Genomic DNA, 42758 nt, shown 5'->3' with positions numbered 1-42758 from the left:
GGTTCGCGGCGGCCGGGGTGGGCGGCGGCGGGGCGGCCGCAGTGCTCGGCACGCCGTTGACCTTGCCGTCGGGGCCGAGGAAGACCGGGCTGCCGCCGGGCACGAGACCCAGTTCGCGGGCCCGGCGCTCCAGGGCGTCCGGCGCCGAGTAGGCGTCGACGTCCTTCTGGAGCGCCTGCTGCTCGTCGGTGAGGGCGGTGGTCTCCTTCTTGAGCCGGCTGAGGTGGAACGAGCCCTCGTTGAGGGCCGAGTTCAGCAGCAGCAGGGTGATGAGGCCGCCGCCGAGGAGGACGACGACCAGCAGCACGAACGGCGTCCGGGCCGGGCCCGCGGCACCGGCCGGCTCGCCGGGCCGTGACCGCAGCGGTCCCCCGAACAGTCCGGCCCGCCCGCGCGCCGGCGCGGCCGCCTTGCTCACGCCGCCCCCTCGCGCTCCGGCCCCGGTGCACCGCTCACAGTTCCTCCTCGCGGATCCGCTGGACCCCGCGCAGCCGGGCCGGGGCGGCCCGCCGGTTCTCGGCGACCTCCTCCTCGGTCGGCAGCTCGGCGCCCCGCGTCAGCAGCTTCAGCTTGGGCTGGTACTTCTCCGGCACGACCGGCAGGCCGGGCGGCGCGGTGCTGGTGGCGCCCGCCGCGAAGACGGTCTTGACCAGCCGGTCCTCCAGCGAGTGGTAGGACAGGACGGCGATCCGGCCGCCCACGGCGAGGGCCTGCACGGCGGCCGGGACGGCCCGCTCCAGCACGGTCAGTTCGCCGTTGACTTCGATCCGCAGCGCCTGGAAGGTGCGCTTGGCCGGGTTGCCGCCGGTGCGCTTGGCGGCCTGCGGGAGGGCGTCGCGGATGAGCTCGACCAGCCGGGCGCTGTTGGTGAAGGGCTCCTTCTCCCGTTCCCGGACGACCGCGGAGACGATCCGCTTGGCCTGCTTCTCCTCGCCGTACGCCCGCAGGATCCGCACCAGCTCGCCGGCCGGGTAGGTGTTGAGCACCTCGGCGGCGCTGATCCCGGTCGTCTGGTCCATGCGCATGTCCAGCGGGGCGTCCTGGGCGTACGCGAAGCCGCGGTCGGCCTCGTCGAGCTGCATCGAGGAGACGCCCAGGTCGAAGAGGATGCCGTCGGCCTTGGGGATGCCGAGCCGGTCGAGGACCTCGGGCAGTTCGTCGTACACGGCGTGCACCAGGGTGGCCCGGTCGCCGAACGGCGCCAGCCGCTCGCCGGACAGCCGCAGGGCTTCCTTGTCGCGGTCGAGGGCGACCAGCCGCACCTCGGGGAAGCGGGTCAGCAGGGCCTCGCTGTGGCCGCCGAGGCCGAGGGTGCAGTCGACGACGACGGCCCCGGGCCTCTCCAGCGCCGGGGCCAACAGGTCCAGGCACCGCTGGAGCATCACCGGGACGTGTCGGGTCTCGCTCATGCGCCCTCTCAGACAGTGGCGCGACCTGCGATACGCGCCGCGCACGCGGGAATTTTCGGGCCGGGAGCGGGGCGGACCCCGGGCGCCGGCCGGTTCGCGCCACTTTAGTCCACGGGTCGCCCCGGTCAACGAACCGGCCCGCGTGCCGTGCCGTCCGCCCGCTGGGAACCGGCAAATGGGTCGTACCACCCGATCGGCCCCCTCCGGCCACGCTTGTGGGTTAGCTCACAACAACAGCGGGTGCCCGTCTTTGTCCGTCCTCTCCTCTGCTGTGCCCGGCCGTGAGCACTACCGTCGTAGACATGACGACTTCCGCTTCCCTGCCCGCCGTCCCCGCGTCCGAACTCCCGGGCGCGACGGTGACCGACCGGCTCGTCGAGGCCAACCGGCGCTACGCCGAGCAGTTCAGCGACCCCGGCATGGACGCCCGTCCGGTCCTGCACGTGGCCGTGGTGGCCTGCATGGACGCCCGAATAGACCTCCACAAGGCGCTCGGCCTCCAGCTCGGCGACTGCCACACCATCCGCAACGCGGGCGGTGTCGTCACCGACGACACGATCCGCTCCCTCACCATCAGCCAGCGGGCCCTGGGCACCCGGGCCGTGGTCCTGATCCACCACACCGGCTGCGGCCTGGAGGCCCTGACCGAGGACTTCCGGCACGAGCTGGAGGACGAGGTCGGCCAGCGTCCGGCCTGGGCCGTGGAGGCGTTCCGCGACGTCGACCAGGACGTCCGGCAGTCCATGCAGCGGGTCCGGACCTCCCCCTTCCTGCTCCACCGGGACGACGTGCGAGGCTTCGTCTTCGACGTGACCACCGGACTTCTGCGCGAGATCGATCCCCTCTCCTGAGTGACAGGGGGGCGTAACGCCGTCAAGAATGCGGTGGGGCGCCCGCCCGGACCTTCGATTCCGGCCGGTGCGCCGTGTTTCGGGGTGGGCCGGTCATGCGCAAAGGGCGTCGGCCCGGAAATTGGGCCGAGGAGGGCCGGTGACGACCTATGACGATCGAGCGAGCCTCGCTGATCTGACCACCACAGCGGACCGGGTACGCCGGTCGGTGGAGAGTGTGATCGAGGGCAAGCCCGAGGTCGTTCGGCTCGCGCTGACGGTGCTGCTCGCCGAGGGGCACCTGCTGATCGAAGACGTGCCCGGCGTCGGCAAGACGATGCTGGCCAAGACGCTCGCGCGGTCGATCGACTGCTCGGTGCAGCGCATCCAGTTCACGCCGGACCTGCTGCCCTCCGACATCACCGGAGTGAGCATCTACGACCAGCAGCGCCGCGAGTTCGAGTTCAAGCCCGGCGCGATCTTCGCGCAGATCGTGATCGGCGACGAGATCAACCGCGCCTCGCCGAAGACCCAGTCCGCCCTCCTGGAGTCCATGGAGGAGCGGCAGGTCACGGCGGACGGGCAGACGTACGAGCTGCCCAGCCCGTTCATGGTGGTGGCCACGCAGAACCCGGTGGAGATGGAGGGCACGTACCCGCTCCCCGAGGCGCAGCGCGACCGCTTCATGGCGCGGGTCTCCGTGGGCTACCCGAGCCCCGAGGCCGAGCTGCAGATGCTCGACGTGCACGGCGGGGTGTCCCCGCTCGACGACCTGCAGGCCGTCGCGCACGCCCACGACGTGGTCAAGCTGATCGAGGCGGTCCGCGAGGTGTACGTCGCGGAGCCGGTGAAGCGGTACGTGGTCGAGCTGGTCGCAGCCACCCGCAGCCACCCCGACCTGCGGCTGGGCGCCTCGCCGCGCGCCACCCTGCACCTGCTGCGCGCGGTGAAGGCGTCGGCGGCGCTGTCCGGACGGGACTACGTGCTGCCGGACGACGTGCAGGCGCTGGCCGCGCCGGTGCTCGCGCACCGGCTGCTGCCGACCTCGCAGGCCCAGCTGAACCGCCGTACCGCGGAGCAGGTCGTCGCGGAGATCCTCCAGCGCACCCCGGTCCCGCACGCGGCTCCCGGCGGGACCATCGGCGCACCGGCCGGGCACGGCGAGCGGTCGCCTGGCGTCCGGAGCTTCTGATGGCGGCCGGGGGGCGGCCCGCGGGCCGTGACGCCGGCGAGCGCGCGGGACTGCGGGCGGCCCTGTCGGGGCTGACCACGCGCGGCCGTTCGTTCGTGGCCGCGGGCGTCGCCGCCGCGGTGTGCGCGTACGTCCTGGGCCAGGGCGACCTGCTGCGGGTCGGGCTGCTGCTGGCGGTGCTGCCGCTGCTGTGCGCGATGGCGCTGCACCGCACCCGCTACCGGGTGGCGGCGACCCGCCGGCTGACCCCGATGCGGGTGCCGGCGGGTGCCGAGGCGCGGGTGCAGCTGCGGATGGACAACGTGTCGCGGCTGCCCACCGGACTGCTGCTGCTCCAGGACCGGGTGCCGTACGTACTGGGTCCGCGGCCGCGGTTCGTGCTGGACCGGGTCGAGGCGGGCGGCCGCCGCGAGGTGTCCTACCGGGTCCGCTCGGACCTGCGCGGCCGCTACCCGCTGGGGCCGCTCCAGCTGCGGCTCACCGACCCGTTCGGGATGGTGGAGCTGACCCGGGCGTTCAGCGCGTACGACACGCTGACCGTGATCCCCCGGACCGAGCCGCTGCCCGCGGTCCGGATGACCGGCGAGTCCTCCGGCTACGGCGACGGGCGGCAGCGCTCGCTGGCGCTGGCCGGCGACGACGACGTGATCCCGCGGACCTACCGGCACGGCGACGACCTGCGCCGGGTGCACTGGCGCTCGACGGCGCGGTACGGCGAGCTGATGGTGCGCCGCGAGGAGCAGCCGCAGCGGGCCCGGGCCACGGTGCTGCTGGACACCCGGAAGGTGGCCTACCGGGGTGCGGGGCCGGACTCCGCATTCGAGTGGGCCGTCTCCGGGGCCGCCTCGGCGGTGGTCCACCTGCTGGAACGGGGCTTCTCCGTACGGCTGCTGACGGACTCGGGCACCTCGGTGCCGGAGGCGGGCGCGGGCGGGTTCGCCGCCGGCGGCCAGGACTCGGCCGAGGCGGCCGGGATGATGATGGACACCCTCGCCGTGGTCGGGCACTCCGACGGCGCCGGGCTGTCGCGGGCCAACGACGTGCTGGCCGGCGGCGGCTCGGAGGGGCTGCTGATCGCCTTCTTGGGCGACCTCGACGACACGCAGACCGCGCTGGCCGCGAAGATGCGCCGGCACAGCGGTGCCGCCGTCGCCTTCGTGCTGGATCCGGCCGCCTGGTCGGGCGGGTCCGGTGACGGGGCCGCGGCCGGGAAGCGGCTGCGGCGGCTGCAGGAGACCGGGTGGACGGCGCTGGCCGTGCCCCCGGGGGCCGCGCTGGCGCCGCTGTGGCGGCAGGCGGGCGACCCGGCCGGGCGCGGCTTCGCCGCGGACCACGGCACGGGCGGTACGGGAACCACGGGGGGCCGGTCATGAGCAGCAGGGCGAGACTGACGTTGTTCGCGCTGCTGGCCACGCTGCTGACGGCGGGCTCGCTGATCCCTCTGGTGCATCCGGACACCTGGCTGCTGCGGGCCGCGGTGCTGCTCGCCGTGCAGAGCGGGGCCGGTGCGCTGGCCCGGCGGGTGCCGCTGGCCCGCACCCTGACCATCGGCGTGCAGCTGCTGGTCTCCCTGGTGCTGCTGACGCTGTCGTACGCGGGCGAGCGGGCGCTGGCCGGGGTGCTGCCCGGCCCGGGCGTGCTGCAGGAGCTGGGCGCGCTGTACCAGCAGGGCGTCGAGGACGTCGGCCACTACGCCTCGCCGGCGCCGCTGACCGACGGGATCGCGCTGCTGCTGGTCTCCGGGGTGCTGCTGATCGGCCTCATGGTGGACCTGCTCGCGGTGACGTTCCGTACCGCGGCGCCGGCCGGTCTGCCGCTGCTCGCGCTGTACTCGGTGGCGGCCGGGCTCACCTCCGGCGGGGCGGCCTGGGGCTACTTCGTGGCGGCCGCGGCCGGCTACCTGCTGTTGCTGCTGGCCGAGGGCCGGGACCGGGTCTCGCAGTGGGGCCGGGTGTTCGGCGGCAGCCCGAAGGGCCGCTCGAACGCGGGCCTGAGCGCAGGCGGGGCGCTGGCCCCGGTGCGCACCGGCCGGCGGCTGGGCGCGGCGGCCCTCGGCGTCGCCGTGCTGGTGCCGCTGCTGCTGCCGGCGCTGGAGGGCGGGGTGCTGGCCGGCACCGGGAAGGGCGAGGGCGACGGCCTCGGCGGCACGATCTCGGCGGTCAACCCGCTGGTGTCGCTGCAGAGCAACCTGAACCAGCCGGAGAACCGGGAGGTGCTGCGCTACCGCACGGACACCCCTGACGCCGCCGGCCAGTACCTGCGGATCGTGGCCCTCGACGAGTTCGACGGCACCTCGTGGCGCACCTCCGAGCGGCAGGTGGAGGACGTGCCGGAGCGGCTGCCGGCACCCCCGGGGCTGAGCCCGCAGGTGAAGACCCGGGAGGTGCGCACGAGCCTGTCGGCGGCGGGCTGGTACGGGCAGTCGTACCTGCCGCTCCCCTACCCGGCCACGCAGGTGGAGATCGACGGCCGCTGGCGGTTCGAGCCGGCCGGGCGGACCGTCGTGGGCGACCGGAAGCAGGACACCCGGGGCGCCCAGTACACGGTGCGCAGCCTGCTGGTGCAGCCGACGCCCCGGCAGCTGGCGGCGGCCCCGCCGGCGCCCCCGGAGCTGAAGAAGGAGTACACGGCGCTGCCCGAGGGCGTGCCGGCCGTGGTGCGGGACACCGCGCGGGCGGTGACGCGGAAGGCGACGTCCGACTACGGGCGGGCGGTGGCGCTGCAGGACTGGTTCGCCTCGTCGGGGAACTTCCGCTACGACACGAGCGGTTCCTCGGGGACCGGCTCGGAGGCCGTGGTCCGCTTCCTCAAGGACAAGCGGGGCTTCTGCGTCCACTTCGCCTTCTCGATGGCCGTGATGTCGCGTGAGCTGGGCATTCCGGCGCGGGTGGCGGTGGGCTTCACCCCGGGCGAGGCACAGTCCGACGGCACCCGGTCGGTGGGGCTGCGCGATGCGCACGCCTGGCCGGAGCTGTACTTCGAGGGGGTGGGCTGGACCCGGTTCGAGCCGACCCCGACCCGGGGCACCACCCCGGACTACACGCTGCGCGAGACCGCGCCGGGCCGGACCGCCGGTCCGACCGCGCCGGCGCCGCGCACCTCGGACAGCGCGGCGGCTCCGGCACCGTCCTCGTCCGCGGGCTGCACCGCGCAGATGCGGCGGCTGGGCGACTGCGGTCCGACCGCGGGCGCGCAGGCCGGTGCGGTGGACGACGGGACGGCCTGGTGGGAGACGGCCCTGCTGGTCCTGGCCGTGGCCGTGCCTGTGGTGCTGGTGCTGCTGCTGCCGTTCCTGTGGCGGCTGGCGGTGCGCCGGCGCCGGCTGGCCGCCGCCTCCGCCGGGCCCGGGGCCCTTGCGGCGGACGGCGTCGAGGTGGCGGCGGTGTCGCCGGTGCGGACGCTGGCGGTGTGGCAGGAGCTGACGGACGCGGCGTGGGACGCGGGCATCCTGCCCGACGACGCGCTGTCGCCGCGCGGCACCGCGGAGCGGATCGTACGGCTCGGCGGGCTGGACACGGAGGCCGCGGAGGCGGTGCACCGGGTGGCCGGGGCGGTGGAGCGGGTGCTGTACGCCCGGGTGGCCCCGCCGACGGCCGGGCTGCGGCCGGACGTGCTGCTGGTCCGGGCGGCGCTGCTGGCGGGACTGGGCCGGTGGGCCCGGCTGCGGGCCCGGTTCGTGCCGCGGTCCTCGGTGCGGGTGCTGTGGGCCCTGTCGGCCCGCCGGGCGGCGCTGGCCGCCGCGGTGTCCGGGCGGCTGCGGGCGCTGCGGATGCGGCTGCCGGTCCGCGGGCGGGGCTGAGGACGCTGCGGGGCCCGGCGTACGGGCCCCGCAGGACGACGGGAACGCCGGTGCGACGGGGCTCGATCCCCCCGAGCCCCGGCGCACCGGCGTCTGTGTGCCGGACGTGGTCCGGCGATGGCCCCCCTGCACCTCGGTGAGGTGGCGGCCGAGGGCCCGCCCTGCTCCGCCGCCCCGTGCCGGCGGTGCGGGCGAGCGCCCCTTCCGTCTCTCCACTCTCCCGTTTGTGCAGGTGGGAGCCCATCCGCATCCCTACTCAGATCTGCGTCTAGGTACGGATACTCATTTCTACGCGCTGCGAGCGGCCGCGGGGATCCGCCGACCGGGCGTCACCCGGGCGTACGCCGGGCCTCAGCTGCCGCTGACCCGGCCGCGCAGCAGCAGCGAGAGCGCCGAGTGCACGTCGTCGAGGGAGCGCTCGCGCTGGAACGACTGCCAGTCGAGGGCGGCCACGAGCACCATGCCCACGAGGGCGGCGGCGGTGAGCGGGATGTCGATCTCGGTGCTCAGTTCGCCGCGCTCGACGCCCTCGGCCAGCACCTTCTCGACGACGGCCACCGCCTCGCCGCGGACCACCATGAGGGTGGACTGCCAGGCCCGGTTGGTCCGCCAGAGTTCCGCCACGTAGAGCTGGGTGAAGGCGGGGTAGGCGTCGATGAAGACGAGGCCGGCGCGGATCATGGCGTCGAGGGCCTCGACCCGGGTGCCGCCGCGCCGTTCGGTCTCCTCGGCGGCCTCCGTCAGCGAGGCGGTCAGCAGGCCGACGCCGTGCCGCAGCAGCTCCTCGAACAGGACGGTCTTGCTGGCGAAGTTGTAGTAGACCGTGCCCTTGGCGACTCCGGCCCGCTCGGCGATCTCGTCCACCGTGGTGGCGGAGAAGCCCTGCTCGGCGATGAGCGTGACGGCCGCTTCGTAGAGCTTCTGCCGGGTCGCCTGCCGTCTGGTGCTGCTGCTTTCCATGGCGCTGATTCTCACAGGTCTACAGGGTCAGTTCGGGGTGCAGCCGGTCCATGGTCCACACCTGCTTGCCGCGGGCGGCCAGGGCGGTGAGGGCCAGTGCGCCGGCGGTGAAGGCGAGCAGGACCGCGCTGCCGGTGACCACCGGGGTGAGGTCGCCGCCGGTGATGAGCCGGCGCAGGCTCTCCACCACGTACGACATCGGCAGCCAGGGGTGGAGGGCGTTGAAGAACCCGGGGCTGGTCTGCACCGGGTAGGTGCCGCCGGCGGAGGTGAGCTGGAGCATCAGCACCACCAGGACCAGGATCCGGCCGGCCGCGCCGAACTTGGCGTTCAGCCACTGCACGATGGCCGCGAAGCAGCCGGTGACCAGCACCAGGAAGCCGAGGGTGAGGGCGGGTGCGGCCATCTCCAGGCCGAGGCCCCAGTGCAGGACGGACATCAGCGCGGCCACCTGGAGCGTGCCGATCGCGGCGACCGGCAGCCAGCCGGCCAGCGCGATCCGCCAGGCGGAGGCGCCGGCCGCCAGGGCCCGCCGGTTGAGCGGCTGGATCAGCATGTACGCCACCATCGCGCCGACCCACAGGGACAGCGGGATGAAGTACGGGGCGAAGCCGGTGCCGTAGTTGGGGGCCTGGTGGAGGGATTCGGCGGCGAGCCGGACCGGGTCGGCCATGACTTCGGTGCGCCGGTCGCGCTGCTGCTCGTCGTAGTCGGGGATCCGCTCGGCGCCCTCGCGGAGTCCGCCGGCCAGGTCGCCGGAGCCGTCGACCAGCTTGTAGATGCCGCCGTCGAGACGGTGGGCGCCGTCGCCCAGGCGGCCGACGCCGCTGTCGATGCGGGCGGAGCCGCCGGTGGCGGAGGTGAGGCCGGTGTGCAGCCGGGCCATGCCGTCGGCGACGGTACGGGCGCCCGCGTTGAGGGCGTTGACCCTGGTGACGGCCGCGTCGAGTTCGCCGGCCAGGCCGGGGGCCTTGCGGGCGAGCTCGCGGGCCTGGTTCTCCAGGGTCTTCAACTGGCGGTCGAGCCGGGCGAGGTCGCCGCCGGAGCCCTTGACGAGGGTGTTGACGTCGGTGGCGAGTTCGGCGGCCTCGGAGGCCGCGTCCCGGGCCTTCTTCAGCCTGGGGCAGGCGGCGGAGGGCTCGGCGGCACCGGTGCACAGGTCGCCGTACACGTCGTCCAGTTCCGCGGCGGCGGCCTTGGCGGCGCGTTCGGCTCCGGGGGCGGCCTTGGTGAAGGTGCCGAGGTGGTGGCGGACGGCCTTGGCGGTGTCCGCGACGAGTTCGGCGGTGTCGGCGATCTGCCGGGCGTCGTCCCGGAGCACCGGGCGGGCCTTGCGTGCCAGGCCGTTGACCCGGTCGGCGAGGGTCCCGGTGCCGTCGGCGACGCGGTCCGAGCCGGTCTCCAGCCTGCCGGCGGCCGCGTCCAGCTTCCGCAGCCCGACGGTGAGTTCGCCGGTCTTCGCCTTGGCGGTGGTCAGGCCGTCGGCGAGGCTCTTGGAGCCCTCCTTGGCCTTGCCGATGCCGTCGCTGAGGCGGTCGGCGCCGTCGGCGGCCTCCTCCGTCCTGCCGTGCAGGTCGGAGAAGGAGATGAAGATCCGGTCGAGGAAGGACCGGGAGGCGTTGCGGGACGCGGCGGCGCGGACCTCGGAGAAGACGGCCTTGGAGATGGACCCGACGACGTAGTTGTTGGAGTCGTTCGTGCGGACCCTGAGCGCGCCGGTCTCGGGGGTGTCTCCGGAACTGGAGGCGATGCGGGTGCTGAAGTCCGCGGGCATGGTCAGGGAGAGGTAGTAGCGGCCCTGTTCGAGGCCTTCCGCGGCCTCCTCGGCGTCCACCTCACGCCAGTCGAAGGTCCGGCTGTCGCGCAGACCCTTGCCGATCTCGTCCCCCGCCGCGATCCGCCGCCCGCCGACGACGGCCCCCCGGTCGTCGTTGACGAGCGCCACGGGCACCCTGTCCAGGCGGCTGTACGGATCCCAGAACGACCACAGGTAGAGCGCCCCGTACAGCAGCGGCAGCAGCAGCAGCGCCACGAGCGCAGCCCGGGGCATCCGCCCCCGCCCGAACCGCCGGACCTCCAGCCCGGCCAGCCTAGACGCCCGCATCCCCATCCCCCTCCTCCTCGGTCGCTCCCCCGCCCGGGGCAGCCCCGTCGGGCCCGGCCTCTTCGGCCCCACCGGCATCGGCCGGGGCCTCTCCGGCCGATCCTGCGGCCGGGGCACCTGCGGCCGGGGCGATCCCAGCCCCTCCGGCGCTTGGGGAGCGGGGTCCGGGGCGGAGCCCCGAACCGGCCGGACCAGTCCGGACCGTCACCGCGTCGGACGGCGCGTCACTGCACACCGCCAGCACGGTCGTGCCGCAAGCCGCGACGTCCCGCAGCAGCCCCCACACCTCACCGCGCTCGTCAGCGGACAGCTTCAGGTCCGCGTCGTCCACGGCCACCAGCTCCGGCCGCCCCATCAGCGCCAGCGCCACGGACAGCCGCAGCGCCTCCACCCGCCCGAGGGACCGCACCGCCGTCCGCTCCCCCTTCGGCAACGACGCCGGGTCCAGCCCGGCGGCGGCCAGTGCCTCCTCCGCCCGCACGGCCGGCCCGGCCCCCCGCGGCCGCACCAGCGCCCGCAGCGGCCCGCCGTACCGCCCCAGCAGCAGCGCCCGTTCCCGCACCTGCTCGGCGACGGTCAGCGAAGGGTCGAGGTCGTTGACCCCCGGCACCGGCCCGAGCGCCGAAATCCGCCGGACCGCTCCCATACGCTTCGGCAGCGCGTGCCCGCCGACCTCCGCCGACCCGGCCGTCGACTTCATCCGCCCGGTGAGCGCCAGCAGCAGACAGGTGCGGCCGGACCCCGAGGGTCCCGCCACCGCGACCAGCGAGCCGGGTTCCGCGTCCAGGGACACGCCCTGGAACACCCAGCCGCGCGGCCCCTTCAGGCCGAAACCGTCGGCCCGAACGGCCGCCCCGGACAGGCTGTCCACCCCGACCCCTCCCCCAGTTTTTGAACTGACCAGTCAGTTCAAAAACTACGCACCTCCCGAGCACCCCGTCAAAAGTCCCAGGTCAGACCGTCTGTCAGTGGGGCCCGTCAGGATGGATCCGGAAATGTCGAAGACAGGAGGTACGTCATGGCAACACCGGCCGCCGATGTCCACCCCGTCCTCCGCCGGGCCTCGGCCCCGCCCGCGGCTGTCGACCTGCTCGCCAAGGCCCGCCAGGGCCTCGACGAGGCCGCACAGCTGACGGTTCCGAACGAGCGCTACGCCACCGCCCACCTCGCCGCCCTGCGCACCGCGGCCGCCGTGCTCGCCGCCCGCGCCCGGCCCGAACCGGTCCGCCCGCGCCGCCGCCCCCGGATCCGCAGCGCCTGGGAGCTGCTGCCGGAGCTCGCCCCCGAGCTCGCCGAATGGAGCGCCCTCTTCGCCGCCGGAGCCGCCCGCCGGGCCCGGGCCGAGGCCGGCATAGCCGACGCGGCGAGCACCCGGGACGCCGACGACCTGATCCGCGCGGCCGGGATGTTCCTGCGGCTGGTCGAGCGGATGCTCGCCCTGCCGCCGACCCTGCCGCAGCCACGGACGGAGCAGCCCGACGCAGGATGATCCCGCAGGCCGCGGGAGGCAATAGGGTGGATCGCGCACACACGTACCCACCCGCCGCCCGCGGCGGTTCCGCGCCGAGGAGTCATCAGCCGTGTCGGACACTTCCCGCCCCCGCGCCTCCCTCCGCACCGCCGTGGTGTGGGAGGTCCTCAAGGAGGCCTTGGACAACCGGGTCAAGGCGACCGGCCGGGACGTGCTGGACGTGCTGGACACCGGCGGCGGCACCGGCATGTTCGCCGTCCGGCTCGCCCGCCTCGGCCACCGCGTCACCGTGGTCGACCCCAGCCCCAACGCCCTCTTCGGCCTGGAGCGCCGGGTCGCCGAGGCCGGGGTGGCCGAGCTGGTCACCGGCGTCCAGGGCGACGCCCAGGGCCTGCTGGACGTGGTCGAGCGCGACGCGTACGACGTCGTGCTCTGCCACGGGGTGCTTGAGTACGTGGACGACCCGGCCGAGGGCGTCGCCAACGCCGAGGCCGCCCTGCGCCCCGGCGGCACGCTCAGCCTGCTCGCCGCCGGCCTCGGCGGCGCGGTGCTGGCCCGCGCCCTCGCGGGCCACTTCACCGAGGCCCGCACCGCCCTGACCGACCCGGCGGGCCGCTGGGGCAACGGCGACCCGGTGCCCCGGCGGTTCACCGCCGAGCAGCTCGCCGAGCTGGTCGGCGGCGCCGGCCTGGAGGTCGGCGCGGTGCACGGGGTCCGGGTCTTCGCGGACCTCGTCCCCGGCGTGCTCGTGGACACCGAGCCGGGCGCCGTCGAGGCCCTGCTGCGCCTGGAGGAGGCCGCCGCGGAGCTCCCGGCCTTCCACGCGGTGGCCACCCAGCTGCACGTGCTGGGCCGTAAGCAGCCCTGATCTGCGGCGAAGTCGCGCATGGAGTGCGCCACAGACCCTCCGTTCCGGCGGACGGCCCCGTATGATCGGGGGACACGACCGGCATGGCGGAACGGCGGTTGGGGAATAAGCGCCTCAACGACCGCCCGCTCGACGGTACGGTTTGGCGAAGAGGCGCAGAGGAGCGGGTTTCACGGGGGCGCATCCCTGCCTATCCTGGAGGGGACCCCCGGTCGCCACCCCGCGCGACCGACGGATGAGGAGGACTCCCGTGCCGCTCTCGGAGCACGAGCAGCGAATGCTCGAGCAGATGGAGCGAGCGCTGTACGCCGAAGATCCCAAGTTCGCGACAGCGCTTGAGGGAAGCGGGCTGCGTACGTACACCCGGCGACGGGTCTACCAGGCGGTCGCAGGCTTTCTGGTGGGTATCGCGCTCCTCATGACCGGAATGGTCGCGCAGAGCCTGATCTGGATCAGCGTGGTGGGCTTCCTCGTCATGCTGGGCTGCGCCGTTCTCGCGGTCACCGGTTGGCGCAAGGCACCCAAGCCCGGCGAGCAGCCACTCCCCGGCGGTGCCGGCGGAGCGGGCCGCGGCGGGCACAACAGGCAGCGCCGGTCGATGATGAACCGGATCGAGCAGCGGTGGCAGCGCCGCCGCGACGAGCAACAGGGCCACTGAGCCCACAGCGACAGCTGTGACAGGGGTGCCCGTCCCCGGACGGGCGCCCCTTCACGCATCTGCGGCATGATGGCCGGGTGAGTGTGCTCCCCCTGGTCTTCACCAGCGGCTGGGCCAGCGGGATCAACGCCTACGCCGTGGTCCTCCTGCTCGGCATCTTCGGCGCGACCGGACTGACCGACGAGGTCCCCGCCTCCCTCCAGCGCACCGACGTGCTCGCCGCCGCCGGCATCCTCTTCCTCTGCGAGGCGGTCGCCGACAAGATCCCGTACGTGGACTCGGCCTGGGACGCCGTGCACACCGTCATCCGGCCCGTCTCGGGTGCCGTGGTCGGAGCACTGCTCGCCGGGCAGAGCGGCTCCCTCTCCGACCTCGCGGCCGGCGCCGTCGGCGGGTCCACCGCGCTGGCCAGCCATTTCGTCAAGGCCGGCACCCGGATGGCGATCAACACCTCGCCCGAGCCGGTCAGCAACATCGTGATGAGCACCGCCGAGGACCTCGGGGTCGCCGGCATCGTCTCGTTCGCGATGTTCCACCCGGAGGCCGCCGCGATCATCGCCGGCGTACTGCTCCTGGCCGGGCTGGCACTCGTGGTCTACCTGTGGACCCGGATCCGCCGGTTCCTGCGCCGACGGGCCCAGCGCCGCGAGGAGCAGCGGCTGGCCCGGGCCGGGCTGCCACCCGGCTGACCACGGCCGATACAGTCGCGGGCATGGCACGAATTGCGGTGATCGGCGCCGGGATGGGCGCGATGGCGGCGGCCGCCCGGCTGGCCGTGGCAGGACACGAGGTGAGCGTCCACGAGCGGGCGGAGAGCCACGGCGGCGCCGTCGGCGGCCTGGTCCGGGACGGCTTCGCCTTCGACACCGGGCCGGGACTGCTGCACCTGCCCGCCGTCTACCGCGACCTGTTCGTCAAGACCGGCAAGCAGCCGCTCGAAAGCCGCGTCGAGATGGTCCAGGTGGACCCGGCGGTCCGGCACGTCCTGCCGGACGGGACGCAGGTCACCCTGCCGAACGCGTCCCGCGGCGGTGCCGCGGCCGCCCTCGACGAGGCCTTCGGCCCGGGCGCCGGCGAGCGCTGGGCCGCCGTCCTGGGCCGGGCCCGGGACGCCTGGGACGCCACCCGCCGGCCACTCCTGGAAGAGCCGCTGTGGCCCGACTGGCCGGTGCTGGGCCGCGACCCGTACCCGGCGGTGCGCAAGAGCGGGCTGCTGCGCCGGCGGCCGCCCACCCTCGCCGAGACGGCCGCCCGCGAACTCGGCGGGCCGCTGGGCAGCCTGCTGGAGCACCGGGTGCTCGCCTACGGCCTCGACCCGCGGACCGCCCCCGCCTCCGCCGCGGTGCTGCCGTACATGGAGCAGACCTTCGGCAGCTGGTACGTGCGCGGCGGTCTGCGGGCGCTGGCGACCGCCGTGTACGAGCGCTGCCTGGAGCGCCGGGTGGCGTTCACGTTCGGCTCCGCGGTGGCGGGCGTCGCCGAGCGCGACGGCCGTGCGACCGGCCTGGTGCTCGCCGACGGCACCGAGGTGGCCGCCGACGCGGTGGTGTCGGGGATCCACCCGAGGGCCCTCGCCGCACTGCTGCCGGGCCGTGAGCTGTGGCCCGCCGGGGCCCGCGGGCCGGCGGCGGAGGCGGCCGGGCGGAGCCGGACCACGGTGTTCTGCGCCTTGCGCGGGGCCCGCCCCGCCGACGCGGTGCACCGGACGCTGGTGCACGGCACCCCGGGCGGCGGCCCGGCCGTGACGGTGCTGCGGCCCGACGACCCGTCCGGCCGGCCGGACGCGGACCACGAGGCGGTGACGGTGACCGCGGTGACCGGGCCGGGCGACCGGTTCGGCGCGGCGGAGCTGCTGGCGGCCGCGGAAGCCGCCGTGCCCGGCCTGCGGGAGCGGCTGCTGTGGCACGAGGTGCGCACCCCGGCGGACGTCGAACTGACCACGGGCGCTCCCGGCGGCGCGGTGCCCGCCCCGGCCCTGGCGGGCGTCGACGGCCGGCTGCTGCACCCGGGGAACACGACGGCGCTGCCCGGCCTGTACCTGGCCGGCGGTGGCGCGCACCCGGGCGGCGGGCTGCCGCACGCCGGTATGTCCGGGGCGCTGGTGGCCGGTCTGATCGTGGAGGGTGCGGAGTTCCGCGGCTCGCAGTGAGCCGGGAGCCGGGAGCCCGGGTGCCGCCCCACCGGTCCGGTGGGACGGTCCGCGGTCAGTAGCGGTACTGCTCGTACTCGCCGGTGCCCTGGTACGGGTAGCCCTGCTGTTCCTGCCCGGGCGCCGGGGCCTGCTCGGGAACGGTCCCGTCCGCCGGGTACGGCTGGGCGGTCTGCCGCTGCGGTGGCACCCAGACGCCGCCGGGCGGGGTGTCCATCGCGTACTGGTGGCTGGTGTACGGGTCCTGGTAGCTCTGGTACGTGTCCTGGCCCGCGCCCTGGTAGCCGCCGGGGGGCTGCTGGTGGCCGTAGCCCTGTGGGTCCGCCTGCGGGACCTGGTACGGGTCCTGGTAGCCGGTATAGGCGGGCTGCTCGGCGGTGTCGTAGTCGTACCCGGCGGCGTAGCCCTGCCCGTACGGGTCCTGGGACACTGCCTGCGGCTGCTGCGGGTCGTAGTACCCGGCGTCCTGGTAGGACCCGGCGTACTGCTGCTCCCCGTACGGTTCGGCGCCGGCGAACGGGGACGGGAAGGCGGCGGTCGCCTCGGGCTCCGCGGAGGGCCCGGTGGCGGCCGGGGCGAAGACGTCCGGCTCCTCGTCGGCCGCGCCGTACTCGACGGCGGTGACCTGGAGGGCCGGCTCCTCGCGGGCCGGGCGCTCGCCGCCGCGGCGCTTGGCGGCGGCCGCCTTCTTCTTCTTGCGCAGTGCCCAGCCGGCTTCGAAGCCGCGCCGGAAGGAGAGCGTGACCAGGGTCTGGCCGACGGCGAACGCCGCCGCGCCTATGCCGATCACCAGGACCGAGGGCAGCAGCACGCCCGCGACCACTCCGACGAAGCCGACGAACGCCAGCAGGCGCCAGCGCAGCCGCGCCTTGTTCTGGAGCAGAACTTCAGCCAGCAGCCACAGCGCGACGAATCCGAACGCGATGTAGAGGACCGTCCAGCCCATGCATGGCCCCTCTCCGTACGGCCGCCGCCGGAGACGGCCGGGTCAGGGCCGCTCGTGCAGGCCCAGGTTCTCGTAGATCTCGAGGGTCGCCGTGGAGTTGTTCGTGATGAAGTGCAGTCCCGGTACGCCCTCCGCGAGCAGCCGCGAGCAGAACTCCGTGGCGAACTCGATGCCAATGGAGCGTACAGCGGCCGGATCGTCCTTGACGGCGAGGATGCGCTCTTTCACGGCGTCGGGGAAGACCGCGGTGCTCAGCTGGGGCAGCCGGTCGAGGGTCCGGGCGTTCACAACGGCCATGACTTCAGGGATGATCGGCGTCTCGCAGCCCGCCTTGGCGACGCTGTCGCGCAGCCTCAGGTAGCTCTCCGGATCGAAGAACATCTGTGTGATCGCATAATCCGCACCCGCGCGGCACTTGTCCACGAAGTGCCGGATGTCCGTATCCCAGTCGGTGGACCGGGGGTGCATCTCCGGGAAGGCGGCGACGCCGACGCAGAAGTCGCCGGACTCCTTGATCAGCCGGACCAGGTCGGCGGCGTAGCGGACGCCCTCCGGGTGCTCGACCCACTCGCCGAGCGGGTCGCCCGGCGGGTCGCCGCGCAGCGCGAGCATGTTGCGGATCCCGGCGTCGGCGTACTGCCCCAGGATGTTGCGCAGCTCGGCGACCGAGTGGTCGACCGCCGTCAGGTGCGCGACCGGGGTCAGCGTGGTGTCGGCCGCGATCTCCTGGGTGGCCTTGACGGTGCCGCCGCGGGTCGAGCCGCCGGCTCCGTACGTGACGGAGACGAAGCTCGGCCGGACGGCCTCGACGCGGCGCAGCGAGTTCCAGAGGGTCCGTTCGCCCTTCTCGGTGCGGGGGGCGTAGAACTCGAAGGAGTACGAGGCCTTTCCGGACGCGAGGATGTCACGGACCGTGCGTGCGCGGTCCGTCCGGGTGGAAGCGGTTCCCAGTGCCATACCGGCAGGTTAGACGTGGTCCATGATCCCCCAAAGACGCGTCCACGGATCGGACACCACTTTGGACAGTTGCCGGAACTGCGGCGATCAGGTCAGCCGATGGTACGAGCGCGGACGCGCTTGGCCAGGTCGGCGGCTGCGGCGCCTGGGTCGGCGGCCTCGGTGAGGGCGCGGACGACCACGATGCGGGTGGCGCCGGCGTCCAGCACCTCGTCCAGGTTGCCCGCGTCGATGCCGCCGATGGCGAACCAGGGGCGGTCCTGGCGCAGTGCGGCCGCGTACCGGACGAGGCCGAGGCCGGGGGCGTACCGGCCGGGCTTGGTGGGGGTGGGCCAGCAGGGGCCGGTGCAGAAGTAGTCGACGCCGGGTTCGGCGGCGGCCGCGGCCACCTCGGACTCGGAGTGGCAGGAGCGGCCGGTCAGGACGTCGGCACCGAGGATGGCGCGGGCGGCCGGGACGGGGATGTCGCCCTGGCCGAGGTGGAGGACGTCGGAGCCGATGGCGTGGGCGACGTCGGCGCGGTCGTTGACGGCGAGGAGCTTGCCGTGCCGGCGGGCGGCCTCAGCGAAGACGGCGAGGTGCTCCAGCTCCTCGCCGGCCTCCATGCCCTTGTCGCGGAGCTGGACGATGTCCACGCCGCCGGCGAGCACGGCGTCGAGGAACTCCGGGAGGTCGCCCTGCCGCTTGCGGGCGTCGGTGCACAGGTAGAGCCGGGCGTCGGCGAGCCGGGCGCGGCGGTCGGCAGCTGTCGGAGACATGGAGAACCCCCCGGGGCGGGGCGGTGTACGGGCCGCTGCGGGCCCGTACACCGCGGGAAGCGGATCAGGTCAGACGGCGAGCGCCTGGGCGCGGCGCTTCACCTCCGTGCCGCGATTCTCGCTGAGGGCCTGCGCGGGGGTGCCGGGCAGGGTGTCGTCGGCGGTGAAGAGCCATTCGAGGATCTCTTCGTCGGTGAAGCCGTCGTCCCGCAGCAGGGTCAGGGTGCCGACAAGGCCCTTGACCACCTTGTCGCCGTCGATGAAGGCGGCCGGCACCTGGAGGGCGCGGTTCTCACCGCGGCGGACGGCGATGAGCTGGCCTTCCTTCACCATCTGGCGGACTCGGGTCACCTCGACGTCCAGCATCTCCGCGATGTCGGGGAGGTAGAGCCAGTCGGGGACGAGAGCATCGATCTTTGCGTCAATCTCGGTCACGGGACAAGCCTGCCATCCCGGGCTGACAGGCGGTAACCGGGCCGGGCGGACGGGGGTCCCGGGCCGGGGTCAGCGGGCGGCCGACTTCAGCGGGACGGCGGGGTCGGCGGCCGCGGCCGGGTCCACGGCGGTGCCGCTCTCGATGAGCTTGCGGCCCTGGGCGAGGTCGCGGGGGCGGCCGACGGCGAGCACCGCGACGAGCACGCCGTCGCGCAGCCAGCACACCGACCAGGTGTCCGCTGCCGGGTCGCCGCGCCACAGCAGGGTGTCCTCGTCGGTGTGGTGGCCGGCGTACTGGACGAAGCGGCCGAACTGCTCGGACCAGAAGTACGGCACCGGGTCGTAGACGGCCTCGGGGCTTCTGTCGGCGGTCTCCGCGAGGATGTTCGCGGCGACGGTGCGGGGGCCCTGGAGGGCGTTGTCCCAGTGGTGGACGAGGAGCCGTTCGCCGTAGCGGGCGGACGGGAACGAGGCGCAGTCGCCGACCGCGTAGACGGAGGGCAGCGAGGTGTGCAGGCGGGCGTCGGCGGTGACGGAGCCGTCGGCGCCGCGCTCGATGCCGGAGCCGGCGAGCCAGCCGGTGGCGGGCCGGGCGCCGATGCCGACGACGACGGCGTCGGCGGGCAGCTCGGTGCCGTCGTCGAGGCGGACCCGGCCCGGCTCCAGGGCGGCGACCCGGGTGCCGGTGAGGAGGCGGGCGCCGGCGGCCTCGTACCAGCCGGCCATGGGGGTGGTGACGGCGGCGGGCAGGGCGGCGGCGAGCGGGCGGGGGGCGGCTTCGACGACGGTGACGGGGCAGCCGGCGTCGCGGGCGGCGGTGGTGAACTCGGCGCCGATCCAGCCGGCGCCGACGACGACCACGGCGTGCCGGCCGGCGAGTACGGGCCGCAGCCGGGCGGCGTCGTCGACGGTGCGCAGCAGGTGCACGCCGGGGACCGGGCCGCCGGGCAGGGTGACGGGCTCGGCGCCGGTGGCGAGGACGAGGACGTCGTACGGGACCGGGCCGTCGGCGGTGTCGACCTCCCGGTCGGCGGGGCGCAGGGCGGTGACCTCGACGCCGAGCCGCAGGGTGACGCCGAGGTCCTCGAAGTCGACGTCGAAGGCGGAGTCCTCGGCCTTGCCGAGCAGGACGGCCTTGGACAGCGGGGGGCGGTCGTAGGGCTGGTGGGGTTCGGCGCCGAGCAGGGTCACCGGGCCGGTGAAGCCCTGTTCGCGCAGGGCGACGGCGGTCTGCACGCCGGCCATGCCGGCCCCGGCGATGACGACGTGGCGCTGTGTCTGACTCCGCTGATCGTTCACGCGCCCACCCTAACCATCTGACGGTCCGTGAGGGAGGGACGGGCTGCCCTCGGGGCTGTTCCCCGGACCCCGGTCCTCGATCGCCGGCCGGGCTGGATTCTGCCCGCCGCGTCTCACAGTCCGGCCCCGCCGGCGTGTGAGGCGCGGGGGTTGGGGGGGCGGGGCCCCGAGGGGTGCCTTACCGGGTTCGGCGGCGGGGGCTAGGCTGGCCACCGTACCTATCGCGGGAGCCCGGGCGGACCGGGCTGAGAGGGAGGCTGGACGGCCTCCGACCGTACGAACCTGATCCGGGTCATGCCGGCGAAGGGAGGGGCTGGACGCCCATGCTTGCATCCACACGGCGGTCCCCGGGGGAACGGGGATCCGACGTCCTCGTCATCGGGGGCGGCATCATCGGCCTGGTCACGGCCTGGCGGGCGGCCCGGCGCGGGCTGCGGACCGCGCTGGCCGATCCGGCGCCGGGCGGCGGGGCCGCCCAGGTCGCGGCGGGCATGCTCGCCGCGGTGACCGAGCTGCACTACGGCGAGGAGACCCTGCTGGGGCTCAACCTGGCCTCGGCGGCCCGCTATCCGGAGTTCGCTGCCGAACTCGCGGAGGCCAGCGGCGGGCTGGACATCGGGTTCCGCACCTGCGGCACGCTGGCGGTGGCGCTCGACGCCGACGACCGCGCCCATCTGCGGGAGCTGCACGCGCTGCAGCGCCGCTGCGGGCTGGAGTCGGAGTGGCTGACCGGCCGCGAGTGCCGGCGGCTGGAGCCGATGCTGGCACCGGGGGTGCGCGGCGGTCTGCGGGTGGACGGCGACCACCAGGTGGATCCGCGGCGGCTGGCGGCGGCGCTGCTGGCGGCGTGCGAGCGGGCCGGGGTGGTGTTCCACCGGGTGCGGGCGGAGCGGCTGACGGTCGTCCGGGACCGGGCGGCGGGCGCGGAGCTGGCGGACGGCACCGCGCTGGCGGCCGGTCAGGTGGTGCTGGCGGCGGGTTCGCTCAGCGGCCGGCTGGCGGGGGTGCCGCCGGAGGTGCTGCCGCCGGTGCGGCCGGTCAAGGGGCAGGTGCTGCGGCTGACGGTGCCGCCGGCGTACGCGCCGTTCCTGCAGCGGACGGTGCGGGCGGTGGTGCGCGGCAGCCACGTCTACCTGGTGCCGCGGGAGAACGGCGAGCTGGTGGTCGGCGCCACCAGTGAGGAGCAGGGCTGGGACACCACGGTCACCGCCGGCGGGGTGTACGAACTCCTGCGGGACGCGCACGAGTTGGTGCCGGGCATCACCGAGCTGCCGCTCACCGAGACCCGGGCCGGGCTGCGGCCGGCCTCGCCCGACAACGCCCCGCTGCTGGGTCCGACCGCGCTGCCGGGGCTGCACCTGGCCACCGGGCACTACCGCAACGGGGTGCTGCTGACCCCACTGACCGGCGAGGTGCTGGCCGAGGTGCTGGTCTCGGGCGAACTGCCCGAGGTGGCCCGGCCGTTCACGCCGTTCCGTTTCTCCGCCGCCCGTGAGGAGTCCCTCGTATGACCATCTCCGTCAACGGCGAGCCCCGCGAGGTCGCCGCCGGCACCACGCTCGACGTGGTCGTCGCCGCCCTGACCTCGGCCCCGAGCGGGGTCGCGGCCGCGCTCAACGAGACCGTCGTCCCGCGTGGGCAGTGGCCCGCGACCGCCCTCGGCGAGGGCGACCGGGTCGAGGTCCTGACCGCCGTGCAGGGGGGCTGAACCGTGGCCGACGACCTGTTCACTCTGGGGGGCCGGACCTTCTCGTCCCGGCTGATCATGGGCACGGGCGGGGCGCCCAGCCTCGACGTGCTGGAACGCTCCCTGGTCGCCTCCGGCACGGAGCTGACGACGGTGGCGATGCGGCGGCTGGACCCGACCGTCCAGGGCTCGGTGCTGTCGGTGCTCGACCGGCTCGGCATCCAGGTGCTGCCGAACACGGCGGGCTGCTACACGGCGGGCGAGGCGGTGCTGACGGCGCGGCTGGCGCGGGAGGCGCTGGGCACGGACTGGATCAAGCTGGAGGTGGTGGCGGACGAGCGGACGCTGCTGCCGGACGGGGTGGAGCTGCTGGACGCGGCGGAGACGCTCGTCGACGACGGGTTCACGGTGCTGCCGTACACGAACGACGATCCGGTGCTGGCGCGGAAGCTGGAGGACGTCGGATGTGCGGCGGTCATGCCGCTGGGGTCGCCGATCGGGTCGGGGCTGGGGATCCGGAACCCGCACAACTTCGAGTTGATCGTGGAGCGGGCGGGGGTGCCGGTGATCCTCGATGCGGGGGCGGGTACGGCGTCGGATGTGGCGCTCGCGATGGAGCTGGGGTGTGCGGCGGTGATGCTGGCGTCCGCGGTGACCCGTGCGCAGGTCCCCGTCCTCATGGCCACGTCCATGCGGCACGCCGTCGAGGCGGGCCGGCTTGCGCACCGGGCGGGCCGGATTCCCCGGCGGCACTTCGCCGAGGCCTCCTCCCCGGCCGCCGGTCTGGCCGTCCTCGACCCGGAGCGCCCGGCCTTCTGACCCGGCCGATCGCCGACCCGGCCCTCCCCGGGGCTCCGCCCCGCACCCCGCGCCTCAAACGCCGGCGAGGCTGGACTTCGCCCCGCCGGGTCGGCCCGCCGAGCGGCACCCACCCTTCGGGGTTCCGCCCCGCACCCCGCGCCTCAAACGCCGGCGAGGCTGGATTTTCGCTCCGCGGGGTCGGCCTGTCGAGCGGCACCCACGCTTCGGGGCTCCGCCCCGGACCCCGCGCCTCAAACGCCGGCGGGGCTTGATTTCGCCCCGCAGCATCCAGCCCTTCGACAGACCCGGCCCAAGGGAAACCTCCGGTCCCAGGGCAGCCTCCGGTCCAAGGGCAGCTCCGACCCGCGGGCAACCTCCGGCCCGCGGGCAACCTCCGGGCAGGGGACGAACTCCGGGCCGAGGGCACACTCCGGGCCGGGGGCACGCTCCGGGCCGGGGGCACACTCCAGCCCGTCCAGGGGGCACCTCCCAGCCCCCTGGGGCTGGGGGAGTTTGAGGACCGGGGTCCGGGGCGGAGCCCCGAAATCAAGCCCCGCCGGCGATTGAGGCGCGGGGTGCGGGGCGGAGCCCCGAGGCTTTGAGCCCCGCCGGCGATTGAGGCGCAGGGTGCGGGGGCGGAGTTCCGGGCCCTTGCGCTTCGCCGGCGATTGGGGCGCGGGGTGCGGGGGCAGAGCCCCCGATCCAGCCCCGCCGGCGATTGGGGCGCGGGGTCTCGGGAGGACGTGGGCAGGGTCACAGGTGCGCTGCAAGGGGGGCGGGGGCGGCCGGGTCCGAGTGGACGGCTCGTAGAATTCGACGGTGGACACGACCCTGGAAGACCCGCTCGTCGGGCGCGTGCTCGACGGCCGCTACCGCATCGACGCACGCATCGCAGTCGGCGGCATGGCCACGGTCTACCGGGCCGTGGACACTCGCCTCGACCGCATCCTCGCCCTGAAGGTGATGCACCCGGCCCTCGCCGCCGACACCGCCTTCGTCGACCGTTTCATCCGCGAGGCCAAGTCCGTCGCCCGCCTCGCCCACCCCAACGTGGTGGCCGTCTTCGACCAGGGCATGGACGGCGGCTACGTCTACCTGGCCATGGAGTACGTCTCCGGCTGCACCCTGCGGGACCTGCTGCGCGAGCGCGGCGCCCTGCAGCCGCGGGCGGCCCTGGACGTCCTGGAGCCGGTGCTCGCCGCCCTCGGCGCCGCGCACCGCGCCGGTTTCGTGCACCGGGACATGAAGCCCGAGAACGTGCTGATCGGCGACGACGGCCGGGTCAAGGTGGCCGATTTCGGTCTCGTACGGTCGGTGGACTCGGTGACGAACACCACCGGCGCCGTCCTCGGCACCGTCTCCTACCTGGCCCCCGAGCAGATCGAGAACGGCGTCACCGACACCCGCGTCGACGTGTACGCGTGCGGCGTCGTGCTGTACGAGATGCTGACCGGAGGCAAGCCGCACTCGGGCGAGACCCCGGCGCAGGTCCTCTACCGGCACCTCAACGAGGACGTCCCGGCCCCGTCGGCCGCCGTCCCCGGCCTGCCCGCCGCCCTCGACGAGCTGGTCGCGGCCGGCACCGCCCGCCGCCCCGAACAGCGCCCGGCCGACGCGGTCGCCCTGCTGGGCCTGGCCCGGCAGGCCCGCGCGGCGCTGACGGACGAGCAGCTGGACGCGGTGCCCCCGCAGGCCCGGTCCGACGTACGGTCCACCGCCGAGGACCGCACCGGCGTGGTGCCCCGGCCGCTGGCGCACGCGCACACCGGCGGCGAGGTGCACCACACCGCCCGGCTGGACACGCCCCCGCCCCCGTCGCCGGCCCGCCCGGAGCGGCGCCGCTTCGTTCCGCCCTCCCGCGGCCCGCTGCTGGTGGTCGCCGCCGTACTGCTGCTCTTCGGGATCGGCGCCGGCGTCTGGTACATCGGCGCCGGCCAGTTCACCCGGGTGCCGAACCTGCTCGGCACGACCGAGGCGCAGGCCCGGGACCGGCTGTCCTCGGCCGGGCTCGATGTGAAGGGCGTGGACCGGGAGTTCAGCGAGACGTTCGAGCGCGGCACCGTGATGGCGACCGACCCGGCCGGCGGCAAGCAGATCCGCGGCAACGGCTCGGTGCGGCTGGTCCTGTCCCGCGGCCCGAAGACCGTGACCGTGCCCGACGTGAAGAACGAGCCGCTGGCGAAGGCGAAGGCGAAGCTGACGGCGGTGGGACTGGCCCCGGGCCGGGTGACGAAGACGTTCAGCGAGACGGTCCCGGCCGGGTCCGTGATCGGCACCGACCCGGCGCCGGGGCAGACCCGGTCGCCGGACACCGCGGTGTCGATCGTGGTCAGCTCGGGCCGCCCGGTGCCGGTGCCGTCCGTCGTGGGCACCCCTGCCGACCGGGCGAAGGCGGCGCTGGAGGGCCTCGGCCTCACGGTGGTCCTCGCCCCGGAGCAGATCAACTCCCCGCAGCCGGCCGGCGCCGTGGCGAACCAGTCGCTGGCCGCCGGCGCCCAGGCGGCGACCGGCGACACCGTCACGCTGACGGTGTCCAAGGGCCCGCGGATGGTCCGGGTCCCGGACGTCACCGGCCAGAACGCGGACGACGCGAAGCGCACGCTGAAGGCGGCGGGCTTCGACGTCAAGGTGGACCGCCCGTTCCTGTCGTTCAGCGACGACGTCGCGAGCCAGTCGGTCAAGGGCGGCGAGACCGCCCCCGAGGGCAGCACGATCACCATCCGACTCAAGGGGCTGTAGCAGCACGTGAGCACGAGCAACGCCGCCGCACTGCGCAATCCGGTGGGCGGTCACGTCCCCGTGGCAGGCGGGCTGGCCGCCGTCGGCCTGCCGTACGCGCGGGAGATGGGCGCGGAGACCGTGCAGGTCTTCGTCGCCAACCCGCGCGGCTGGGCCACCCCGGCCGGCAACCCGGCCCAGGACGAGCTGTTCCGCGACCAGTGCGCCGAGCAGGGCATCCCGGCGTACGTGCACGCCCCTTACCTGATCAACTTCGGGTCGCACACCGAGGCGACGGTGGAGAAGTCGGTGGAGTCCCTGCGGCACTCGCTGCGCCGGGCCCGGGCCATCGGCGCGCTCGGGGTGGTGGTGCACACCGGGTCGGCGACCGGCGGCCGGCCGCGTTCCGAGGCGCTGGCCCAGGTGCGCCGGCACATGCGGCCGCTGCTGGACGAACTGACGCACGACGACGACCCGTTCCTGCTGCTGGAGTCCACGGCCGGGCAGGGTTCGTCGATGTGCGCGCGGACCTGGGACTTCGGCCCGTACTTCGAGGCGCTGGACGCACACCCGAAGCTCGGCGTGTGCCTGGACACCTGCCACATCTTCGCGGCCGGCCACGACCTGGCCGCGCCCGGCGGCATGAAGCAGACCCTGGACCTGCTGGCGGACGAGGTGGGTCCGGGTCGGCTGAAGCTGATCCACGCCAACGACTCGAAGGAGGGTGTCGGCGCCCACAAGGACCGGCACGCGAACATCGGCGCCGGTCACATCGGCGAGGGCGCGTTCCGGGAGCTGTTCACCCACCCGGAGACGGCGGGGGTGCCGCTGGTCATCGAGACGCCCGGCGGCAAGGAGGGGCACGCGGCGGACGTGGCCCGGCTGAAGGAGCTGCGCGAGATCCCGTAGAAGACCGTTGAGGAATACCCCAGGGGGGTATACGGTTCTGCATATCGGCAGGACCGTAGCCCGGCTTTGGGGGTTCCCATGGAACACGCACAGCACCACGAGCACGACCAGCACCACGAACACCACCGGCACGACCACGCAGGTCCCGGCACCGGCAAGGTCAGCTGGGGCACGGCCGCCAAGGCCACGCTGCACTGCCTCACCGGCTGCGCCATCGGCGAGGTGCTCGGCATGGTGATCGGCACCGCCCTGGGCTGGGGCAACGTCCAGACCATGGTCCTGGCGATCGTCCTGGCCTTCTTCTTCGGCTACGCGCTGACCCTGCGCGGGATCCTGGCCGCCGGGGTGGACTTCCGTACGGCGTTCCGGGTCGCGCTCGCCGCCGACACCCTCTCCATCGCGGTGATGGAGCTGATCGACAACGGCGTGATCGCGCTCTGGCCGGGGGCGATGGACGCCCACCTGTCGGCACCGCTGTTCTGGATCGTGCTGGCCATCGCCCTGGCGGCGGCCTTCGTGATCACGACTCCGGTCAACAAGTGGATGATCGGTCGCGGCAAGGGCCACGCCGTCGTCCACGCCTACCACCACTGAGGCGCAGGAGCGCCGCGGCGGCAGACCCTAGGGCCTGTCGTCAAACTCCCGTCTGCCCCGCGACGCCTGGCACGCACTCTCGCCGCACCGGGCGAAAGCCCGAGTACGTCCAGTACGAGGGCTCCCGCCCGGCACGCCGAGAGCACGCACCAGACGCCGCGGGGCCGCCCTCCGGGCGACGACGGGAGTTTGACGACAGGCCCTAGAGCTCCGGGCCGTCCCCCGGCTCCTCCTGGTACGAGAAGCGCTGCTCCCGCCAGGGGTCACCGATGTTGTGGTAGCCCCGCTCCTCCCAGAACCCGCGGCGGTCGGCCGTCATGTACTCCACGCCGCGCACCCACTTGGGGCCCTTCCAGGCGTAGAGGTGCGGCACGACGAGCCGCAGCGGGAAGCCGTGTTCGGCGGTCAGCGGCTCGCCCCCCTGGTGGGTGGCGAAGACCGTGCGCTCGGAGCTGAAGTCCGACAGCCGCATGTTGGAGCTGAAGCCGTACTCCGCCCACACCATGACATGGGTGACGGAGGGCGCCGGCGGCGCGAGTTCGAGGACGGTACGGGCGAGCACCCCGCCCCATTCGGCCCCGAGCATGCTGAACTTCGTGACGCAGTGGAGGTCCGCGGTGACCGAGGCGAACGGCAGGGCCGCGAACTCCTCGTGGTTCCAGCAGTGCTTGTCGCCGTCCGCGGTGGCGCCGAAGACCCGGAACTCCCAGCGGTCCGGCTTGAACCGGGGAACGGGTCCGTAGTGGGTGACCGGCCAGCCGCGCTGCAGCCGCTGCCCCGGAGGAAGCTCCGACTGTTCTGCTCCCGGAGATTCCCGGCTTTCCGGCTGACCCATGCCTCCATGGTGACAGACTGCCCGGGGTGGTCATGACCAGGTTGACCCCGATTCGGGCAACTCATAGTAAGCATGCACTTACTGGACGGGCTCCGCCGGCCGGTGCGAGGATGCGCGCATCCGGCCCAGTCACTTCCTGGAAGGAGCCGCTGCGATGCAGGGCGATCCCGAGGTCCTCGAGTTTCTGAACGAACAGCTCACCGGCGAGCTCACGGCGATCAACCAGTACTGGCTGCACTACCGCATCCAGGACAACAAGGGCTGGACGAAGCTCGCCAAGTACACGCGTGAAGAATCCATCGACGAGATGAAGCACGCGGACAAGCTCACCGAGCGCATCCTCATGCTGGACGGCCTGCCGAACTACCAGCGCCTGTTCCACGTCCGCGTGGGCCAGACCATCAAGGAGATGTTCGAGGCGGACCGCCAGGTCGAGGTCGAGGCGATCGACCGGCTCAAGCGGGGCATCGAGGTCATGCGCGGCAAGGGCGACTTCACCTCGGCCAACCTCTTCGAGGAGATCCTGGCCGACGAGGAGCACCACATCGACTACCTGGACACCCAGCTGGAGCTCCTGGAGAGCCTCGGCGAGCCGCTCTACCTGGCGCAGCTGGTCGAACAGCCCAGCTGAGGCCCGGCCCGCAGGCCCGAGCGGGACTACGCGGCCTCGGCCAGCGCCGGCTCGGGAGCGACCGGGGCGTCGGCAGCGAGGACCTCGCCGACCGCGCCGCGGTCGAGCAGCTGCCGGCGGGGGCAGGCGCCGCGGCCCAGGATGCCCTGGATGGCGCGGACGCAGGAGCCGCAGTCGGTGCCGGCCTTGGTCGCCGAGGCGATCTGGCGCGGAGTGCAGGCACCCGCCTCCGCGTGCTCCTTGACCTGCTTGTCGGTGATCCCGAAGCAAGAGCAGACGTACACGCGGTTCACCTCCCGGCAGGTGCGGAAACGATGGCTCGCCCCCCTTTTCGGTGAGGCTAACCTAACCTTACCCGCCAGGTCCTGGCCGTAAAAGTGCTCCGAACGACGGTGGGGCGCGGATCACATCGATCCGCGCCCCACTGTCATAGGAAGCTACCTACTGATCACGAACTCACTGGTCGCGGTACATCTCGGCGACCAGGAACGCCAGGTCCAGGGACTGGCTGCGGTTGAGCCGCGGGTCGCAGGCCGTCTCGTAGCGCTGGTGCAGGTCGTCGACGAAGATCTCGTCGCCGCCGCCCACGCACTCGGTGACGTCGTCACCGGTGAGCTCGACGTGGATGCCGCCCGGGTGGGTGCCCAGCGCCTTGTGGACCTCGAAGAAGCCCTTGACCTCGTCGAGCACGTCGTCGAAGCGGCGGGTCTTGTGGCCGGAGGCCGCCTCGAACGTGTTGCCGTGCATCGGGTCGGTCACCCAGGCGACGATCGCACCGGAGGCGGTGACCTTCTCGACCAGCTCCGGGAGCTTGTCCCGGACCTTGTCGGCGCCCATCCGGACGATGAAGGTGAGCCGGCCCGGCTCGCGCTCCGGGTCGAGGCGGTCGATGTAGGTGAGGGCCTCGTCCACGCTGGTCGTGGGGCCGAGCTTGATGCCGATCGGGTTGGAGATCTGCGAGCAGAACTCGATGTGCGCGTGGTCGAGCTGGCGGGTGCGCTCACCGATCCAGACCATGTGGCCGGAGGTGTCGTACAGCTTGCCGGTGCGCGAGTCGGTGCGGGTGAGCGCCGACTCGTAGTCGAGCAGCAGGGCCTCGTGCGAGGAGTAGAACTCGACGGCCTTGAACTCGGCCGGGTCGGTGCCACAGGCCTTCATGAAGTTCAGCGCGTTGTCGATCTCCCGCGCGAGCTGCTCGTAGCGCTGCCCGGAGGGGGAGGACTTCACGAAGTCCTGGTTCCAGGCGTGCACCTGGCGCAGGTCGGCGTAACCACCGGTGGTGAAGGCGCGCACCAGGTTCAGCGTCGAGGCGGACGCGTGGTACATCCGCTTCAGGCGCTCGGGGTCCGGGACGCGGGACTTCTCGTCGAAGGCGAAGCCGTTGACGGAGTCGCCGCGGTAGGTGGGCAGGGTGACGCCGTCACGGGTCTCGGTGCCCTTGGAGCGGGGCTTCGAGTACTGGCCGGCGATACGGCCGACCTTGACGACGGGCACGGAGGCCGCGTACGTCAGCACGGCCGACATCTGGAGGAGGGTCTTCAGCTTCGCACGGATGTGCTCGGCGGAGACGGCGTCGAAGGCCTCGGCACAGTCGCCGCCCTGGAGCAGGAACGCCTCGCCCCGGGCGACGGCTCCCATCCGGGCGCGCAGCTGGTCACACTCGCCGGCAAAGACGAGCGGAGGATACGACTCGAGGTCCGCGACGACTTCGCGCAGAGCCTCGGCATCGGGGTACTCGGGCTGCTGCGCCGCGGGAAGGCTCCGCCAGGTCGCCTTGGCGGCGAGGGCTTGGGTTTCTGCATTCACGGTCACGCAGACAACAGTACGTGTTCGGGGCGGCCCGATTCGCTCGTGCCCGCTTTGTGAGACGGTGTGACCAAGTTGGGCGTTACCGCGCGGTAGCGGCGGCGGAGTCCGCTACGCTCGCAGCCATGTACCCGCACTCGCACCTGAACCGGTGGTGGCCCGCTCATCCGGCGGCCCACTGACTGCGCGTACCCGAAACCGACGCGAAGGCCGCCCGAGGGGCGGCCTTTCTGCATGTCAGGGGCCGGTCCTCCAAGGCACCGAGGAAGCCAGGAAAGGACCTGCCCCATGAACGTCCGCCGTCTGCTGGACCGGCTCACCGACACCGCCGGCTGCCCCCCGTTCGCCCTGCTGCGCCGCCGTACCCCGGGCCGTGACCACGACGTCGTCGAGCTGCTGACCGGCCCGATGCACGAGGCGGCCCGGCTCGCGGACATCCCGATCGGGGACCGCGGCACGCTGGCCCTGGTCCCGTTCCGGCAGCTGCGCGAGCGCGGTTTCGACGTCCGCGACGACGGCACTCCGCTGAGCGTCCTCGTCGCCGAGGAGACGTACGAGCTGCCGCTCGGCGAGGTGCTCGCGGCGCTGCCCGACCACCGGGTGCGCGTCGAGAACGGCGGCTTCGACGTCTCCGACGAGGACTACGCGCAGATCGTCGAGCGGGTCATCAAGGACGAGATCGGACGCGGCGAGGGAGCGAACTTCGTCATCCGCCGCACCTACGCCGGGGCGATCCCGGGCTTCGGGCCAGCCGACGCACTGGCCCTGTTCCGGCGGCTGCTCACCGACGAGCAGGGCGCGTACTGGACGTACGTCGTGTACACCGGCGAGCGGACGCTGGTGGGGGCCAGCCCCGAGGTGCACGTGCGGATGAGCGGCAGCACCGTCGTGATGAACCCGATCAGCGGCACCTACCGGCACCCCGCCGGCGGGCCGACCGTGGACTCGTTCCTCTCCTTCCTCGGCGACCGCAAGGAGACCGAGGAGCTGTCGATGGTGGTCGACGAGGAACTGAAGATGATGTGCACGGTCGGGGACCGCGGCGGCGTGGTGATCGGACCGCGGCTGCGGCAGATGGCGCACCTGACGCACACCGAGTACGAGCTGCGCGGGCAGACCACGCTGGACGTGCGGGACGTGCTGCGGGAGACCATGTTCGCGGCGACCGTGACCGGCTCGCCGGTGCAGAACGCCTGCCGGGTCATCGAGCGGCACGAGCCGGTCGGTCCGGACGGGGTGGGGCGCGGCTACTACGCGGGGGCGCTGGCGCTGCTCGGCCACGACGCGGGCGGGGCGCAGACCCTGGACTCGCCGATCCTGATCCGGACCGCGGACATCTCGGCGGACGGGCGGGTGCGGGTGCCGGTGGGCGCGACGCTGGTACGGCACTCGGATCCGGTGGGCGAGGTGGCGGAGACGCACGCGAAGGCGGCGGCGGTGCTGGCGGCACTGGGCGAGCGGCCGGCGGCGCCGCAGGCCCCGCTGGACCAGCCGCGGCTGGCGGAGGACCCGCGGGTGCAGGCCAAGCTGGCGGGGCGCCGGCAGGACCTGGCGCCGTTCTGGCTGAAGATGCAGGACCTGTCGGCGGTTGCGGCCGAGCCGTCGGGGCACGCCCTCGTGATCGACGCGGAGGACACCTTCACGGCGATGCTGGCGCACGTGCTGCGGGCGGCCGGACTGGAGGTGACGGTCCGGCGGTACGACGAGCCGGGGCTGCGGGAGGCGGCGCTGTCGCACCCGGGTCCGGTGGTGCTGGGTCCGGGGCCGGGCAATCCGGAGGACCTGTCGGACCCGCGGATGCAGCTGCTGCGGCCGCTGGCGGCGGAGCTGCTCGCCTCCCACCGGCACGGCCTGCTGGGCGTGTGCCTGGGCCACGAGCTGATCGCCGCGGAGCTGGGGCTGCCGCTGGTGCGGAAGGCGGAGCCGGCACAGGGGGCGCAGACCCGGGTGGAGCTGTTCGGCCGCTCCGAGGTGGTCGGCTTCTACAACACGTTCACGGCGCACTGCGACGCGGAGGCGGCGGCGGAACTGGCCCGGCACGGGGTGGAGGTGGCGCGGGACGAGGCCACCGGCGAGGTGCACGCGCTGCGTTCGGAGCACGGGTTCGCGGGCGTCCAGTTCCATCCCGAGTCGGTGCTCACGCTCCGCGGGGCCGAGCTGGTGCGGGAGTTGCTGGCCGCGGTGCGCGCCCCGCTGGCGCCGCGCGGCTGAGGCCCGGTGTGCCGCTCCCGGTCCGCGCGGCGGGCCGGGGGCGGCCGGGTTCCGCGGTCGTGGTCAGGCCGGGAACGCCGGCGGGCCCGGGCGGCGCAGCCGGCGGCGGACGGCCGTCGCCGTGTAGGCGAGCAGTCCGGTGAGCAGGGCGGCCGGGTTCTCGGCGGCCGCGCCGAGGGCGCAGGCCGCGGAGGCGGCCCAGTCGAAGGCCTCGGCGGCGCGGTCGGCGCGGTTCCGGCCGGGCCGGGTGCGGGCCGCCCGGACCAGGTGGTCGAGCGCGCCGAGCCCGAGGACGGCGCCCCAGGCCGCGCACACCCACTGGATCCCGTCAGGTATCTGCACGGTACGAACCTAGGGACGGCCGGAGCCCTCCGGCCGGCGGCCGGCTGAACGGAAGCGGAACGTCAGCCGGCGGGCGAGAGCGTGTTGTCGGAGCGCCGGCCGGCGAGGTAGTCGGCCACGTTGGCCGCGGTGGTGGCGATGATCTGGTCCACGGCGTCGTGCGTGTAGTACGCCTGGTGCGAGGTGACGAGGACGTTCGGGAAGGTCATGAGGCGGGCGAGGGTGTCGTCCGCCACCGCTTCGAGCGACTTGTCGAGGAAGAAGACCCCCGCTTCCGCCTCGTAGACGTCGAGGCCGACGCCGGTGAACCGGCCCGCGCGCAGTTCGGTGACGAGGGCCTCGGAGTCGACGAGCCCGCCGCGGCTGGAGTTCACGAGGATCGCGTCGTCCTTCATGGTCCGCAGGGCGGCCGCGTCGATCAGGTGGCGGGTCCCGGGCAGCAGCGGCACGTGCAGGCTGACCAGGTCGGACTCGGCGAGCAGCTGCTCCTTGTCGACGTACGTCATGCCGAGTCCGAGGCAGGCGGAGTTCGGGACGGCGTCCCAGCCCAGCAGGGTCATGCCGTGGCCGTGGGCGATCCGGGTGAACGCCTCGCCGATCCTGCCGGTGCCGAGGACGCCCACGGTGCGGCCGTGCATGTCGCGGCCGAGGAGTCCGCCCAGACGGAAGTCGAAGTCGCGGGTGCGGTTGGCGGCGCGGACGATGTGCCGGTTGACCGCCATGGCGAGGGTCCAGGCGAACTCGGCGACCGAGTAGGGGGAGTACGACGAGACCCGGCTGACGGTCATGCCGAGCTGCCGGGCCGCGTCCAGGTCGATGTTGTTGAAGCCGGTGGAGCGCTGGGCGATCATCCGGGTGCCGCCCGCCGCGAGGGTGCGCAGCACCCGGCCGCCGAGGTCGGCGTTGACGCTGGAGCTGACGACCTCGTACCCGGCGGCGACGGGGGCGGTGTCCTCGTCGAGGATCATGTCGACGCAGCGGACCTCGTGCCGGCCCTCGAAGGCCCGCTCCAGGAGGGGTTTCTCGTCGGCCGTGACGCCGAATGCCAGGATCTCCACGCTTCGCTCCCGCCGTGCGCCGGCCCGGGGGCCGGACCATGGACCGTACGCCGCCTTTACTGCGGTCTGTCACGATACGGCCCATGGTCTTGGTGTGCCGGGCGGCTCAGCCGAAGAACACGCCGACCTCGGTGTAGAGCGCCGGGTCGACCGTCTTCAGCTTCGCCGTGGCCTCGGCGATCGGCACCCGTACGACGTCCGTGCCGCGCAGGGCGACCATCTTCCCGTAGTCCCGGTCGCGGACCGCGTCGATGGCGTGCAGGCCGAAGCGGGTGGCGAGCCAGCGGTCGTACGCGCTGGGGGTGCCGCCGCGCTGGATGTGGCCGAGGACCGTGGTGCGGGCCTCCTTGCCGGTGCGGGACTCGATCTCCTTGGCCAGCCACTCCCCCACACCGGAGAGCCGGACGTGCCCGAACGAGTCGCGGGAGACGGCGTCCTTGAGGACCAGGTCGCCGTCCTGGGGCATGGCGCCTTCGGCGACCACCACGATCGGCGCGTAGCTCGCCTTGAAGCGGGAGGTCACCCAGGCGCACACCTGGTCCACGTCGAAGCGCTGCTCGGGGATGAGGATGACGTTGGCCCCGCCGGCCAGGCCCGAGTGCAGGGCGATCCAGCCGGCGTGCCGGCCCATCACCTCGACGACGAGCACCCGCATGTGCGATTCGGCGGTGGTGTGCAGGCGGTCGATGGCCTCGGTGGCGATGCCGACGGCGGTGTCGAAGCCGAAGGTGTAGTCGGTGGCCGACAGGTCGTTGTCGATGGTCTTCGGGACGCCGACGCAGGGCACGCCGTACTCCGCGTGGAGCCGGGCGGCCACCCCGAGGGTGTCCTCGCCGCCGATCGTGATCAGGGCGTCGACCTCGTGCTTGGCGAGGTTCTCCTTGATCTGGCGGACCCCGTCGGCGGTGTTGAAGGGGTTGGTGCGCGAGGAGCCGAGGATGGTGCCGCCGCGCGGGAGGATGCCGCGGACGGCCGGGATGTCCAGCGGCAGGGTGTCGCCCTCGACCGGGCCGCGCCAGCCGTCCCGGAACCCGACGAACTCGTATCCGTACTCCTGGACGCCCTTGCGGACGACACCGCGGATGACCGCGTTGAGCCCGGGGCAGTCGCCGCCGCCGGTCAGCACTCCGACCTTCATGGAATCATCCCTTCGCCGATGGGGGCCCGGCCTTGCGGGCCCGTCCGGCGGTCACGCTAGTGGTGACCCGGGTCACACCAGCGCCGCCTGAAGGGGTAATTCCGCCTGAGTTACGGGGCGTTGAGTACGCCCCGTTCACTCGTACGGGTACTACGCGTCGTCGAGTCCGCGCTCGATGGCGTAGCGCACCAGTTCCACCCGGTTGTGGAGCTGGAGCTTGCCGAGGGTGTTCTGGACGTGGTTCTGGACGGTGCGGTGCGAGATGACGAGCCGCTCGGCGATCTGCTTGTACGACAGTCCCTTGGCGACGAGCCGCAGCACCTCGGTCTCCCGGTCGGTCAGCTGCGGGGCCTTCGGCTCGTCGGACGCGGCGGGCGCCGGGTCGGCGGCCAGCCGCCGGTACTCGCCGAGGACCAGGCCCGCCAGCCCGGGGGTGAAGACGGGGTCGCCGACGGCGGTGCGGCGCACCGCGTCGATCAGCTCCTCGGCGCCCGCGGACTTCAGCAGGTAGCCGGTGGCGCCGGACTTGACGGCCTCCAGGACGTCGGCGTGCTCGCCGCTGGCGGACAGCACCAGCACCCGCAGCGCCGGGTTGGCGGAGACCAGCTCCTTGCAGACCTGCACGCCCGGCATGCCCGGCAGGTTCAGGTCGAGGACGAGCACGTCCGGGGTGACCGCCCGGGCCCGGCGGACGGCCTGCGGGCCGTCGCCCGCGGTGGCCACGACCTCGCAGCCCGCGGCGGCCAGGTCGCGGGCGACCGCGTCCCGCCACATCGGGTGGTCGTCGACCACCATCACCCGGATCGGGCTGTTGTTCTCACCGTTCATCGGACGTCCGTCCTCCCCCGTCAATCCCTTGCATCGTGCGACGCCCGCGGCGTCTTGGGAACCTTCAGCTCCACCTCGGTCCCCTGGCCCGGCACGGACACCAGGTCGGCCGTGCCGCCCAGGTCCCGCAGCCGGCCCCGGATCGACTGGGCCACGCCCAGCCGTCCTTCGCCCTCCGCCTGCGCGAGCCGCCCGGCGGGAATGCCCGGACCGTCGTCGCGGACGGTGACGATCACCTCGTCCGGCTCGTCCTCGACCAGGATCCAGGCCCTGGCCTCCTCGCCGGCGTGCTTGCGTACGTTGTCCAGCGCGGCGGCGGCCGCGGCGGCCAGCTCCCGGGCGGCCGGGGCGGGCAGCAGCACCGGGGCGCCGGGCTCGGCGAAGCTCACCCGCGAACCGGCGTGCGGGGCGAGCAGGCTGCGCAGGTCGACGTCGCCCTCGGGCTCGTCGACCTCGACGGCCGTGACGAACGCGCCGCGGGCCGCGTCCTGCGAGATGCGGGAGGCGGGCAGCAGCCCGCCGGCGACCAGGGTGCGGAGCGCGACCTCCTGCTCGCCGGCCATCCGGCCCAGCTCGGCGGCCTCGCCGCCGAGGGCGGTGCCGCGCCGCTGCACCATGGCGAGCACCTGGAGCACGCCGTCGTGGATGTCGCGGGCGAGCCGCTCCCGCTCCCGGGTGGCCGCCTCGATCTCCAGGGCGCGGGCGAGCGTGGCCTCGCTGGCGCGGGCGACCTCGACGACGTAACCGATCGCGATGGAGGCCACCCACACCAGCAGCACGTTGTGGACGGTGTCGCGGGTGATCTCGCCGCGCTGGGCGATGTTGGCGGCCGCCACGAAGGTGGAGGCGAACCCGGCCCAGCGCCAGCCGCCCTTGAGGGCGAAGGCCAGCACCGAGCCCGCGGTCCAGATCGACGGCAGGGTGGGCCCGCCGGACGCGATCCGGTCGGCGGAGTCGGCCACCGGGGTGAGCAGGATGCCGACGAGGGCGAACGCGAGGTCGCCGGCGAGGAACCGCCGGGTACAGGCGGCCGCGCCCGAGACCCTGGGCAGCGTCGCCAGGGTCCACACCACGAGGACCGCGAGGTAGCCGACGGCCACCCAGGGCCGGACGAACTCGCGGTACGCCGACACGAACAGCAGCACCGCGTACCCGGCGGTCAGCACCCGGTACGCCGTCAGCGCGCGCCACAGCGGCTGCTCGACCGACATGCGCACGACCCGTTCGCGCTTGGCCATCCCCCACCCCCCAGACGGGCCGCGGACCGGCGCGGACCCTCGGGTCCGCGCCGGCGTCAGCGGTCCGCCGTGTCCGTGCCCGACGTGCCCGCGGCGTCGGCGGTGCCGGCCTTCGCCGCCTTGGCCGCCTTCTCCGCCTCGGCCTTCTCGGCCTTGGCGGCCTTCTCGGCGTCCGCGATCTGGCGCTTGGCGGCCGTGGCGTAGATGTCGACGTACTCCTGGCCGGACAGCTTCATGATCTCGTACATGACCTCGTCGGTCACCGAGCGCAGGATGAAGCGGTCTCCGTCCATGCCCTGGTAGCGGCTGAAGTCCAGCGGCTTGCCGATCCGGATGCCCGGACGCATCAGCTTGGGGACGACCTTGCCGGGCGGCTGGATCTTCTCCGTGTCGATCATCGCGACGGGGATCACGGGGGCGCCGGTGGCCAGCGCGACCCGGGCCAGACCGCCCGGCTTGCCGCGGTAGAGACGGCCGTCGGGCGACCGGGTGCCCTCGGGGTAGATGCCGAAGAGCTCACCGCGCTCGATGACCTCGATGCCGCTCTTGATGGCCGCCTCGCCGGCGCCGCGCGCGCCCGAGCGGTCCACGGGGAGCTGGCCCACGCCCTTGAAGAAGGCGGCCGTCAGCTTCCCCTTGACCCCGGGGGAGGTGAAGTACTCGGCCTTCGCGATGAAGGTCACCTTGCGGTCGAGCACCGCGGGCAGGAAGAAGGAGTCCGAGAACGACAGGTGGTTGCTCGCGAGGATCGCCGGCCCCTCGGCGGGAATGTTCTCGAGGCCCTCCACCCAGGGCCTGAAGGCGAGCTTCAGGGATCCCCCGATGGAGAACTTCATTGCGCCGTAGATCAACTCGAATGCCTTCCTGTGTCTGTCGAACAGACCTTATCCCCTGGCGGGCCCGCGCTCCCGCCCGCACCGGGGGTACGGCGGGCCGCCGGTGCCGTGACGGCCCTGGTCGGTGTCGGCCCGGTCGCGTACCGTGAAGAACACACTGACCGCACCCCCCTCTTTCCGCGTCCGATCGAACAGGAGACCCTGGTGCCCGTCCTCCCTGGAGCCGAGCCGTTCCGCCACGAGGGCGGGGAGGTGGGCGTCCTCCTCTGCCACGGCTTCACCGGCTCCCCGCAGTCCATGCGTCCCTGGGCCGACTTCCTGGCCGAGCGCGGGCTGACGGTGTCCCTGCCGCTGCTCCCCGGCCACGGCACCCGCTGGGAGGACATGCAGCTCACGGGCTGGCAGGACTGGTACGCGGAGGTGGACCGGGCGCTGCGGGAGCTGCTGGACCGGTGCTCGCAGGTGTTCGTGTGCGGGCTGTCGATGGGCGGGGCACTGACCCTGCGGCTGGCGGCCAAGCACGGGGACGCGGTGCAGGGCATCGTCCTGGTGAACCCGGCGAACAAGGTGCACGACCCGCTGGCCGTCGCCCTGCCGGTGGCGAAGCACTTCGTACGCTCCACCCCCGGCATCGCCAGCGACATCGCCAAGCCGGGTGTCGAGGAGGTCGGCTACACCCGGGTCCCGACCCGGGCCGCGCACTCGCTGCGGACCTTCCTCCAGATGCTGGACACGGAGCTGCCGCAGGTCACGCAGCCGGTGCTGCTGCTGCACAGCCCGCAGGACCACGTGGTGCCGCCGGCGGACTCGGCGCGCATCCTGAGCCGCATCTCGTCGACCGACGTCACGGAGACGCTGCTGGAACAGAGCTACCACGTCGCGACGTTGGACCATGATGCAGAGCGAATCTTCGAGGACAGTTTCGCATTCATCGGCCGCCTCGCTCCGAGTGTCGGCAAGGAGGGGACGGCCACCGGTGGCTGAGCACGAGGACCGCGACTCCCAGGCGTCCGGGAGCGGTGAGCCGCTCGACGAGGAAGCGGCCTGGGCGGCCATCGTCGCGGGGTACGGGGAGGAGCCGCCGGACCCGCCGGGTGCGAAGCCGTTCAAGCCGATCGAGGACCTGCTGCTTCCCGAGGGCGACGTGAACCCGCTGCCGGGCGGCCCGGCCGAAGGCACGAAGCCGGAAGGCGCGAAGCCGGAGGGCAGGAAGCCGGAGGGCGAGGACCGGGGCGGGGCCCCGGACGCCGGGGCGGACGGCGGGGCCGCGAAGCCGCCGCTGGGCAGTTCCGTGGTGTTCGCCCCCGGGGTGGGCCCGCGGGACCACTCGCTGGCGGAGCCCGCCGAGGACGACCTCGACGAGAGCGACGAGGGGCACTTCGTGCCGCCGGAGCCGCCGCCGCTGCCGCCCGCGGACACCACGGCGAAGTTCGCCTGGCTGGCCGTGGTGGGCGGGCCGGTGCTCCTGCTGCTGGCCGTACTGCTCCAGTGGGACATGACCTGGTGGCTGACGACCCTGGGGGTCGGCGGCTTCCTCGGCGGCTTCGCCACCCTGGTGGCGCGCATGCAGACCGATGACGACGACGAGGACGGCGACCCGGGGCGCGGCGCCGTGGTGTAGCCGCCCCGCGCGGGTGTCTTCGGCCCCGCCTCCGCCGCCGTACAGGGCGGCGGGGGCGGGGTCTTCTGCTGTTCCGGGTGTGCGTGCTCAGGCCGCGGCCGGGACCCGGAGGGCGGCCAGGACGGGCAGGTGGTCGGTGGCGGCGGCGAGGTCGGCGGGGCTGAGACCGGGCAGGCCGGTGGGCACGCCGCAGCCGAGGACCTCGATGCCGGGGGTGGCGAGGACGGCGTCGATGCGTTTGCGCGGGGCGTGGGCGGGCCAGGTGAGGTCGCCGCCCCAGGGGCGGACCTCGCGGCAGTCCTGGAGCGGGCCGGCGAGCCTGCGGAAGGCGGCGCCGCCGGGTTCGTCGTTGAGGTCGCCGGCGGCCACGGCGTGCAGTGTGTCCATGCTGCCGAGCCGGTCGAGGAGCAGCCCGGCCTGGGCCGTGCGTTCGGCGGCCTGGAGCGAGAGGTGGGCGCTGAGGACGCCGAGCCGGGCGCCGGCGATCCGGACGACGGCGGTGGCGAAGCCGCGCCGGTGCAGGCCGGGGGTGCGGGGCAGCAGGACGTCCTCGGTGCGTTCGACGGTGGCCCGCAGGGAGCACAGGAGCAGCGGGCCGGCGGCGGTGGCGCCACCGCCGAGCACCACCAGGTCGGTCTTGGCGGCCAGCCGGGCCGCGTGTTTGCGCCAGCGGAAGAAGATCGGGGCCTCCTGCACGAAGACGAGGTCGGGTGCACAGGCCCGGATGACCCGGGCCAGTGCCTCCTCGTCGTCGCGCAGCGACCGGATGTTGTAGCTCAGCACCCGGATCACGGCGGAACCATCGGCTTCGGTACGGGAGTTGGGCAGGTCCATGGCGCCCAACATAGGCAGCCGCCCGCCGCGGCCCCAGAGGGCGCGGCGGGCGGCTTGCACGGAACCGGAGGGCGGTCAGCCCTGGCGGGCGAGGTCGGCGGCGCCGACCAGGCCGGCCTTGCCGCCGAGCTGGGCGGCGAGGACCTGCGCGTGCGGCCGCCACTGGCCGCCGATCAGCCAGCGGCGGAAGGACTTGCGGATCGGGTCGAGGACGAGGTCGCCCTCGTCGGAGACGCCGCCGCCGACGATGAACGCGGACGGGTCGAAGAGCGAGGCCAGGTCGGCGAGACCGGCGCCGGCCCAGCGGGCCAGCTCGCGGAACGAGTCGACGGCGACCTTGTCGCCCTGCCGGGCGGCGGCGCTGACGTGCTTGCCCTCGATGCCGTCGACGGTGCCGTCGCCGAGGCCGAGGAGGATCCGGGCGTGCTCGGGGGTGGCGTTGGCGCGCTGCTTCGCGTACCGGACGAGCGCGCGGCCGGAGGCGTACTGCTCCCAGCAGCCCTGGCTGCCGCAGCCGCACAGCAGGCCGTCGGGGACGACCCGGATGTGGCCGAACTCGGCGGCCACGCCGAACCGGCCGCGGCGCAGCTTGTTGCCGATGATGATGCCGCCGCCGAGGCCGGTGCCGAGGGTGATGCAGATGACGTCCTCGTGGCCCTGGCCGGCGCCGAAGCGGTACTCGCCCCAGGCGGCGCAGTTGGCGTCGTTCTCGACGACCACGGGCAGGCCGATGCGCTGCTCGACCTTGTCCTTGAGCGGCTCGTGGCGCCAGTTGATGTTGGGGGCGAAGAGCACGGTGGCGCGCTTGTCGTCGACGTATCCGGCGGCGCCGATGCCGACGGCCTCGATGGTGTGGCCGCTGCTGACCTCGGCCACGGCGGTGCAGATCGCGTCCGTCACGCCGTCCGCGGTCGGCGGGGTGGGCACCTTGTACGTCTCAAGGATGGTGCCCTCTTCGTCGACCACTCCGGCCGCGATCTTCGTGCCGCCGATGTCGACGCCGATGGTGAGTCCCATTAGTCCCTCGGTTTCCGGTCAAACCCCGCCAGGGCCCACCGTACCCGAGGGCGGGGGTGCCTCAGTCGAGGTCGATGCGCTCCGACCGGCCGCCGGCGCCGTCCTCCGGGCCGTCGCCGTCGGGGCCGCGGGTCCAGCGGCGCTCGTGGCCTTCGACCGCGGACCGGTAGGCGGCGAGGAGTTCGGAGCCGGCGGCCGCGAGGTGGTCGAAGACCTGCGGGTTGCGCTCGATGACGGGCTCCACCGCGGACTTCGCCTGGTTGACGAACTGGCGGACGGCGCCCTGGGCGGCGGCGCCGAGCAGCGGGTTGTTGAGTGCCGCGACCTTGTCGGCCACGGCGTCGACCAGCTTGAGCAGTTCCTCCGCCGCGCTGCCGGTGGCCGAGGAGCCGCCCTGCTCGGCGCGGATCCGGGCCTGCTCGGCGGCGAGGTCCTCGGCGCAGGCCTTCGCCCAGGCGTCGTCGTCGGTGCGGTCGTGGGCCTCGCTCATGGCGGCTCCTGGGACGGCGGCGGGCGGGGCCGCGGGGTGCTCTGTCACCTTCGACCGTACCCGAACGGGGGGTGCCGTTTCAGGGGGTGGGGCCGACCTGGCCGGTGGGCCAGAGGGCGGGGTCGGGGGTGAAGCGGATCCGGAGTTCGCCGTCGCGCAGGGCGGCGCCGGAGACGGTGCAGCGGCGCAGGGCGGCCGGCAGCGAAACGATCCTCCGGTGCGGGCCGGCGGTGAGCAGCAGCTCGTCGCCGCGCCGGACCAGGTCCAGCCCCTCCCTGGTGGCGCCGGGCAGCGGGACCCGCCACACCAGCACCCCGTCCTCGGCCCGCAGGTCCTCCACCTCCCAGGCGGCGCGACGGGTCCGGCTGCCGGGTCCGGCGTCGAGCCGGGCCAGGTCGGCGGCGCCGCGCGGGTCGCGGCCCAGGTGCGGGAGCGCGGCGGGCGCGAGCCCGGCGGCCGTCCAGTCGTGCAGGCAGGAGTCCTGCTGGGCGGCGAGGCCGGCCAGCCAGGGGTAGGCGGAGCCGCCGGGCACGACCCGGTTGGCGACGAGCAGGTCGAGCGGGAGCTGGTGGAGGGCGAGGGCGGTGACGGCGGCGCGGACGGCGGCCGCGCCGGCCGGGCCGGGCTCGGCGACCAGCCGGACGGCGGTGGTGTCGGATTCGATCACGGCCTGTACGGCGGCCAGTTCCGCGTTCCAGCGGTCGGCGGTCTCGTACAGCCACTGGGCGGGCATCGGGACGCCGGCGAGCTGGGCGAGGACCGGGCGCAGCGAGCGGGCGGCCTGCCGTTCGGCGGGGATCAGGCGGCGCAGGTAGCGGCGCAGCTGGGCGGGCAGGGCCAGCAGGTCGACGGCTTCGCGGACCGGCGGCAGATCGGCGACGACCAGGTCGTACGCGCCGCCGTCGGCGGCCCGGCGCAGCGCGCGCAGCAGGGCGAACTGCTCGGCGCCGGGCACCGCGGTCAGCTCCTCGGCCTGCAGCGGCCGGGCCCCGAGCAGGTCGAAGACGGCTCCGCCGCGCTCCTGGAGGGCGACGATCTCGGCGCGGAACCGGGCGTCCGGGTCCAGCCGTACGGTCTCCAGCAGCGGGTGCACGGGCAGCTCGGGCAGCGCCCCGCCGACGAGGAGCACCCGCTCGCCGCGGCCGGCGGCGGCCAGGGCGGTGGCGGCGGCCACGGTGGTGCGGCCGGACCCGCCGGGGCCGGTGACGAGGAGGGTGCGCATGGTGCTCGCTTGCCGTGTGAGGGGGCGCGCCGGCGGGTGACCGGCGGGTGACGGCCGCCACCCCCGCCGGGCGGTCCGGGCGGGGGCGGCGGATGCGTGGGGCGGTG

The 42758-nt window shown here is 74.0% G+C and carries 42 protein-coding genes and 1 riboswitch; of the genes, 19 read left to right on the top strand and 23 right to left on the bottom strand.

Annotated elements, in window-relative coordinates:
* On the bottom strand, positions 1-418 hold a 418-nt coding region (ftsL, locus tag LG634_RS20545; protein ID WP_372482465.1), incomplete at its 3' end, for a cell division protein FtsL.
* Between the two features lie 34 nt (positions 419-452).
* On the bottom strand, positions 453-1409 hold the full coding sequence (rsmH, locus tag LG634_RS20540) for a 16S rRNA (cytosine(1402)-N(4))-methyltransferase RsmH (RefSeq protein WP_226735358.1): 957 nt from the start codon (positions 1407-1409) through the stop codon (positions 453-455).
* A 302-nt stretch (positions 1410-1711) separates the two neighbouring features.
* Here rsmH and LG634_RS20535 point away from each other — a divergent pair, with 302 nt between their 5' ends.
* The 4 genes from LG634_RS20535 (at position 1712) to LG634_RS20520 (ending at position 7230) form a co-directional block, all read left to right on the top strand.
* Complete coding sequence (locus LG634_RS20535; protein WP_226735357.1) at positions 1712-2260, top strand: beta-class carbonic anhydrase; 549 nt, start codon at positions 1712-1714, stop codon at positions 2258-2260.
* 139 nt (positions 2261-2399) lie between these two features.
* Complete coding sequence (locus tag LG634_RS20530) at positions 2400-3431, top strand: AAA family ATPase (RefSeq protein WP_226735356.1); 1032 nt, start codon at positions 2400-2402, stop codon at positions 3429-3431.
* Positions 3431-4804: a DUF58 domain-containing protein gene (locus tag LG634_RS20525; RefSeq protein ID WP_226735355.1), complete on the top strand. Its 1374-nt coding sequence runs from the start codon at positions 3431-3433 to the stop codon at positions 4802-4804. Before LG634_RS20530 ends, LG634_RS20525 begins: the two co-directional genes overlap by 1 nt.
* On the top strand, positions 4801-7230 hold the full coding sequence (locus tag LG634_RS20520; protein ID WP_226735354.1) for a transglutaminase TgpA family protein: 2430 nt from the start codon (positions 4801-4803) through the stop codon (positions 7228-7230). Before LG634_RS20525 ends, LG634_RS20520 begins: the two co-directional genes overlap by 4 nt.
* Positions 7231-7581: 351 nt before the next feature.
* Here the strand turns inward: LG634_RS20520 and LG634_RS20515 are convergent, their stop codons facing one another.
* The 3 genes from LG634_RS20515 to LG634_RS20505 are packed head-to-tail and all read right to left on the bottom strand — an operon-like array spanning position 7582 to position 11165.
* Positions 7582-8190: a TetR/AcrR family transcriptional regulator gene (locus LG634_RS20515; RefSeq protein ID WP_226735353.1), complete on the bottom strand. Its 609-nt coding sequence runs from the start codon at positions 8188-8190 to the stop codon at positions 7582-7584.
* Positions 8191-8209: 19 nt separating this feature from the next.
* Positions 8210-10294: a YhgE/Pip family protein gene (locus LG634_RS20510; RefSeq protein WP_226735352.1), complete on the bottom strand. Its 2085-nt coding sequence runs from the start codon at positions 10292-10294 to the stop codon at positions 8210-8212.
* Positions 10281-11165 carry an ATP-binding cassette domain-containing protein gene (locus LG634_RS20505; RefSeq protein ID WP_226735351.1) on the bottom strand — a complete coding sequence of 295 codons (885 nt, stop codon included), beginning with the start codon at positions 11163-11165 and terminating at the stop codon, positions 10281-10283. Before LG634_RS20505 ends, LG634_RS20510 begins: the two co-directional genes overlap by 14 nt.
* A 147-nt stretch (positions 11166-11312) precedes the next feature.
* On the opposite strand from LG634_RS20505, the gene LG634_RS20500 reads away from it, so the two are divergent.
* From LG634_RS20500 to LG634_RS20480, 5 genes are all read left to right on the top strand, one after another.
* The gene (locus LG634_RS20500) at positions 11313-11783 is read left to right on the top strand and encodes an SAV_6107 family HEPN domain-containing protein (RefSeq protein ID WP_226735350.1); all 471 of its coding nucleotides are present in this window, start codon (positions 11313-11315) and stop codon (positions 11781-11783) included.
* 91 nt (positions 11784-11874) lie between these two features.
* The gene (locus LG634_RS20495; RefSeq protein WP_226735349.1) at positions 11875-12633 is read left to right on the top strand and encodes a methyltransferase; all 759 of its coding nucleotides are present in this window, start codon (positions 11875-11877) and stop codon (positions 12631-12633) included.
* Between the two features lie 250 nt (positions 12634-12883).
* Positions 12884-13291: an SCO2097 family morphological protein gene (locus LG634_RS20490; RefSeq protein WP_226735348.1), complete on the top strand. Its 408-nt coding sequence runs from the start codon at positions 12884-12886 to the stop codon at positions 13289-13291.
* 77 nt (positions 13292-13368) lie between these two features.
* Positions 13369-13980 (top strand): DUF4126 domain-containing protein, encoded by a 612-nt coding sequence (locus LG634_RS20485; protein ID WP_226735347.1) that lies wholly within the window; start codon positions 13369-13371, stop codon positions 13978-13980.
* Positions 13981-14003: 23 nt separating this feature from the next.
* A complete protein-coding gene (locus tag LG634_RS20480; RefSeq protein WP_226735346.1) occupies positions 14004-15440 on the top strand; it encodes a phytoene desaturase family protein in 1437 nt (478 codons plus the stop codon).
* 55 nt (positions 15441-15495) lie between these two features.
* On the opposite strand, the gene LG634_RS20475 is transcribed toward LG634_RS20480, so the two are convergent.
* The 5 genes from LG634_RS20475 to LG634_RS20455 all read right to left on the bottom strand — a co-directional run bounded on the left by LG634_RS20475 (position 15496) and on the right by LG634_RS20455 (position 19835).
* Positions 15496-16386 (bottom strand): hypothetical protein, encoded by an 891-nt coding sequence (locus LG634_RS20475; RefSeq protein ID WP_226735345.1) that lies wholly within the window; start codon positions 16384-16386, stop codon positions 15496-15498.
* 42 nt (positions 16387-16428) lie between these two features.
* Complete coding sequence (metF, locus tag LG634_RS20470) at positions 16429-17343, bottom strand: methylenetetrahydrofolate reductase [NAD(P)H] (protein WP_226735344.1); 915 nt, start codon at positions 17341-17343, stop codon at positions 16429-16431.
* Positions 17344-17435: 92 nt separating this feature from the next.
* A complete protein-coding gene (thiE, locus tag LG634_RS20465) occupies positions 17436-18101 on the bottom strand; it encodes a thiamine phosphate synthase (protein ID WP_226735343.1) in 666 nt (221 codons plus the stop codon).
* Between the two features lie 69 nt (positions 18102-18170).
* Positions 18171-18536: an Rv2175c family DNA-binding protein gene (locus tag LG634_RS20460; protein ID WP_226735342.1), complete on the bottom strand. Its 366-nt coding sequence runs from the start codon at positions 18534-18536 to the stop codon at positions 18171-18173.
* A gap of 69 nt (positions 18537-18605) precedes the next feature.
* Positions 18606-19835, bottom strand: coding sequence for an NAD(P)/FAD-dependent oxidoreductase (locus LG634_RS20455; RefSeq protein WP_226735341.1), 1230 nt, complete (start codon positions 19833-19835; stop codon positions 18606-18608).
* Between the two features lie 213 nt (positions 19836-20048).
* Positions 20049-20161, top strand: a riboswitch (TPP riboswitch).
* Between LG634_RS20455 and thiO the strand changes: the two genes are divergently transcribed.
* The 6 genes from thiO to LG634_RS20425 all read left to right on the top strand — a co-directional run bounded on the left by thiO (position 20159) and on the right by LG634_RS20425 (position 26544).
* Complete coding sequence (gene thiO / locus LG634_RS20450; protein WP_226735340.1) at positions 20159-21346, top strand: glycine oxidase ThiO; 1188 nt, start codon at positions 20159-20161, stop codon at positions 21344-21346. (Overlaps the previous riboswitch by 3 nt.)
* Positions 21343-21543, top strand: coding sequence for a sulfur carrier protein ThiS (gene thiS, locus LG634_RS20445; RefSeq protein ID WP_226735339.1), 201 nt, complete (start codon positions 21343-21345; stop codon positions 21541-21543). Before thiO ends, thiS begins: the two co-directional genes overlap by 4 nt.
* A gap of 3 nt (positions 21544-21546) precedes the next feature.
* Positions 21547-22341, top strand: a complete 795-nt coding sequence (locus LG634_RS20440) for a thiazole synthase (protein WP_226735338.1) — start codon at positions 21547-21549, stop codon at positions 22339-22341.
* Positions 22342-23142: 801 nt separating this feature from the next.
* The gene (gene pknB / locus LG634_RS20435) at positions 23143-25062 is read left to right on the top strand and encodes a Stk1 family PASTA domain-containing Ser/Thr kinase (protein ID WP_226735337.1); all 1920 of its coding nucleotides are present in this window, start codon (positions 23143-23145) and stop codon (positions 25060-25062) included.
* A gap of 30 nt (positions 25063-25092) precedes the next feature.
* The gene (locus LG634_RS20430; protein WP_226735364.1) at positions 25093-25950 is read left to right on the top strand and encodes a deoxyribonuclease IV; all 858 of its coding nucleotides are present in this window, start codon (positions 25093-25095) and stop codon (positions 25948-25950) included.
* Positions 25951-26028: 78 nt separating this feature from the next.
* A complete protein-coding gene (locus tag LG634_RS20425; protein ID WP_226735336.1) occupies positions 26029-26544 on the top strand; it encodes a DUF4396 domain-containing protein in 516 nt (171 codons plus the stop codon).
* Between the two features lie 202 nt (positions 26545-26746).
* Here the strand turns inward: LG634_RS20425 and LG634_RS20420 are convergent, their stop codons facing one another.
* Positions 26747-27379: a sulfite oxidase-like oxidoreductase gene (locus LG634_RS20420; RefSeq protein WP_226735335.1), complete on the bottom strand. Its 633-nt coding sequence runs from the start codon at positions 27377-27379 to the stop codon at positions 26747-26749.
* A gap of 154 nt (positions 27380-27533) precedes the next feature.
* Here LG634_RS20420 and bfr point away from each other — a divergent pair, with 154 nt between their 5' ends.
* Positions 27534-28010, top strand: coding sequence for a bacterioferritin (bfr, locus tag LG634_RS20415; RefSeq protein ID WP_226735334.1), 477 nt, complete (start codon positions 27534-27536; stop codon positions 28008-28010).
* Positions 28011-28036: 26 nt separating this feature from the next.
* Here the strand turns inward: bfr and LG634_RS20410 are convergent, their stop codons facing one another.
* Both LG634_RS20410 and LG634_RS20405 read right to left on the bottom strand, forming a co-directional pair.
* A complete protein-coding gene (locus tag LG634_RS20410; protein WP_226735333.1) occupies positions 28037-28303 on the bottom strand; it encodes a (2Fe-2S)-binding protein in 267 nt (88 codons plus the stop codon).
* 163 nt (positions 28304-28466) lie between these two features.
* Positions 28467-29822 (bottom strand): class II 3-deoxy-7-phosphoheptulonate synthase, encoded by a 1356-nt coding sequence (locus LG634_RS20405; RefSeq protein ID WP_226735332.1) that lies wholly within the window; start codon positions 29820-29822, stop codon positions 28467-28469.
* 282 nt (positions 29823-30104) lie between these two features.
* On the opposite strand from LG634_RS20405, the gene LG634_RS20400 reads away from it, so the two are divergent.
* Positions 30105-32027, top strand: a complete 1923-nt coding sequence (locus LG634_RS20400; protein WP_226735331.1) for an anthranilate synthase family protein — start codon at positions 30105-30107, stop codon at positions 32025-32027.
* A 63-nt stretch (positions 32028-32090) separates the two neighbouring features.
* Here the strand turns inward: LG634_RS20400 and LG634_RS20395 are convergent, their stop codons facing one another.
* The 6 genes from LG634_RS20395 to LG634_RS20370 all read right to left on the bottom strand — a co-directional run bounded on the left by LG634_RS20395 (position 32091) and on the right by LG634_RS20370 (position 37467).
* Complete coding sequence (locus LG634_RS20395) at positions 32091-32369, bottom strand: hypothetical protein (RefSeq protein ID WP_226735330.1); 279 nt, start codon at positions 32367-32369, stop codon at positions 32091-32093.
* A 62-nt stretch (positions 32370-32431) separates the two neighbouring features.
* Positions 32432-33427, bottom strand: coding sequence for a 2-hydroxyacid dehydrogenase (locus LG634_RS20390; protein ID WP_226735329.1), 996 nt, complete (start codon positions 33425-33427; stop codon positions 32432-32434).
* A 106-nt stretch (positions 33428-33533) separates the two neighbouring features.
* Complete coding sequence (locus LG634_RS20385; RefSeq protein ID WP_226735328.1) at positions 33534-34565, bottom strand: 6-phosphofructokinase; 1032 nt, start codon at positions 34563-34565, stop codon at positions 33534-33536.
* 150 nt (positions 34566-34715) lie between these two features.
* A complete protein-coding gene (locus tag LG634_RS20380; protein ID WP_226735327.1) occupies positions 34716-35393 on the bottom strand; it encodes a response regulator in 678 nt (225 codons plus the stop codon).
* Between the two features lie 20 nt (positions 35394-35413).
* Entirely contained in the window at positions 35414-36631 is a 1218-nt protein-coding gene (macS, locus tag LG634_RS20375) for a MacS family sensor histidine kinase (protein ID WP_226735326.1), read from the bottom strand.
* 56 nt (positions 36632-36687) lie between these two features.
* On the bottom strand, positions 36688-37467 hold the full coding sequence (locus tag LG634_RS20370) for a lysophospholipid acyltransferase family protein (RefSeq protein ID WP_226735363.1): 780 nt from the start codon (positions 37465-37467) through the stop codon (positions 36688-36690).
* A 204-nt stretch (positions 37468-37671) separates the two neighbouring features.
* On the opposite strand from LG634_RS20370, the gene LG634_RS20365 reads away from it, so the two are divergent.
* Both LG634_RS20365 and LG634_RS20360 read left to right on the top strand, forming a co-directional pair.
* Positions 37672-38451, top strand: a complete 780-nt coding sequence (locus LG634_RS20365) for an alpha/beta hydrolase (protein ID WP_226735325.1) — start codon at positions 37672-37674, stop codon at positions 38449-38451.
* Positions 38444-39088 carry a hypothetical protein gene (locus LG634_RS20360; protein WP_226735324.1) on the top strand — a complete coding sequence of 215 codons (645 nt, stop codon included), beginning with the start codon at positions 38444-38446 and terminating at the stop codon, positions 39086-39088. The genes LG634_RS20365 and LG634_RS20360 overlap by 8 nt, the downstream gene beginning before the upstream one ends.
* Before the next feature lie 87 nt (positions 39089-39175).
* Here LG634_RS20360 and LG634_RS20355 read toward each other — a convergent pair whose 3' ends face one another.
* The 4 genes from LG634_RS20355 to LG634_RS20340 form a co-directional block, all read right to left on the bottom strand.
* Complete coding sequence (locus LG634_RS20355) at positions 39176-39922, bottom strand: endonuclease/exonuclease/phosphatase family protein (RefSeq protein WP_226735323.1); 747 nt, start codon at positions 39920-39922, stop codon at positions 39176-39178.
* 75 nt (positions 39923-39997) lie between these two features.
* The gene (locus tag LG634_RS20350) at positions 39998-40939 is read right to left on the bottom strand and encodes an ROK family glucokinase (protein WP_226735322.1); all 942 of its coding nucleotides are present in this window, start codon (positions 40937-40939) and stop codon (positions 39998-40000) included.
* 61 nt (positions 40940-41000) lie between these two features.
* Positions 41001-41429 (bottom strand): DUF5304 domain-containing protein, encoded by a 429-nt coding sequence (locus LG634_RS20345; protein ID WP_226735321.1) that lies wholly within the window; start codon positions 41427-41429, stop codon positions 41001-41003.
* Positions 41430-41508: 79 nt separating this feature from the next.
* A complete protein-coding gene (locus LG634_RS20340) occupies positions 41509-42651 on the bottom strand; it encodes an ArsA family ATPase (protein ID WP_226735320.1) in 1143 nt (380 codons plus the stop codon).
* Positions 42652-42758: the final 107 nt, after the last annotated feature.

It is taken from the genome of Streptomyces bambusae, assembly GCF_020532645.1.
Classification (GTDB): domain Bacteria; phylum Actinomycetota; class Actinomycetes; order Streptomycetales; family Streptomycetaceae; genus Streptomyces; species Streptomyces bambusae.
The sequence above is the reverse complement of the archived record's forward strand: the minus strand, read 5'-3'. Positions and strand labels throughout refer to the sequence as shown.

What these genes read in the sequence shown, in the direction of transcription:
- rsmH (WP_226735358.1), bottom strand. Translation starts at nt 1,409, where the DNA reads ATGAGCGAGACCCGACACGTCCCGGTGATGCTCCAGCGGTGCCTGGAC.
- LG634_RS20535 (WP_226735357.1), top strand. Translation starts at nt 1,712, where the DNA reads ATGACGACTTCCGCTTCCCTGCCCGCCGTCCCCGCGTCCGAACTCCCG.
- LG634_RS20525 (WP_226735355.1), top strand. Translation starts at nt 3,431, where the DNA reads ATGGCGGCCGGGGGGCGGCCCGCGGGCCGTGACGCCGGCGAGCGCGCG.
- LG634_RS20520 (WP_226735354.1), top strand. Translation starts at nt 4,801, where the DNA reads ATGAGCAGCAGGGCGAGACTGACGTTGTTCGCGCTGCTGGCCACGCTG.
- LG634_RS20515 (WP_226735353.1), bottom strand. Translation starts at nt 8,190, where the DNA reads ATGGAAAGCAGCAGCACCAGACGGCAGGCGACCCGGCAGAAGCTCTAC.
- LG634_RS20510 (WP_226735352.1), bottom strand. Translation starts at nt 10,294, where the DNA reads ATGCGGGCGTCTAGGCTGGCCGGGCTGGAGGTCCGGCGGTTCGGGCGG.
- LG634_RS20500 (WP_226735350.1), top strand. Translation starts at nt 11,313, where the DNA reads ATGGCAACACCGGCCGCCGATGTCCACCCCGTCCTCCGCCGGGCCTCG.
- LG634_RS20480 (WP_226735346.1), top strand. Translation starts at nt 14,004, where the DNA reads ATGGCACGAATTGCGGTGATCGGCGCCGGGATGGGCGCGATGGCGGCG.
- LG634_RS20475 (WP_226735345.1), bottom strand. Translation starts at nt 16,386, where the DNA reads ATGGGCTGGACGGTCCTCTACATCGCGTTCGGATTCGTCGCGCTGTGG.
- metF (WP_226735344.1), bottom strand. Translation starts at nt 17,343, where the DNA reads ATGGCACTGGGAACCGCTTCCACCCGGACGGACCGCGCACGCACGGTC.
- thiE (WP_226735343.1), bottom strand. Translation starts at nt 18,101, where the DNA reads ATGTCTCCGACAGCTGCCGACCGCCGCGCCCGGCTCGCCGACGCCCGG.
- thiO (WP_226735340.1), top strand. Translation starts at nt 20,159, where the DNA reads ATGCTTGCATCCACACGGCGGTCCCCGGGGGAACGGGGATCCGACGTC.
- thiS (WP_226735339.1), top strand. Translation starts at nt 21,343, where the DNA reads ATGACCATCTCCGTCAACGGCGAGCCCCGCGAGGTCGCCGCCGGCACC.
- LG634_RS20425 (WP_226735336.1), top strand. Translation starts at nt 26,029, where the DNA reads ATGGAACACGCACAGCACCACGAGCACGACCAGCACCACGAACACCAC.
- LG634_RS20420 (WP_226735335.1), bottom strand. Translation starts at nt 27,379, where the DNA reads ATGGGTCAGCCGGAAAGCCGGGAATCTCCGGGAGCAGAACAGTCGGAG.
- bfr (WP_226735334.1), top strand. Translation starts at nt 27,534, where the DNA reads ATGCAGGGCGATCCCGAGGTCCTCGAGTTTCTGAACGAACAGCTCACC.
- LG634_RS20400 (WP_226735331.1), top strand. Translation starts at nt 30,105, where the DNA reads ATGAACGTCCGCCGTCTGCTGGACCGGCTCACCGACACCGCCGGCTGC.
- LG634_RS20385 (WP_226735328.1), bottom strand. Translation starts at nt 34,565, where the DNA reads ATGAAGGTCGGAGTGCTGACCGGCGGCGGCGACTGCCCCGGGCTCAAC.
- LG634_RS20380 (WP_226735327.1), bottom strand. Translation starts at nt 35,393, where the DNA reads ATGAACGGTGAGAACAACAGCCCGATCCGGGTGATGGTGGTCGACGAC.
- macS (WP_226735326.1), bottom strand. Translation starts at nt 36,631, where the DNA reads ATGGCCAAGCGCGAACGGGTCGTGCGCATGTCGGTCGAGCAGCCGCTG.
- LG634_RS20370 (WP_226735363.1), bottom strand. Translation starts at nt 37,467, where the DNA reads ATGAAGTTCTCCATCGGGGGATCCCTGAAGCTCGCCTTCAGGCCCTGG.
- LG634_RS20355 (WP_226735323.1), bottom strand. Translation starts at nt 39,922, where the DNA reads ATGGACCTGCCCAACTCCCGTACCGAAGCCGATGGTTCCGCCGTGATC.
- LG634_RS20350 (WP_226735322.1), bottom strand. Translation starts at nt 40,939, where the DNA reads ATGGGACTCACCATCGGCGTCGACATCGGCGGCACGAAGATCGCGGCC.
- LG634_RS20345 (WP_226735321.1), bottom strand. Translation starts at nt 41,429, where the DNA reads ATGAGCGAGGCCCACGACCGCACCGACGACGACGCCTGGGCGAAGGCC.
- LG634_RS20340 (WP_226735320.1), bottom strand. Translation starts at nt 42,651, where the DNA reads ATGCGCACCCTCCTCGTCACCGGCCCCGGCGGGTCCGGCCGCACCACC.